47 protein-coding genes, 3 tRNA genes and 1 pseudogene (1 of these 51 running past the window's edge) are annotated in these 57,671 nt (G+C 68.1%); 10 read left to right on the top strand and 41 right to left on the bottom strand.

What is annotated here, in order from left to right; translation table 11 throughout:
* A partial coding sequence (locus MHY20_RS03815; protein ID WP_239374936.1) for a histidine kinase occupies window positions 1–856 on the top strand: 856 nt, incomplete at its 5' end.
* A gap of 10 nt (window positions 857–866) precedes the next feature.
* Here the strand turns inward: MHY20_RS03815 and MHY20_RS03820 are convergent.
* The 3 genes and pseudogenes from MHY20_RS03820 to MHY20_RS03830 form a co-directional block, all read right to left on the bottom strand.
* Window positions 867–1,484: a response regulator transcription factor gene (locus tag MHY20_RS03820; protein WP_239374938.1), complete on the bottom strand. Its 618-nt coding sequence runs from the start codon at window positions 1,482–1,484 to the stop codon at window positions 867–869.
* Between the two features lie 57 nt (window positions 1,485–1,541).
* A pseudogene (locus MHY20_RS03825) lies at window positions 1,542–1,679 on the bottom strand (zinc finger domain-containing protein); the annotation flags it as partial.
* A gap of 138 nt (window positions 1,680–1,817) precedes the next feature.
* A complete protein-coding gene (locus MHY20_RS03830; RefSeq protein ID WP_239374940.1) occupies window positions 1,818–3,293 on the bottom strand; it encodes a HEPN domain-containing protein in 1,476 nt (491 codons plus the stop codon).
* Window positions 3,294–3,896: 603 nt separating this feature from the next.
* Between MHY20_RS03830 and MHY20_RS03835 the strand changes: the two genes are divergently transcribed.
* Window positions 3,897–4,121 (top strand): helix-turn-helix transcriptional regulator, encoded by a 225-nt coding sequence (locus tag MHY20_RS03835; RefSeq protein ID WP_239374942.1) that lies wholly within the window; start codon window positions 3,897–3,899, stop codon window positions 4,119–4,121.
* A gap of 243 nt (window positions 4,122–4,364) precedes the next feature.
* Here the strand turns inward: MHY20_RS03835 and MHY20_RS03840 are convergent, their stop codons facing one another.
* The 12 genes from MHY20_RS03840 to MHY20_RS03895 form a co-directional block, all read right to left on the bottom strand.
* A complete protein-coding gene (locus MHY20_RS03840; RefSeq protein WP_239374945.1) occupies window positions 4,365–5,573 on the bottom strand; it encodes a GIY-YIG nuclease family protein in 1,209 nt (402 codons plus the stop codon).
* Entirely contained in the window at window positions 5,573–7,558 is a 1,986-nt protein-coding gene (locus MHY20_RS03845) for a DEAD/DEAH box helicase (protein ID WP_239374948.1), read from the bottom strand. The genes MHY20_RS03840 and MHY20_RS03845 overlap by 1 nt, the downstream gene beginning before the upstream one ends.
* On the bottom strand, window positions 7,555–10,269 hold the full coding sequence (locus tag MHY20_RS03850) for a DNA methyltransferase (protein ID WP_239374951.1): 2,715 nt from the start codon (window positions 10,267–10,269) through the stop codon (window positions 7,555–7,557). Before MHY20_RS03850 ends, MHY20_RS03845 begins: the two co-directional genes overlap by 4 nt.
* Before the next feature lie 467 nt (window positions 10,270–10,736).
* The gene (gene mutM / locus MHY20_RS03855; protein WP_239374954.1) at window positions 10,737–11,690 is read right to left on the bottom strand and encodes a bifunctional DNA-formamidopyrimidine glycosylase/DNA-(apurinic or apyrimidinic site) lyase; all 954 of its coding nucleotides are present in this window, start codon (window positions 11,688–11,690) and stop codon (window positions 10,737–10,739) included.
* The gene (rnc, locus tag MHY20_RS03860; protein ID WP_239374956.1) at window positions 11,690–12,445 is read right to left on the bottom strand and encodes a ribonuclease III; all 756 of its coding nucleotides are present in this window, start codon (window positions 12,443–12,445) and stop codon (window positions 11,690–11,692) included. The genes mutM and rnc overlap by 1 nt, the downstream gene beginning before the upstream one ends.
* Window positions 12,442–13,032 (bottom strand): YceD family protein, encoded by a 591-nt coding sequence (locus tag MHY20_RS03865; RefSeq protein WP_183374039.1) that lies wholly within the window; start codon window positions 13,030–13,032, stop codon window positions 12,442–12,444. The genes rnc and MHY20_RS03865 overlap by 4 nt, the downstream gene beginning before the upstream one ends.
* Before the next feature lies 1 nt (window position 13,033).
* The gene (coaD, locus tag MHY20_RS03870; RefSeq protein ID WP_183374037.1) at window positions 13,034–13,525 is read right to left on the bottom strand and encodes a pantetheine-phosphate adenylyltransferase; all 492 of its coding nucleotides are present in this window, start codon (window positions 13,523–13,525) and stop codon (window positions 13,034–13,036) included.
* A complete protein-coding gene (gene rsmD / locus MHY20_RS03875; RefSeq protein WP_183374035.1) occupies window positions 13,522–14,139 on the bottom strand; it encodes a 16S rRNA (guanine(966)-N(2))-methyltransferase RsmD in 618 nt (205 codons plus the stop codon). Before rsmD ends, coaD begins: the two co-directional genes overlap by 4 nt.
* 1 nt (window position 14,140) lies before the next feature.
* On the bottom strand, window positions 14,141–16,375 hold the full coding sequence (locus tag MHY20_RS03880) for an ATP-dependent DNA helicase RecG (protein ID WP_239374958.1): 2,235 nt from the start codon (window positions 16,373–16,375) through the stop codon (window positions 14,141–14,143).
* 71 nt (window positions 16,376–16,446) lie between these two features.
* Window positions 16,447–16,638: a 50S ribosomal protein L28 gene (rpmB, locus tag MHY20_RS03885; RefSeq protein WP_183374031.1), complete on the bottom strand. Its 192-nt coding sequence runs from the start codon at window positions 16,636–16,638 to the stop codon at window positions 16,447–16,449.
* A 153-nt stretch (window positions 16,639–16,791) separates the two neighbouring features.
* Window positions 16,792–17,871 (bottom strand): thiamine-phosphate kinase, encoded by a 1,080-nt coding sequence (thiL, locus tag MHY20_RS03890; protein WP_239374960.1) that lies wholly within the window; start codon window positions 17,869–17,871, stop codon window positions 16,792–16,794.
* On the bottom strand, window positions 17,868–18,824 hold the full coding sequence (locus tag MHY20_RS03895) for a LysR family transcriptional regulator (protein ID WP_183374027.1): 957 nt from the start codon (window positions 18,822–18,824) through the stop codon (window positions 17,868–17,870). Before MHY20_RS03895 ends, thiL begins: the two co-directional genes overlap by 4 nt.
* A gap of 94 nt (window positions 18,825–18,918) precedes the next feature.
* On the opposite strand from MHY20_RS03895, the gene MHY20_RS03900 reads away from it, so the two are divergent.
* Together MHY20_RS03900 and MHY20_RS03905 are read left to right on the top strand one after the other, a co-directional pair.
* Window positions 18,919–20,055: a DMT family transporter gene (locus MHY20_RS03900; protein WP_239374962.1), complete on the top strand. Its 1,137-nt coding sequence runs from the start codon at window positions 18,919–18,921 to the stop codon at window positions 20,053–20,055.
* Between the two features lie 22 nt (window positions 20,056–20,077).
* Window positions 20,078–20,662 (top strand): DUF3515 domain-containing protein, encoded by a 585-nt coding sequence (locus MHY20_RS03905; RefSeq protein ID WP_239374964.1) that lies wholly within the window; start codon window positions 20,078–20,080, stop codon window positions 20,660–20,662.
* A gap of 30 nt (window positions 20,663–20,692) precedes the next feature.
* On the opposite strand, the gene MHY20_RS03910 is transcribed toward MHY20_RS03905, so the two are convergent.
* From MHY20_RS03910 to leuC, 6 genes are all read right to left on the bottom strand, one after another.
* On the bottom strand, window positions 20,693–21,808 hold the full coding sequence (locus MHY20_RS03910) for a D-alanine--D-alanine ligase family protein (RefSeq protein ID WP_183374023.1): 1,116 nt from the start codon (window positions 21,806–21,808) through the stop codon (window positions 20,693–20,695).
* Between the two features lie 13 nt (window positions 21,809–21,821).
* Window positions 21,822–22,820 (bottom strand): NAD(P)H-dependent glycerol-3-phosphate dehydrogenase, encoded by a 999-nt coding sequence (locus MHY20_RS03915; protein WP_239374966.1) that lies wholly within the window; start codon window positions 22,818–22,820, stop codon window positions 21,822–21,824.
* 1 nt (window position 22,821) lies between these two features.
* Entirely contained in the window at window positions 22,822–23,520 is a 699-nt protein-coding gene (locus MHY20_RS03920; RefSeq protein ID WP_183374019.1) for a DUF2867 domain-containing protein, read from the bottom strand.
* Window positions 23,521–23,524: 4 nt separating this feature from the next.
* The gene (gene murA, locus MHY20_RS03925) at window positions 23,525–24,841 is read right to left on the bottom strand and encodes a UDP-N-acetylglucosamine 1-carboxyvinyltransferase (protein WP_183374017.1); all 1,317 of its coding nucleotides are present in this window, start codon (window positions 24,839–24,841) and stop codon (window positions 23,525–23,527) included.
* A gap of 104 nt (window positions 24,842–24,945) precedes the next feature.
* Window positions 24,946–25,551 carry a 3-isopropylmalate dehydratase small subunit gene (gene leuD, locus MHY20_RS03930; RefSeq protein WP_183374015.1) on the bottom strand — a complete coding sequence of 202 codons (606 nt, stop codon included), beginning with the start codon at window positions 25,549–25,551 and terminating at the stop codon, window positions 24,946–24,948.
* Window positions 25,552–25,636: 85 nt separating this feature from the next.
* Window positions 25,637–27,040, bottom strand: coding sequence for a 3-isopropylmalate dehydratase large subunit (leuC, locus tag MHY20_RS03935; RefSeq protein ID WP_239374968.1), 1,404 nt, complete (start codon window positions 27,038–27,040; stop codon window positions 25,637–25,639).
* Between the two features lie 132 nt (window positions 27,041–27,172).
* Here leuC and MHY20_RS03940 point away from each other — a divergent pair, with 132 nt between their 5' ends.
* Complete coding sequence (locus MHY20_RS03940; protein WP_183374011.1) at window positions 27,173–27,907, top strand: IclR family transcriptional regulator; 735 nt, start codon at window positions 27,173–27,175, stop codon at window positions 27,905–27,907.
* A 13-nt stretch (window positions 27,908–27,920) separates the two neighbouring features.
* Here the strand turns inward: MHY20_RS03940 and MHY20_RS03945 are convergent, their stop codons facing one another.
* The 6 genes from MHY20_RS03945 to MHY20_RS03970 form a co-directional block, all read right to left on the bottom strand.
* Window positions 27,921–28,733, bottom strand: a complete 813-nt coding sequence (locus MHY20_RS03945; protein WP_239374970.1) for a universal stress protein — start codon at window positions 28,731–28,733, stop codon at window positions 27,921–27,923.
* Between the two features lie 94 nt (window positions 28,734–28,827).
* A tRNA-Glu gene (locus MHY20_RS03950) sits at window positions 28,828–28,900 on the bottom strand.
* A 50-nt stretch (window positions 28,901–28,950) separates the two neighbouring features.
* A tRNA-Glu gene (locus MHY20_RS03955) sits at window positions 28,951–29,023 on the bottom strand.
* Window positions 29,024–29,063: 40 nt separating this feature from the next.
* Window positions 29,064–29,135 (bottom strand) — tRNA-Gln (locus MHY20_RS03960).
* 136 nt (window positions 29,136–29,271) lie between these two features.
* Window positions 29,272–30,795, bottom strand: coding sequence for a glutamate--tRNA ligase (gltX, locus tag MHY20_RS03965; RefSeq protein ID WP_239374973.1), 1,524 nt, complete (start codon window positions 30,793–30,795; stop codon window positions 29,272–29,274).
* 38 nt (window positions 30,796–30,833) lie between these two features.
* Window positions 30,834–31,619, bottom strand: coding sequence for a fumarylacetoacetate hydrolase family protein (locus tag MHY20_RS03970; RefSeq protein ID WP_239374975.1), 786 nt, complete (start codon window positions 31,617–31,619; stop codon window positions 30,834–30,836).
* Between the two features lie 62 nt (window positions 31,620–31,681).
* Between MHY20_RS03970 and MHY20_RS03975 the strand changes: the two genes are divergently transcribed.
* The 5 genes from MHY20_RS03975 to MHY20_RS03995 are packed head-to-tail and all read left to right on the top strand — an operon-like array spanning window position 31,682 to window position 37,919.
* Complete coding sequence (locus tag MHY20_RS03975) at window positions 31,682–32,659, top strand: 3-methyladenine DNA glycosylase (protein ID WP_239374978.1); 978 nt, start codon at window positions 31,682–31,684, stop codon at window positions 32,657–32,659.
* Between the two features lie 40 nt (window positions 32,660–32,699).
* On the top strand, window positions 32,700–33,539 hold the full coding sequence (locus tag MHY20_RS03980) for an HAD family hydrolase (RefSeq protein WP_239374981.1): 840 nt from the start codon (window positions 32,700–32,702) through the stop codon (window positions 33,537–33,539).
* Between the two features lie 50 nt (window positions 33,540–33,589).
* Window positions 33,590–36,151, top strand: coding sequence for a DUF3516 domain-containing protein (locus MHY20_RS03985; protein ID WP_239374984.1), 2,562 nt, complete (start codon window positions 33,590–33,592; stop codon window positions 36,149–36,151).
* Window positions 36,152–36,189: 38 nt separating this feature from the next.
* Window positions 36,190–36,726 (top strand): arsenic metallochaperone ArsD family protein, encoded by a 537-nt coding sequence (locus MHY20_RS03990; RefSeq protein WP_183373997.1) that lies wholly within the window; start codon window positions 36,190–36,192, stop codon window positions 36,724–36,726.
* Entirely contained in the window at window positions 36,723–37,919 is a 1,197-nt protein-coding gene (locus MHY20_RS03995; RefSeq protein WP_239374987.1) for a PLP-dependent aminotransferase family protein, read from the top strand. Before MHY20_RS03990 ends, MHY20_RS03995 begins: the two co-directional genes overlap by 4 nt.
* A 46-nt stretch (window positions 37,920–37,965) precedes the next feature.
* Here the strand turns inward: MHY20_RS03995 and cimA are convergent, their stop codons facing one another.
* The 14 genes from cimA to ligA form a co-directional block, all read right to left on the bottom strand.
* Window positions 37,966–39,567: a citramalate synthase gene (cimA, locus tag MHY20_RS04000; RefSeq protein WP_239374990.1), complete on the bottom strand. Its 1,602-nt coding sequence runs from the start codon at window positions 39,565–39,567 to the stop codon at window positions 37,966–37,968.
* Window positions 39,568–39,574: 7 nt separating this feature from the next.
* Window positions 39,575–40,654: a branched-chain amino acid aminotransferase gene (locus tag MHY20_RS04005; RefSeq protein ID WP_239374992.1), complete on the bottom strand. Its 1,080-nt coding sequence runs from the start codon at window positions 40,652–40,654 to the stop codon at window positions 39,575–39,577.
* Window positions 40,655–40,715: 61 nt separating this feature from the next.
* On the bottom strand, window positions 40,716–41,753 hold the full coding sequence (locus MHY20_RS04010; RefSeq protein ID WP_183373989.1) for a 3-isopropylmalate dehydrogenase: 1,038 nt from the start codon (window positions 41,751–41,753) through the stop codon (window positions 40,716–40,718).
* Window positions 41,754–41,784: 31 nt separating this feature from the next.
* Window positions 41,785–43,389, bottom strand: coding sequence for a phosphoglycerate dehydrogenase (gene serA / locus MHY20_RS04015; protein ID WP_239374994.1), 1,605 nt, complete (start codon window positions 43,387–43,389; stop codon window positions 41,785–41,787).
* Between the two features lie 94 nt (window positions 43,390–43,483).
* The gene (locus MHY20_RS04020; RefSeq protein ID WP_239374996.1) at window positions 43,484–44,800 is read right to left on the bottom strand and encodes a hypothetical protein; all 1,317 of its coding nucleotides are present in this window, start codon (window positions 44,798–44,800) and stop codon (window positions 43,484–43,486) included.
* A 70-nt stretch (window positions 44,801–44,870) separates the two neighbouring features.
* On the bottom strand, window positions 44,871–45,902 hold the full coding sequence (gene ilvC / locus MHY20_RS04025; RefSeq protein ID WP_239374998.1) for a ketol-acid reductoisomerase: 1,032 nt from the start codon (window positions 45,900–45,902) through the stop codon (window positions 44,871–44,873).
* An 83-nt stretch (window positions 45,903–45,985) separates the two neighbouring features.
* The gene (ilvN, locus tag MHY20_RS04030) at window positions 45,986–46,519 is read right to left on the bottom strand and encodes an acetolactate synthase small subunit (RefSeq protein ID WP_239374999.1); all 534 of its coding nucleotides are present in this window, start codon (window positions 46,517–46,519) and stop codon (window positions 45,986–45,988) included.
* 3 nt (window positions 46,520–46,522) lie between these two features.
* Window positions 46,523–48,280, bottom strand: coding sequence for an acetolactate synthase large subunit (locus MHY20_RS04035; protein ID WP_183373973.1), 1,758 nt, complete (start codon window positions 48,278–48,280; stop codon window positions 46,523–46,525).
* A gap of 274 nt (window positions 48,281–48,554) precedes the next feature.
* Entirely contained in the window at window positions 48,555–50,387 is a 1,833-nt protein-coding gene (gene ilvD / locus MHY20_RS04040) for a dihydroxy-acid dehydratase (RefSeq protein WP_239375001.1), read from the bottom strand.
* An 82-nt stretch (window positions 50,388–50,469) separates the two neighbouring features.
* Window positions 50,470–52,080: an alanine/glycine:cation symporter family protein gene (locus MHY20_RS04045; RefSeq protein WP_259947579.1), complete on the bottom strand. Its 1,611-nt coding sequence runs from the start codon at window positions 52,078–52,080 to the stop codon at window positions 50,470–50,472.
* A gap of 285 nt (window positions 52,081–52,365) precedes the next feature.
* On the bottom strand, window positions 52,366–53,919 hold the full coding sequence (gene gatB / locus MHY20_RS04050; protein ID WP_183373967.1) for an Asp-tRNA(Asn)/Glu-tRNA(Gln) amidotransferase subunit GatB: 1,554 nt from the start codon (window positions 53,917–53,919) through the stop codon (window positions 52,366–52,368).
* Window positions 53,916–55,421, bottom strand: coding sequence for an Asp-tRNA(Asn)/Glu-tRNA(Gln) amidotransferase subunit GatA (gene gatA, locus MHY20_RS04055; RefSeq protein WP_239375003.1), 1,506 nt, complete (start codon window positions 55,419–55,421; stop codon window positions 53,916–53,918). Before gatA ends, gatB begins: the two co-directional genes overlap by 4 nt.
* A gap of 1 nt (window position 55,422) precedes the next feature.
* Window positions 55,423–55,719, bottom strand: a complete 297-nt coding sequence (gene gatC, locus MHY20_RS04060; RefSeq protein WP_183373963.1) for an Asp-tRNA(Asn)/Glu-tRNA(Gln) amidotransferase subunit GatC — start codon at window positions 55,717–55,719, stop codon at window positions 55,423–55,425.
* Window positions 55,720–55,757: 38 nt separating this feature from the next.
* On the bottom strand, window positions 55,758–57,671 hold the 3' portion of the coding sequence (gene ligA, locus MHY20_RS04065; RefSeq protein ID WP_183373961.1) for an NAD-dependent DNA ligase LigA. It continues 351 nt past the right edge of the window; only the last 1,914 of its 2,265 coding nucleotides appear in the window; its start codon lies beyond the right edge, outside the window — the gene reads right to left on this strand; it ends in the stop codon at window positions 55,758–55,760.

Here is a 57,671-nt window from a genome sequence, read left to right on the forward strand (position 1 = left end):
GCCCCACCCCGAAGCCCCCACCCCGCAGGTGCTGACGCGCGTGGTGGAAGCCGGGCGCGACGCCGTCGGCCTCCTCATCGCGGTGCGGTTCCCCGCCGGCTCCGAGCAGACCGCCGACGCGTCCTTCGACCGGGAGTCCACGATCCTGGCGGACGCCCTCGCCTCGGTGATGTCGTTCGCCCTCAACAACGCGAGCGCCCGCTCCGTCATCGAGGACGATGTCGCCACCGAACGGGACCGCATCGCTCGGGACCTGCACGACCTCGCGATCCAAGAGCTGTTCGCGGCGGGCATGCAGCTGGAGTCCGCAGCGAAGTCCGCGGAACGGTTCCAGGAGTTCCGGGAGAACGGGCCGGTCGCGGAATCGCTGCGGCAGTCGATGGCGTCACTGGAGAACTCGATCGCGCAGATCCGCCACATCGTGCAGTCGCTGCGCAACGAATCCGATGAGCTGACCCTCACGCAGCTGATCCGCCATGAGTGCGCGATGGCGATCGCGGGTCTCGGGTTCGCGCCGTCGCTGCAGTTCCACTCCTCGATGGACGACCTCGATGCCACGAACCCGGAGCTGACCGCTGACGTGGTGGCGGTGGTGCGCGAATGCCTCGCGAACGCCGCCCGGCACGCCCACGCCTCAGCGGTCGCGGTGACGGTGACGGTTCTGCGCGAGGGCGTGGACCGGGTGGTTCAGGTCAACGTGTCGGACAACGGCCGCGGCATCGACCCTTCGGTGACGCGGCGTTCGGGCCTGGCGAACATGCGCTCGAGGGCGCGGCGGCACGCCGGGTGGGTCGATGTGTACCCGTTGGAGCCGGGCACCATGGTGTCCTGGCGGGCGACCGAGTTCGCGAGCTGAGCAGGTCCGCTCAGCTGTCCTTCCAGTCGGCGCGGCGGTTCGCGACGACCCACGCCGCCACCTGGGTGCGGCGCTGCATCCCCATCTTCTGGAGGATGCCGGTGATGCGGTTCTTCACGGTCTTCTCCGCGATGCCGAGATGCTCGGCGATCTCCCGGTTCGGCAGACCGTCGCCGATGAACTGGACGATGCGGGACTCCACGGGGGTGAGGTCGAACTCGTCACCGTCGTCCTTGCCGGCCGGCCACATGGTGCCGCCGGCGGCGACTTCGACGATCGCACCGGTGATCTCCGCCGACCGCGCCGACTTCATCAGCAGGCCCCTGGCACCCGCCTGGCGGGACTCGCGGATCGCGGCGGTGTCGTTGAAGGAGGTCAGTACCAGCATCGGCTGGTCCTCACGCAGGGAGCGGGCGATGTTCATGACGTCGATGCCGGTGCCGTCGGGCAGCTGGAGATCGACCACGAGGAGGTCGGGGCGCACGGCCGGCAGGCGGCGCTGCGCTTCGGCGACGCTGCCGGCCTCAGCGACAACGGTGAGTCGCTCGTCGGCATCGATCGCCGCGACGATGCCGCGGCGCACAACCTCGTGGTCGTCCACGATCATCACTCGGGTCTGCTGGTCCATGGGCGAAGGATCCTCCATCACTCGACACGGCTGGGTCCCCAGCCGCACTCGGACACTCTATCGGCGTTGGCACCTCGTGCACACATACGACGAACGGTTCTGGAACACATGCCGGCGGATCGGTGCGCGGCAGCGCGGGCACGGCTCGCCCTCGCGGCCGTAGGCGTTCAGCGAGCGGGCGAAGTAGCCCCATTCGACTCGTTTATGACGCTCACCAATGGCCAGTCGAGTCGTCATTCCAGTGGTGATTCGATGGGGACTCGACTCCCTAACGTGGGCTGGCCACACCGTCAGTGAAGCGATCGAGGGCACTGGTCCACGCCTTCGACGAGCTTACGCTTCGGGCGTCACGAGCTCTGCCCTCGCCCAACGCGCAATCATCCGGAGTTGCGGATGCTCCCTCACGATCGCTCGCTGACGATCCGCGGGCAGCCCGATCTCGTGCAGGAGATTCAGGATCACCACGCCCGCCGTGACCTCGACGACGGCGACTAGCTCCTCGAACTCGTGCCTGGGGGTGCGTCCCTCGTGAGCCAGGTCGTTGCGGGCCTTTACCGTCCTGCTGGCCCATCGTTCAACATCAGGAACGAGCACCGACACCGCCTCCTGGTCAGGCCGATTGACAAGAGCCTCCAGCCGGTCGCGGAGAGTCATGTCGTTGCGGATCGCGGACTTGAGCCGCTCCCGCTGACCCTCCGGAGCGACCTCAAGCATCGCCTCGCGCATCTTCTTGAACTCAGCATTCGGCATCGGGAGCTCTTCGATTCCCAGCGCCCGATGGAGGGCTTCGGCAGCGCCGACCGCCATGAGAAGACGGCTCTCGACGTACTGCGCTGGCGCGTACCGCAGCGCCAAGATCAGGTCCGTCGAGGCCCGGAGGCGATCACGCACCGCACACCATCGCGGGACGATCTCCTGGAAGGGGATGTCACTGCAGGTGAAGAACACTCTGTGGTGCTCGATGGCCTTTGCATCCCGCTCCCCCACTGCGGCGGGCGAGTAGAGCACCTCGACATAACGCTCCATCGGATGCCGTTCGGCCCCCGGCCCGTCTCCCTTAAGTTTCAGCCGCAGCCAGATCACCCCGGCAGCACGATGGGTCGCGAGCGAGATCAGGTCCTGCAGAGACTTCGCGGACGCGAGCGCTTCCTCGAAGGAGCACGCGTCCGGCGGAGCGACCTGCAGGAAGACCGTGTCACGGATCCGCGCTGTCGTCCTCCCGCGAAGCTCGTCGACGTACGGAGGATTACGAAGATGCTCAAGTGAGTACTCGGTGCCGTCGACCAGGACCGACGTCGACTCCAGCGGCTTCGCGCAGATCGAGCCACTGCCATCGAACGGCGTCCCGCCTGGGCCGCCGATCGACGACGAGAAGACCCCGTCTGCCGCCCAGCGGCCGAGATCCTCGACGGAGATCTGAAGTCCTTCGAATAGTGCAGCTTCCGCGTTCGCCGCGTGGACGCCGATCAGCGCGGATTGAGCCGAAACCACCTGCTTGTCGGGGCTCTTCACTCGCGCGCCGAAGCTTCGGTTCGTGCTCGTCGGGATGCACCCAAGGAGGGTGATCTCCCTATTCTGAGCGACGCCGAGTATGACGTCCCACGACCGCGTGCCTTCATGCACATGCGTCACGCCTGGTCGGGGCGACGTCATGACCCGGTCCTCGAAGGTGCCGATTAACGTTAGTTCCGCACCGCCGTCACGGTCGTATCGCAGCACGCCCGGGACGCGCTCATCCGGCGCGTCGGGCAACCACCACAGCCCAGACCACTCGTGGGATTCGATCAGATGCAGCCGCTCGGTCGGCATATGCGTCCCCCCTACAAGAGTGGTGCCCCGGGAGTCCGGGCTAGGCGGCCCGGATAGTCACCGGAGCATACGCCTTCGATTCTAGCAGTGCCGGCTGCTCAGCCCGCCTGGCGAGACTTCACGAAGATCCCCTGTAGGCACCCCACGGCCTCCCCGCCGACCTTACGTCTCGTCCGCTTCGCCTGCTTCTCTGCAAGATGGTCGGGAAGCACCTTACGCAGAGCGCTCTCCTGGTCGCGTGTCAGCGGCTGCGCGGTGGCTCGGATCCTTCGAACATGTTCCTACCGAGCCGCGTGACCGAACACCTCGTCGAGCTCAGAGACCCGGGCCCAAAGCCTTAACCGTGTGCTGCCCATCGCGAGCCGTGGAGGCTTCTATGCGCTCCGTCAGAACCCCAGCCTTGATCCGCCGGCGAATGGCCTGCGGGCTGCACGACTCGCGCTCTGCCGCCGCGGCGATGTCGATCCACTCGTCTTCTGACCCCATGCCCTACTCGCTCCTTCGCATTGCCCGGAGCCTGACGCGAACGCGATCACCCCCCGGACCAACTAATGTGACTCATAGTCCGTGGACTCATGGTCATCGTAGCGAAACCGTTGAGATATGAGGGAGTCCGCGCACCGCATCGCATTCGGCGAGCATCTCCGCGAACTCCGCCAGGAGCGAGGCTGGGCGTCTCAAGAGGCCTTCGCTCACCACGTCAGTCTCGACCGCACCTACATAAGCGGCCTGGAGCGGGGCCGCCGCAACTCGACGCTCGTCATCAGCGTCAAGCTCGCTCACGGGCTTGATGTCTCCCCCGCGGAGCTCCTCGCGACGGTCAACTAGCTAGCACTCCCCCGAAGTGGCGCGATCTCACGTATACGTGTGAGCCGCCCCTTCCTGGGTCACGAAGTGAGGCGCTGGAATGGCTATCAGCCGAGAACCTTGACGGTCTCGGCGCTCCACTCCTCCTCCAGCGCGAGATCAGAGACGTCCTCGCGGATGCGACACGGCGCGCCGCTACTACATGGAAGACCGAATACTGACTGGGCTAGTCAGTACATTCCCTCGGGTGGTTGTCACGAGCTGTCATGAGCGCGGAACCAGCTGCTGGCTCACGGGGTCGTAGACGTAGTCCACGATCTCTCCGGAGACGATCATCGCGACTGCCCGATTGATCGCGTCACGAGGCACGACGAACCACTCCGAGGGGTCATAGTCCCGGCCCTTGCGGTCGATCTGGGTCAGGTCGAGACGCACGGCCGCGAAGACACGATGCAGCAGGTGCTCGAGTGCTGACGGCTTCACGTTGTAGAGGCGGTAGTCCGCGACGACGCGCACGGGTGCCATCAGGTACGTCGGCGACGACTCGGCGTTCTTGATGCGCTGCTCGACGGTCGTCGTTGAGAAGCCGATCTTGTACAGGTCAGGAAGGCCTGAAATCGCGGGGTCGTCGCTCAGCGACTGAAGCACGTAGATGTGCCCGCTCTCGACATCCGCGTCGAGGACCTCGCTCGCGTCGACGCCAGTCCGTGCGAGAACCTGGCCCTCCTGTTCATACAGGCGCGTCATCAGGCTCTGCTTGTACATCCTCGACTCGGTGCCGTTCTCGAAGAGGACGCGCAGGCGTTGCTTCTGCTTCGGCTTTCCGCCGACGACGAGGTCGACGTCCTCACCGACTTCGGCAACGAAGCACATCACGCCTCCGAGGACGAAGAACGCGCCTTCGCGGATCATGTGGAGCCCGGTGAACCTGGCGAGCTGGAGGGTACCCTCGGCGAGCTCAGCGTGCTTGGCCTTGAACAGGTGCTCGAACTGTTCGAAGTCTTCGGCCTTAACACGCTTCGCGACCGAATCAGGGGACTCGGGCTTGCGCATGAGGGGGAGACCCGAGACATCGAGGACGCCGCTGTCATCGTCGAGCAGGTCGTCGATGGCGTCGCTGTCAAGGAGATCATCCAACGAACCCGGAGGTTCGGGCGCATCGAGCAGCCCAAACTCGTCGAGGTGCTTGAGCGCTTCGATCTTCTCGTCATTCGCCATGATGCCGTCGAGGCGCGCCCCGAGCTTCCGCTCGGCGATCTCGCGCGTCGTCGAGCTCGGCACCCGCCCGTGCTCTCGTCGGAACTCGACGATCTCGAGAAACGCCCCTTCCAGACGGTCCGAAGAAGTAACCTTCTTCGGCTTCTGCGGCGCATCGAGCAATCCGTCCACATCCGAATCGAGGAGTCGAAGAAACGCATCCTCTACAACCGACTTGCCCGAGGATGGTGGCGTAGAGTTGTCGTTAGTAGTCATCATCCCTCCCCTGTCTCGGCGGCTTTCATCTGTGCGATGCGTTGCTGCTTGAGGCGCTGCAAAAAGAGCAGTGCTTCCGCGTAGCGCTTCTCGGTCGGATCTTCAGCACGCCGATCGGGACGACGGCCACCGTTCACCTTGACCCAGTTCTGAATCTTTGGCCAGAGCGCAACCGCTTCCTCTTCACTGAACTCGATGCGTGTCGCAGCGATCGAGTCCTGGATGATCCGGAGCACTGACGGCGTGACCGACTTGGACATGACCTCGAATGCCCGCTGGAACGGGTTCACCGAATCGATGAGGTTGATGTGGAGCTCGTCGATGTTGACGAACTTCTCGGCCATCTTGATGAACCTCTTGTCGCCGACCTCGCGCACCTCGCCATTCTTGATCACCGAATCGACCACGACCTGCTGACGAACCTCCTCGACCTGGGCGTCGGTGAGATCCGGGTACTTCTCGCGGATGATCTTGGGGATCAGCACCTGGTTCGTCGTCTCGGCGTCCACGGAGCCAGCAGCAGCTCTGGCGAACGTGTCGTCCTGCAGGATCGTCGCCTTCAGGTCGTTCAGGTCGGTCTCGACGATCTGCTTCACACGTTCGGTCGACGGCTCCTTGAACCCCTTGATCTTGAGCTCGCCGGGAGTCTTCGAGTCGTCCGCGTCGAACTTCTTCGTCTTGAACGTGAAGTTCTGCGCGAGGACCTGCTCCATGAGCAAAGAGGCGGTGATCGCCTTGAGCATGTTGTTCACGGAGACCTTCACCTCGCCCTGGGTCGCGTCGGGCTCCGCGATGAGGTTCGTGAACTGCGCGTGGGACTTCCCGGGGCTGTCGCGGGTCACGCGTCCGATGATCTGGATGACTTCGGTGAGCGAGGCCCGGTAGCCGACGGTCAGTGCGTGCTCGGCGAAGGACCAGTCGAAGCCTTCCTTGGCCATGCCAAGAGCAATGATGATGTCGACGGCGTCGCGGTCCTTCGAAGCCGTGTGGGACAGGAAGTGGAGGGTGTCCCCGCGCTTCTTCTGATCCGTGTCGTCGACGAGGTCCGCCACGCGCACGATGGTCCCGGTGTCCTGGCGGCGCACGCTGATGATGCCGGTGTCCGGATCCGTCGTCTCGACGTGGCCGATGACGTCGATGATGCGCCCGACTTCCTCGAGCTTGTCCTTCGTCGACTCGCCGGAGTTCACGCTCGGGATGTGCACGATGGTCTTCTTGTCGAGGTCGAGGACCTCACCGATCGCATCGGTGTACCGCCCTTGGTAGAAGTGATGCCCGATTCCCAGAGAGCGCAGGTGCTCGTAGCCGTTGAGCTGGTCGTAGTAGTTGAAGGTGACCGGCGTGAACTTCGCTTCGTCCTCGGCAGTGAGCACGGGGACCGAGTCGCCGCGGAAGTACGAGCCCGTCATGGCGACGATGTGCACATCAGAGCCGTTCATCACGTCGCGCAGGAGTGCCCCGAGGCGGCTGGACTCCGTGTCAGCGGAGACGTGGTGGAACTCGTCGATCGCGAGGACCGTGCCGTCGAAGGCGTCGGGGGCGAGTTTCTCGAACGCGAAGCGCAACGTGGCGTGGGTGCACACAAGTGTCGCGTCAGGCCCTTCGAGGAACTTGATGAACGCATCGACCTTGCCCTCCGAGGAGCCAGCATCGCAGAGGTTGTGCTCCGGTTTGATCGCCCAGTCGGCGAAGAAGCCGAACTTCGTGAGGTTCGTCGAGGCGAACGATGCCCCGATCGAGCGCTCCGGTACGGCGACGATGACCTTCTCGCGACCCTGGTTGTAGAGCTTGTCCAGGCCCACAAACATGAGCGCACGCGACTTACCGGACGCCGGCGGTGCCTTGACCAGCAGATGCTGGGCGTCGCGCTTAGCGAACACCCGCTGCTGCATCTCGCGCATGCCCAGTGCGTCCGTGTTCACCGACGCCTTCGTCTGGGCATAGGTGACGTCGACGATGTTGACGGGCTTCTTATGCGCGTTCACTTGGCCGCCTTTCGGGACTTCTTCGCCGGAGCCTTCGCTGCTTCCTCGGCAGTCATACGTTCGTACATCGCAAACAGGTCAGAGAGGCGCTGCTCGTCGGACTCGTACGGTTTCTTGGAGTAGATCGAGTCGACCATCGCGTCCACAGTCGCGTGAGCCTCACGCAGGTCATCGGGCATCTTGTCCGGGTCATAGAGCTCAGCGAGGGCCTTCTCGCAGTGGTACTCCCGCACATCTAGCACACGGAGCGCAGCTTCAGTGAGCTTCTCCTTCATGGCGTCAGACAGAGGCGGCACTGGGAAGTTGTTATAGACAATCGTGTTCGAGTAACGAATGCGAGTCTCTAGCTGACCTCCAACGGCTCGAGTCCACGACATATGCATGCGTGATGTCAGGAGAGCGAAGACCCAAGGCTTCGCATCGTAGACGGCATAAGCCAGATTCGACACAACTGTGTCCGGTCCGAGGTATCCGATCGGGATGTACTCGCGGCGTTCGGACGAAACACTTGGAACGATGATCGACTCGGTCGGCTTATAACGGACTTCGCCGAAACGATGTGGGACCGCGGAGAGTTTCTTCGTCGAAGCCCTGCCGCTTTCCGAGCGCGATGCGCGAACCCGCTCGATCCTGTTGGCAATCTCAGGAATCGCAGCTGCTTGCGTCGCGTCCTGATCCTCGATCCATAACGCGAAGCGGTCGACACCAGAAATGTACTCACTCGCGCCCAAGAACCTCTTGATAAAGCGTTCCGCGTCAGGTCTCGATTCAAGGAGTCGACTTCGTTCCTCGGGGCTCAGCAGGAGTGCACCTTTGTCGTTCGGCATGCTTCCGAATGACATAGCCGGCAGCCCCGATAATGGCTTCGAGCGTTTCATCACGAACATGTTGTCCCCGTCGGCGAGGTAGCCATTGATGTTGGTCGCCACGATCTGAAGGTCATCTGCATAAATGTACTTGGGCGCAGGCGACGCCTTCCTCAATCCGACCACAGCCACGGTCACTCCTGCGTTGCGCTTCGCGTTGTTCTCCCACTTAAACGAGGTATAAGCGAACCCAATCTCAATGCCCCTCTCGAAGATCATCGGGAACATGATCCCGGCGTGTTCGCCTTGGGAAACCGAGTTCGTCGTGACGAACGCAAGCGCAGCCTGTGTGGCCTCGATGTATTCGGCTCCCTTTACGAACCAGAGCGCAATGTAGTCGAGGTTCTTTGAGTACGGTCGCCCCTTGAATACGTAGTCGTAGTCAGCCTTCTGCTCCTTGGTCTGAGTCTTCGACCCTGCGTATGGCGGGTTCCCAATCAAATAGATCTCGCCGCCGTCGTTCGGGCAGACCTCGTTCCAGTCGACTCGAGCAGCGTTGCCCTGCTTAATTTGCCCCGCTTCCTTAAGTGGGATCAGGGGGATGGAGACGCCGAATTTGTCCTTGAACTCTGCGTTCATCTGGTGTTTCGCGATCCACAGGGACAGGATCGCCACCTCGACGGCGAAGTCATCGATCTCAATGCCGTAGAAGTTCTCGATGTTGATCTTCGACTCGGCGAACAGGACGCGGTACCTGTCATCCAGCTCGGCGAGGCGTTCGAGGATGGCATGCTCGAGCTTGCGCAGCTCCTTGTACGCGATGACGAGGAAGTTCCCGGATCCACAGGCAGGATCGAAGACCTTGATCGCGCTGATGCGTTCGAGAAGGGCTTCGAGCTTCTTGACCGAATCGCGCGATGCGTTGAACTGATCCTTCAGCGCGTCGAGGAACAGCGGCTCGATCGTCTTGAGGATGTTGGGGACGGACGTGTAGTGCTGACCGAGGTCACTGCGGGTGCCGGGCGTGACGATGGCCTGGAACATCGAGCCGAAGATGTCGGGGTTGATCTCGCGCCAGATGAGCTTGCCGGCGTTGATGAGCTCTTGCCGGGCCTTTTTCGTGAACCTCGGGACGACGTGGTCCGGCGACATCGTGAAGAGCCGGCCGTTGACGTAGGGAAACGCCGCGAGGTGGCTGGGCTTGTCCGCCGCCTGGGCCGTGTCGAGTGCTGTGAACAGGTCGGTGAGGAACTCTGCCGTGTCCGATCCGTCGTCGAGAGTCTGGGACCCGACCGCGTTCGTGAACTGATTCTCGGCGAAGATGCCGGTGTCCTCGGCGAAGTAGCAGAACAGCAGGCGTGTGAAGAACAGGTTCAGGGCGTGGCGTCCATGCGGCTGTTCGAGGAGGTCGGGGTTCGCGTTCAGGAGCTCGTCGAAGAGCTTGCCCATGCGCTCAGCGGCCTTCACATCTGCGTGCGCCTCGGCGACGTACTGGGCCTTCTCCATCCCGGCCCACGGGAGGAAGAACGTGAAGTGCTGGTCGATCTCGCGGATGGGGAACCCGATGGTCTCATCGGTCTTGGTGTCGTACGCGACCAGCTCTACGTAGTCGGTGACGATGACGAACCGCGTGCTGAAGCAGACCACGTCAGGAGACTTCTTCAGTCCTTCGAGGACCGCCAGGGCGTCGCCGTCGGTCTCCTTGAAGTAGACGACCTTCTTCTGCGCGACCTCACTCACCGGATCGGCAGCGACGTTGAGGTCGCCGTTGCGCAGGCGCGTGATGCTGCTCTGCGGTTTCCCGTAGGCGAGCAGGAGGTTGAAGATGAACTCGCGGTCGTACGAGTCACGACCCGCCAGCGGGGAAACGCGTTCCTCGATCACCTTGAGGTTGAGCCTCGCCATGTTGTTCACCTGTCCTGCACGTTGGATTTCTACGCGTACGTGCCCGGGCTAGTCCTGCCTGCGAATCCGCAGTGGTTCAACCTGACCGCACGCTCGGCAATCTTATCGCCCGAGTCCGACGCAGTACCGCGTCAACTCGCTCGTATGTCCCGCCATGTGCGCGCGCCGTGTCACTACTGAGGTGTTTCGAGGTCTGCGCGATTCGCTCCACGCTCTGGTGGTCCAATCAGACCCTCTGGGACCGGCACGTGCCGTCCTTCCAAGGTCGACCGCTCCCACGCGAGCCGCCGCCCGGAACTCTTGATCGGGTCACGTGCCGCCAGCAGAACTCGATTCGACTCGCTGTATGTGCGTGGCTGAACGTAAGAAGAGAGTTTCTTCCCGCTGTGCATTCATGTGTGATGAGTCGAGACTCTGCCCCGTTGCCGAGGCACCAGCTAGCCGGCATGCTCAGAGGGAGCATCCGTTCAGCGTTTCCGCTGGCAAGACGGGCAAAAGTGGCTAGAGCGGTTCGTGAATTTTTCCCTTACAATGGGGGTACCGCAACGCCTGCACGGTAGCCCAGAACGCCCATAGACATTGAGGTCCCGCGCGAAATAACCGGAGCGGCCGTCGACGTTGACGTACAGCGCGTCGAAGCTCGTGCCGCCCACCTCGAGGGCGCGCTCCATCACCGCCCTCGCCTCCGCCAGCAGCTGCCGCACCTTCGCTGCGCTGACGCTCTCACCGGGGCGTTCGTAGTGGATGCGGGCCGCCCAGAGGGCTTCGTCGGCGTAGATGTTGCCGATGCCGGAGACCACCTGCTGGTTCAGCAGCAGGGACTTGATGGAGGCTCGGCTGCGGCGGATCGCAGCCACGGTGCGCTCCACATCAAGTTGCGGGTCGGTGAGGTCACGGGCGATGTGCGCGGCCGAGGAGGGAATGAGGGGAAGATCGTCGCCTTCACCGGCGGGAGCAGCATCTGCTGTCTCCTCCAGGGGCGAGAGCCAGAGGCCGCCGAAGATCCGCTGGTCGATGAAGTCGATGCGGGTGCCGTCATCGAGCTCCAGACGCACCCGCAGGTGTTTGACCGGGTCGGAGGCGGGTCCCTCGCTGGGCGCGGCGCCCGTCGGCCCCGCCCCCGGGCCGCCCGCGGGGGCCGGGTCGGTCGCGGGCGGTGCGCTGACGCGCAGCTGGCCGCTCATTCCCAGATGCACCATGAGCGCGTCGTCGAGGTGGTCGTCCAGCAGCCACAGGAACTTCCCGCGGCGCACGGCGGAGCGGATCCGGCGCCCCACGAGGGCGTCGCCCAGGTGGTCAGCACCGGGAGTGTGCTGACGGATCGACCGGACGTCATGGACCTCGACGCGGTCGATGGTGCGTCCGCTGACGTAGGGGGCGAGGCCGCGGCGCACGACCTCGACCTCGGGCATCTCGGGCATCAGGCGTCGAACACGGAGAACTCGATGCCGTGGGCGTTGCAGTACGCCAGCACGGCCTGCTGCGCGGCGGCGCGCTCAGCGTCCTTCTTCGAGGTGCCGTCGCCGCGGCCGGTGACCTGCCCGGCCACGGTCGCGACGGCGCTGTAGGCGGAGACGCCGTCGGCCGAGTGGTCCTCCACCTCGTACGCCGGGACGGTGTCGTGCTCCGCGGCGATCTCCTGCAGGCGCGTCTTGTAGTCGTATTCGGCGCGCAGGAACTCGTCGTCGTCGATGATCGGATCGATCAGGTCCAGCACGAAGCAGTCGGAGGCCTCAGCGCCGAGGCTGAGATGGACCGCGCCGATGATCGCCTCCACCGTGTCGGCGAGGACCGAGGAACGGTCGCGGCCGCCGGACAGGGCCTCCCCGCGGCCGAGGCGGATGTACTCGCCGAGCCCGTGGCGGCGCGCCAGCAGTGCCAGGGCCCGCATCGATACGACGGCGCTCTTGTGCCGGGACAGGCGGCCCTCGGGAGCGTCCGGGAACAGGTGGAACAGGCGGTGGGTGACGGCGAGGCCGAGCACGGAGTCGCCGAGGAACTCGAGCCGCTCGTTGTGCGGCACTTCCCCGTTCTCGTACGAGAACGATCGGTGCGTCAGCGCGACCTCGAGGAGGTCCTCGCGGATCTGCTGACCCCGCAGCGGCAGGGAGGCGAGCAGCTCACTGCGGTCCTCGCGATGCTGCTCGATGCCGCGGGCACGGTTCTTCCGGCTCACTGTGCCGAGTCCCCCTTGGCGTCACCGGCGGCGCCATCGGAGTCCTGCAGCAGGGCGGCGAGCGAGCTCAGTCGCGGGTCGATGATGACGTGCTCGTGGTCGGGGTCGTCCTCCATGCGGAACCCGCACTGGTCGCACAGGCCGAGGCAGTCCTCGCGGCACAGGGGTGTGAACGGTGCGGCCACGGCGAGGGCGTCGTGGACCTGGTGGCCGAGGTCGATGGTGTCGCCGGTGAGGAGGGGGATGTCGTCCTCCTCCGGATCGATGCCCTTCTCGAGCTTGTCGGGGTAGGTGAACATCTCGCCGATGGGGGCACTGACGTCCTCGGTGATCGGATCGAGGCATCGGGAGCATTCGCCGGTGAGGGTGGCGTCGGCGCTGCCGGTGATGAAGATGCCCTCTTCCACGGATTCGAGCTGGGCGCGCACGTCGATCGGGTCGCCGGCGGCGACGCCCATGACGGGGCTGCCGACCTGCTCGTCGGCGCGGACGATGCGCTCTTCGGTGCGGTGGGCGCCGATGCGGTGGATGAGGTCGATGACCTCGAAGCGGAGGTCGAGGCCGGCGGGGAGCATGGGGTCTGCCATCTCAGCTGTCCTTTGCCAGGGTTGCGGTGAGTGCGCCGAGGACCGGCGCGGGAACGAAGTCGGACACGTCGCGGCCGAGGCCGGCGACCTCTCGGACGAGGGTGGAGCTGATGTGGGAGAGCGACGGATCGGTCAGCACGAACACGGTGTCGATGCCCTCCAGGTGCTGGTTCATGCGCGCCATCGGCTCCTCGTAGGCGAGGTCGATCTGGGAGCGCAGCCCCTTGATGAGGTGCGTGGCGCCGCGGCCCTTCGCGAAGTCCACGAGGAGCCCGCTGGGGAGGGCTTCGGCGGTGACGGTGGTCAGTCCCTCCTGCTCGAGGGTGTCGCGGATGGTCCGCAGGCGCGTCTCGATGTCCAGCAGGTGGTTCTTGTTCGGGTTGTGGGAGACGGCGACGATGACGCGGTCCACGAGGGCGGACGCGCGGCGCACGAGGTCGAGGTGACCGGTGGTGAAGGGATCGAAGGAGCCCGGCACAACTGCTGTGGTCATTGCCCCAGCATATCGCCCGTGCCTGCCGCGCTGATCCGGGGGTCGAGATAGGTGAAGAACTCCACGGCGGTGTCGCCGTACTGCTTCGCACCCTCGTCCACGAACTCGGGGCCGAGGCGCAGCTGCTCATCGGTGCGGCCGGAGTGCTCGATGACGATGACCGCTTCGTCGGCGAGGACTCCGGCGGCGCTGAGCTGCTCGAGGAGGTCAGCGATGTGCGCGAGGGGGACGGTGTAGGGAGGGTCGAGGAACACCGCTGAGGCGGCGGGGCCGGCCGACGGGTTCAGCGTCCGGATGACGCTCTCGGCCCGCCCGGTGATGACGCTGACCTGGTCGGTGAGGCCGAGGTCCTCGGCGCTGCGGCGGATCACCTGGGCGGTGGGGCCGTGCGCCTCCACGATGACGGCGCTGCCGGCGCCGCGGGACAGCGCTTCGAATGCGAGGGCGCCGGTGCCGCCGAACAGGTCGAGCACATGGGCGCCGCGCAGAACGCCCCAGGCGTCGAGCCGCCCGAACAGGGATTCGCGGACCCGGTCGCTGGTGGGGCGGGTGCGGCTGCTGGGCGGGGAGGCGATGGTGCGACCGCCCAGCGCTCCGGCGATGATGCGGGGCATGTCAGCTCCTCTCCACGTCCGCATCCACGAGGCGGGCGTCGATGGCGTCGGTCAGTCGGGTCCGTTCAACCTCGCTGAGGGCGCCGAGGTCCAGGCTGAATGCGGCCTGTCTCGCCTCGGCGATCACGGCGGCGTCCCGCAGCACATTCAGATGGGTGATGCCGGCGCGCATGCCGGACTGGGCGGTGCCGATGAGGTCGCCGCCTCCGCGGCGCTCCAGGTCGATCTCGGCGAGCTCGAACCCGCTGCGGGTGTCGGCGAGCGCCTTCAGATGGTCGTGCTGGGGGCTGCCCGCTGCGGCGCGGGTGGTGAAGAAGGCGATGCCGGGATGGTCGGACCGCCCGATGCGGCCGCGCAGCTGGTGCAGCTGGGACAGCCCGAACCGCTCAGCATCGAGCACCACCATCACGGTGGCGTTCGGGATGTCGACTCCGACTTCGATGACGGTGGTGGCGACCAGGACGTCGATCTGCCCGGCGGCGAACGCCTCCATCCGCTTCTGCTTGTCGTTCGCGTGCTGGCGGCCGTGGAGGGTCGCGATCCGCAGGCCGCGGAAGCGGGGGTCGGTCTGCAGCTGCTCGGCGATCTCCTCCACGCTGTGCAGAGCCCAGGGATCCGGGAGTCCGTCGGCCCCCTGCCCGCCGCTGCTGGTGAGCAGGCCGGGGTCGGCGTCGTCCACGAAGCCGGCATCCGCGTTGTCGTCGGTGTCGTCATCGGGGCTGATGCGGGGGCACACCACGAACGCCTGCATGCCGCGGCGGCACTCCTCCGCGGTGCGCTCCCACATGCGCTCGCGCCACGAGTCACTCGACTCGGGCACCACAAAGCTCTGCACCTCGGCGCGGCCCGCAGGGGCGGTGTCCAGGGCGATGACATCGAGGTCGCCTGCAATGCTGATCGCCGCGGTGCGCGGAATCGGCGTGGCGGTCATGACGATGACATGCGGGTTGCCGCCGTGGCTGCCCTTCGCGCGCAGCATGCGGCGGTGCTCCACCCCGAAGCGGTGCTGCTCGTCGATCACGACGAGGCCGAGGTCGGCGAAGTCGACGCCGTCGGACAGCAGCGCGTGAGTGCCGACGATCAGTCCCGCGGTCCCGACCTGCATGTCCAGCAGCGCCTGGCGGCGCTCGGGCACCGTGAGGGACCCGGTGAGCAGCCGGACCGTGGTGGCGTGCTCCGGGGCGTGGAGGGTGCCGGCCTCCCCGAGGTCCCCGAGCATGCGCATGATGGTGGCGTGGTGCTGCCGCGCGAGGACATCGGTCGGAGCGAGCAGCGCCGCCTGATGGCCGGAGTCGATGGCGCGGACCATGGCCCGCAGCGCCACGATGGTCTTGCCGCTGCCCACATCGCCCTGCAGCAGCACCGACGTGGGGCGCGCGGTGGAGATGCGCTGCTCGATCTCGGCACCGGCGCGCTGCTGCGCGTCGGTCAGCGAGAACGGGAGTCGCTGATCGAGCCCCGTGGCGAGCTGTCCGCGGACATCCAAGGCGGGGGCGCGGTCCTCGGCGTCGCGGGCGCGGCGGCGCGCGAACGCGGACTGGATGATGAACGCCTCTTCGAAGCGGAGGAACCGCCGGGCGGCGTCGACGTCCTTCATGCTGCGCGGTCGGTGCAGGGCGGTGAGGGCCTGCTCAGCGGTCAGCAGGCGATGCTCTCGGAGGACCGCGCCGGGCACGGGGGTGGCGGTGAGGCTGACGTAGTCGAGGGCTTTGTCGAACGCGCTGGCAACGGTGCTCTGCTTGGAGCCGGATCGCTGCGGATAGACGGGCCGGGGCTGCAGCGCCTGCTGGATGGTGATGCCGTCGGTGTCCTCGCCGTCGGGTGTGAGCAGCGTGTAGTCCGGGTGGGTGACCTGCGGCTGTCCCCGGAACAGTTTGACGGTGCCCTGGACGAGGATGCCGACGCCGGGGCGCAGCCTCCCCCGGTGATAGGTCACCAGGTGCTGCTTGTACAGGAAGAACGGCAGGTCCAGCTGGTCCCCGGAATCGTCCTCGATGCGGGCGGTGAGGACTGTGCCGCGGCCGCTGCGCATGCGGTGTTCGCTGATGTCGATGACGGTTGCGATGACGGTGATGTCATCGCCCTCCTGCAGGCTGTGGAGGTCGCGCACCGGCCCGGGGACCTTGTAGCGGTTCGGGGAGACGCGCAGCAGCTCCTCCGCGGTCTCGACCCCGAATCCGCGGACGGCCTTCAGCTCCTTCGGGCTGAGGATGGTGGTCAAGGCAGGCGACTGCATGGCTCCTCCTGTGCGAAAAGCGGCCCCGGGATCCGGGGCCGCTTCTCACGGGTGCTGGTGGGCAGCTGCGCTCAGGCGGCGCGCTGCACCTTGCCCGCCTTGATGCAGGACGTGCACACGTTGATGCGCTTGGCGCTGCCGTTCACGATGGCGCGCACGGACTGGATGTTCGGGTTCCAGCGGCGCGAGGTGCGACGGTGGGAGTGGGAGACACTCTTGCCGAAGCTCGGGCCCTTGGGGCAGATGTCACACTTAGAAGCCACGATGTTCTCCTGGTCGAAATGAATGGAAGTCGTCGATGATGCGCCCACGGCAGGCGCGGACGATCTCGCCCTGGCGCAAGGCAACCCAATGAGCATACCGCACGGCCCATCGCTGAGGACAGGGCCCAGTGCCGCCGGCGGCTGTGGACTCCCTCACTCGAAGTGGTCCCAGCCGAGCGCGGACCCGTCGGCCCCCTGCTCGTTCACACCCGCAGCCGTGGCGCGCGGGTCCTCCTCCCCCGCCGGCAGGACGCGGCCCACCATGGTGAGGTCGCCGCCGGCATCCCGCAGCACGTCCCGGGCGGCCTGGAGGGCCGACGGGGGCAGGCAGATCAGCATCGCATGCTCCTCCCCGCTGCCCAGCACCCACGCCGACGGATCCTGCCCGAGGGAATCGGCGAGCGGTCGCAGCGCCTCGGCCATGGTGGCCAGGCCGTCGGCGTCGAGGTGGATGCGGACTCCGGAGGCGTCGGCCAGACGGCCCGCGTCGCGCAGGAGCCCGTCGGAGACATCGATCATGGCGTGCAGGTCGTGGCCGAGAGCAGCGGCGAGGCGGTGCCCGGCCTCCAGGTCCACCTCGGGGGCACGATGGAACTCCAGCGCGCCCTCCGCGCCCCGCTGCACATCACCGAGTTCGGCGGGGTCGTGGCCCCCGAGCAGAAGAGCGAGCCCGGCGGAGCTTCGGCCGAGCTGGGGTGTGCCGACGGCGACGACATCCCCCACCCGGGCGCCGTCGCGACGGATCGCTCGTCCGCCGAGGCCCGGGACGAGTTCGCCGAAGGCGGTGACGGTCAGGCTGATCATGTCCGCTCCGCCCAGATCACCGCCGATGACGACGGCGCCGGCACGGGCCGAGCGAGCGGCGAGGCCCCGCGCGATCCCCTCGATCAGGGCGAGGGGGGTCGTGGCGGGCGCGGACAGGCTGAGCACGAGCGCCGTGGGCTCGGCACCCATGGCGGCGATGTCCGCGAGGTTCTGCACGGCGAGCTTGTGGCCGATCTCCTCGCCGGTGGAGCCGAGCGGGCTGCGCCCCGGTGCATCGCCGCGCAGCAAGAAGTCCTTGCCTTCGATCATGGTGTCGGTGGTGATGACCACCGAGCCGGAGGGGACCGCGAGGAGAGCGGCGTCATCGCCGGGACCGATCAGAGTCCGCTCCGTGTTCGCGGCGCCGGAGAGGATCGGCAGGATGCGTGCGAGGATGCCGGCTTCGCCGAGCTCACCGAGGGTGCTCATGCGTCCATCATGCCAGTGCGGATGGTGCCGTTCGTGCGGTGCACCGGGATGCCGCCCGCGGCTGCGACGAACGCGCTGCGCACGGCGCGGATGGCGAGATGTCGGGCCTGACCGTCCCGCACCTCCGTGTAGAGGGTGCGGCGGGGCGCGGCGCCGTCGGCTCCGGCGAGGGCGAACACGTCGATGCCGCGGCCGAGGCGCGCGCCGAACAGCGCCGGCACGAAGGAGACGGCGAGCCCGGAGGCCACCAGCTGCATGTGCAGCGTGGGGTCGGTGCTCTCGGATCGGATGCGGGGGTTGAACCCGGCGGCGAAGCATTCGGTGCGGGCCCAGCGACCCATCCGCGTCTTCGACGACTCCAGCGCCCACGGCTGGTCGGCGAGGTCGGCGAGTCGGCGCGGGGCGCGCTGCGCCGCAAGGGCCGACGGAAGGGCCACCCACAGCGGGTCCGTCAGCAGGTCTTCGCGCTGCACACCCGGGACGGGCGGCTGGGGGTGGCCGTCGAACTCCTCACCGAGGATGAGGTCGAAGGCGTGGGAGAGCAGACCGGAATGGGCATCGTCCACATCGCGCTGGAAGAGGACCACGTCGAGGTCGGGGTGCTCATCGGCCAGGAGGGCGAGGGCGCGCGGCGCCACTTCCAGCAGAACGGACTGGAAGGAGGCGACCCGCACCTGCCCGGACACGGTGTAGGACAGGTTCGCGAGGTCCGTTTCGGCGCGGGCGATGGCGCCGATGATCTCGTGGGCGTGCGCGGCGAGCATGCGGCCCGCATCGGTGAGACGCACGCCTCTGCCCACCGGGGTGAGAAGCGCCACCCCGGCCTCCCGTTCGAGTGCGGCCAGCTGCTGCGAGACGGCCGACGGGGTGTAGTTCAGAGCACGCGCCGCCTCGGCGAGAGTGCCTCTGCGCTCCAGTTCCACCAGCACGCGCAGCCCTTTGACGCTCAGCATGACGCCCCTTCGCAGAACAGTTCACGGATCCTTACTGATTCATTCCAGTTTCCATCACTGGACTGAACACTTCTGAGGGCTCCACAGTGGAGGCATGAGCACGCGCACCACCAGCGGATCCTTCACCGTCGTCTCCCTCGACGGTCAGCCCACGGACTCCCCCACCACCGGTTTCATCTCCGACGCCCCCACCACCGGCAGCCCCACGGCCGGCATCCCGATCGTCGCCGAGATCGTGCAGGGCCAGGCGGAGCTCACCGAGTCGCCCCGCAGCGGCCGCGGCACCCTGGTGGGCGCCCTGTTCGTCCTCGCGTCCGCCACCAGCCTGCAGATCGGCGCATCCCTCGGCGTGTCCCTCTTCCCCGCCTTCGGCCCCTGGGGCACCACGTCCCTGCGCCTGCTGGTCGCCGCCGTCGTGCTGATGCTCATCACCCGCCCGGCGATCCACCGGTGGACCCTGCCGCAGTGGCGAGCCGTCGGCCTGTTCGGTGTGGTGCTCGCCGTCATGAACGGCTTCTTCTTCGCCGCGATCGACCGCCTGCCGCTCGGGGTCGCGGTCGCGATCGAGTTCATCGGCCCGCTCACCCTCGCGGCCGTCCTCTCCCGGCGCGCCCGTGACCTCGCCTGGGTGGGCCTCGCCGTGCTCGGCATCGGCCTGTTCTTCGTGGACGATCTGATGGGCCACGGCGGTGCTGCACTGGATCCCCTCGGCGTGCTGTTCATCCTCATCGCCTCCGCGTGCTGGGCCACCTACATCGTGGTCTCCCAGCGCACCGGCCAGCTCGTCTCCGGTGCCGGCGGCCTCGCCGTCGCCGTCGCGATCGCGGGCGTCCTCCTCCTGCCGTTCGGCATCACGGCACTGCCCACAGCGGTCAGCGACCTCGGCCTGCTGACCGTGGTCATCGCCTGCGCGCTGCTGGCCACCGTGATCCCCTACTCCCTGGAGTTCGCTGCCCTCCGACGCCTGCCGAAGTCCGCCTTCGGGGTCCTGCTGTCCCTCGAGCCGATGGTGGCGGCGCTGGTGGGATGGCTGTTCCTCGGCCAGGGCATCAGCCTGCTCGCCGTCCTCGCGATCGTGGTGATCATGGGGGCGAGCGTCGGCTCCACCGCCATGGCAGCAGCGGATGACACGGCACCCCGACCCGTCACCGGGGCGATCCCCGCCGTGGACTGTGAGGACGAGACGGATGCGGCCATGCCGGTCAGCGCCGACGAGTTCGAGCGCGTCTGATCGGGGCGGCTACGCTGAACAGGTGACGTCCTCACCGAACCCCCACGATCCGCAGCAGCCGTCGGACCCCTCACCGGAGGTGGTCCAGCCCAGCCGTGCGCTCCCCCGCCGTGCACACCGCGGCCTCATCGCCAGCGCCGCCCTCATCGGCGGCGGCGTGCTGCTGAGCCTGCTGAGCGGCTGCGCCGTCACGGTGCCGCCGGGCCCGGACGCCGCGAACCCCGCCTGCGCGGATGTCATCACCAAGCTGCCCGACGAAGTGATCGGGCAGAAGCGGCAGGAGACCACCAGCCAGTCCACCGCCGCGTGGGGCACGGGTGAGAAGGCGGTGGTGCTGCGCTGCGGCGTCACTCCCCCGCCGCCCACAACGGAGCTGTGCACCACCACACAGGCGCCGAACGGCACCGCAGTGGACTGGATCGTGCATCAGGACGATGAGACCGGGATCCTCACGTACACCACGTACGGCCGTGAACCGGCGATCGATATGACAGTGCCGCGTGCCGCCGCACCGGATCAGCCGAGCGCCGCTCCCCTGGCGGTGGTGGGTCTGGTGAACCAGATCCCCGCGACCCGCTTCTGCGTGGGGCAGGGCGAGACGAACTGACGGCGCTGCCGCCCCTCGCCCGAGACAGCGTCAGTGGACGCCGAGCGGCTTGGCGAGCGCCGAGTCGATCAGTTCGGTGATCAGCTCACGGTAGGTGATGCCCATGTTCTCCCACAGCACGGGGAACATGGAGAACGGCGTGAACCCGGGCATCGTGTTGATCTCGTTGACGATCACGCCGGAATCGGTGACGAAGACGTCGACCCGGGCGAGGGTCTCCAGGTCCAGGGCCACGAACGCGCGCTCGGCGATGTCACGGACCTGCGCGGCGCGCTCCTCGCTGATCGACGCGGGGACGTCGATCCGGACAGTGCCCTTGCCGAAGTACTTCGATTCGAAGTCGTAGAACTCGAGGTCGTCGCCGATGGCGACCTCACCGGGCTGCGTGGAGCGCACCGGGTGGCGGCGGGAGGTGCGCAGCACACCGCACTCCACTTCGCGGCCGTTGACACCGGACTCCACCAGCACCTTCGGGTCCACCTCGAAGGCGGAGCGCAGCGCTTCCTCGAGGCCGTCGAGGTCCTCGATGCGGGAGACGCCGAGGCTGGAGCCGGCCCGGGACGGCTTCACGAACAGCGGTGCCTGCAGCTCGGCGACCCGTGCGCGGATCTCGGCGCGGCCCTCATCGGTGCACCAGTCCTCCTGGCGGACCACGCAGCCGTCGGCCACGGCGATGCCGGCATCGGCGAGGACCCGCTTGGTGAAGTCCTTGTCCATGCACACCGCGCTGGCGAGCACTCCGCTGCCCACGTAGGGGAGGTCGAGCAGGTCGAACAGCCCCTGGATGGTTCCGTCCTCACCGTAGGGGCCGTGCAGCAGCGGCAGGAACACGTCCACGTCCGCAAGGTGCTCCACACGGCCGCCCCGGATGACGCGCAGCTGCGACGGTTTCCCGGCGGTCTTCGCGACGGTCGGCAGGAGGACCTCCTCGCCGTCCTCCGGCACTTCGGGGGCGCGGCCGTCGCGGATCACCCAGTGGTCGGGGTCGTCCGTGACGGACACGAGGCGGCCGCTGGGGGTGATGCCGATGGGGATCGGGGTGAAGCGGTCGCGGTCGATGGCGCGGAGGATGCCGCCCGCGGTGACGCAGCTGATGCCGTGCTCACCGGAGCGGCCGCCGAAGAGGAGGGCCACGGAAATGCTCATGGGTGTGATGATCTCATTCCGGTCGCACGGAGCGTGACAGGAGTTCCCGTGTCACGCTGGAAATGTCACGCCCGTGATCGATCACATCGACCAGCATCGACGTGATCGGCAGGTCCAGGTCGCGTTCGTGGGCGATCTGCCGAACTGCGCGCGCGGTGGCGACGCCCTCGGCGGTCTGTCCCACCTCGCGGATCGCGTCCTCCACGCTGAGGCCCCGGCCGAGCTCTGCGCCGAGGCGGAAATTGCGGGACAGCGGTGAGGCGCAGGTGGCGACGAGGTCGCCCATGCCGGCGAGCCCCGCGAACGTGTCGGCCCGGGCGCCGACGGCCGTGCCCAGACGGGTCATCTCGGCGAGCCCGCGGGTGATGAGGGTGGCGCGGGTGTTGTCGCCGTACCCGAGTCCGGCGGCGGCGCCGACAGCGGTGGCGATGACGTTCTTCATGGCGCCGGCGACCTCCACGCCGATGACGTCGGAGGAGACGTAGGTGCGCATGTAGGGGGCGCGGCACCAGCGGGCGACCCGGTCCGCGGTGGCGGCACTGGTGGAGGCGACGACGGCGGCACACGGCTGCTGCTGGGCGATCTCGACCGCGAGGTTCGGTCCGGACAGAACCGCGATCCGGCTGGGCTCGATGCGGCCGACGGATGCCAGCAGTTCGCTGATCCGCAGATCCGTGTCCCGTTCAATGCCCTTGACGAGCGACACCACGGGGACGTCCGGCAGGGCTGGCCACTGCTCGAGGGCGCCGCGCAGCTTCTGCGCGGGCACGGCGATGACGACGCCATCGGCCCCGTCGAGCACAGCGCCGGCGTCACTGGAGGCGTTGACCGTGTCCGGCAGGGTGAGCTCCGGGATGTAGCCGCGGTTGGTGCGGCGCTCGGTGATCTCTGCGGCGATGTCGGCGCGGCGCGCCCAGATGCGGACCCGGCAGCCCGCGGCGGCCAGGACCGAGGAGAACGTGGTTCCCCAGCTGCCGGCGCCGAGGACCGCGATCAGCGGTGCGCCGGCCATGTCAGCGGCCGCTGTCGGGGCGGCGCTGATCCTGCTGGCCGCCGCGGCTGTGCTGGCCGGGGCGGGGCTGGTCGATCAGCTTCGGCAGACGGGTCACCCCGAGCAGGCCGCGCTGGCCGCTGGCGCGCACCTCGCGGGTGCGCATGGTGACCGGGGCGCGGCGCGCCAGCGTGTGGACGGCGGCGGCGTGCATGACGCGACGGGGCGCCCAGGTGAGGCGTCCGCGCAGGTTCCGGTACTTCACCGCGGTGGTGATGCGCAGCAGGTGACCGCCGGGCTCCACCGCCACACCGATGCGGACGGCGAGCGACGGGGTGTCGTCCACGATGAGGGCCTCATCACCGACCACTTCGATGACGTCGCGCGTGCGATCCGGCGGCGGCACGAGGTCGAACAGGCGGATCGCCTCATTGCGCAGGGCCTTCGCCCCGCGGGAGGCGAGGGTGGCGTTCTCGCGGGAGAAGATCGCCTCCGCCCACACCCGCGGGTCGGTTTCGCGGACACCGCGGGTGGGGATGATGACCACGTCGCAGTAGTCCGGCAGCGGGATGTCGCGCAGGGCGAGTGAGTTGTAGCCGCGGGCCTCGCGCACGAAGTGCTCGGTGCGGTCCGTGTCGTCGGCGCGGTCGCCGTGGTGGGCGGTGCCGTCCTGCTGGTCGTCGGGCTCGATGATGATCTCGTCCGGCTCCGGGGTGCTCATCGGCTCATCCCTCCCAGAAGTCGGCGCCCAGAGCGGTCAGCTTGTCCCGGAAGGACTCGTAGCCGCGGTCGATGAGGTCGATGCCGTAGATGTTCGAGATCCCGTCGGCCGCCAGAGCAGCGATGAGGTACGAGAACCCGCCGCGCAGGTCCGGAACGGTGATGTTGCGGCCCTCGAGCTGGCGGGGGCCGGAGACCACGGCGGAGTGGTTGAAGTTGCGCTGGCCGAAGCGGCAGGAGGAGCCGCCGAGGCATTCGCGGTACACCTGGATCTGGGCGCCCATGTCGTTGAGGGCGCTGGTGAAGCCGAGGCGGTTCTCGTACACGGTCTCGTGGACGATGGAGATGCCCTCGGCCTGGGTCAGCAGCACCACCAGGGGCTGCTGCCAGTCGGTCATGAAGCCGGGGTGCACGTCGGTCTCCACAGCGACGGGGCGCAGCGGCTCGTCGGTGGCGAAGAAGCGGATGCCGTCGTCCTTGATCTCCATGCCGGCGCCGACCTTGCGCAGGATGTTGAGGAAGGTGGACATCGCCTTCTGCTCGGCGCCGCGCACGAACACGTCACCGCCGGTGACGAGCGCCGCGCAGGCCCAGGAGCCGGCTTCGATGCGGTCAGCGAGGGCGGTGTGGGTGTAGCCGCCCAGCCGCTCCACGCCCTCGATGATGATGGTGCGGTCCGTGCTCAGGGAGATGATCGCACCCATCTTCTGCAGCACGGAGATGAGGTCCTCGATCTCCGGCTCGACAGCGGCGTTCTCCAGCTCCGTGAGGCCCTTGGCCCGCACGGCGGTCAGAAGCACCTGTTCGGTGGCGCCGACGCTCGGGTACTCCAGGCGGATCTTCGTGCCGGTGAGACCGTTGGGCGCGGTGATGTAGATGCCGTGCTCGCGCTTGTCGACGTGCGCACCGAACTGGCGCAGCACGTCGAGGTGGTAGTTGATCGGGCGGTCGCCGATGCGGCAGCCGCCGAGGTCGGGGATGATCGCCTCGCCCAGGCGGTGCAGGAGCGGGCCGCAGAACAGGATCGGGATGCGGGAGGAGCCGGCGTGGGCGTCGATGTCGGCCACGTGAGCCCGCTCCACGTTCGACGGGTCCATGCGGATCACGCCGCCCTCAACGTCCCAGTCGATGCCGACGCCGTGGACCTTCAGCAGCTCCTTGACGATCGCGACATCGCGGATGTCCGGAACCGAGCGCAGTTCGCTGGGCTCTTCGCCGAGGAGGGCAGCGACCATGGCCTTGGAGACGAGGTTCTTGGCGCCGCGGACGGTGACCTCGCCCGTGAGGGGCTTGCCGCCGCGAACTGTGAACGTGGTGCTCATAGTGTCCTTACATCGAATGGTCTGGGGCGGTTCGCGGACGAACCGGTGACCGGCCCACCATACCGGAGCAGCCCGGATGCCGCCCGGGCGAGGTGACGCGAGGATCAGCCGGCGGTGCGGGCCGGAAGGGTTCTCGGCATCCAGCTCGGGCGCTTCTCCTCGAACGCTGCGATATCGGCCTCATAGCGCATCGTCAGGCCGATGTCGTCCAGGCCCTCCATGAGACGCCAGCGGGTGTAGTCGTCGATCTCGAAGCCGAAGGTGAGGTCGCCGCATTCGACGCGGCGCTCCACCAGGTCCACGGTGATCTCCGTACCCGGTTCGTTCTCCAGCTTCTTCTGGATCTGCTCGATGTCCTCCGGTGCCAGCTGCGCGGCCACGAGGCCCTGTTTGCCGGCGTTGCCGCGGAAGATGTCCGCGAAGCGGGAGGAGAGGACCGCGGCGAAGCCGTAGTCGCGCAGCGCCCACACGGCGTGCTCACGAGAGGAGCCGGTGCCGAAGTCGGGGCCGGCGACGAGCACGCTGCCCCTCGTGTACGGCTCCTGGTTGAGGACGAACTCGGGGTCGCTGCGCCACACGCTGAACAGGCCGTCGTCGAACCCGGTCTTGGTGACGCGCTTGAGGAACACGGCGGGGATGATCTGATCGGTGTCGACGTTCGAGCGGCGCAGCGGTACGCCGATGCCGGTGTGGGTGGTGAACTTCTCCATGAGGTGGTCTCCTTGGGGGGCGCGGCCGCCGTCGGTGGGGCCTGCGGGTGCAGATGGGGCCGACGGGTGCTGGCGGTGGATCGGGTCAGATGAGGTCGGCGGGCGAGCTGAGGGTGCCGCGGACCGCGGTCGCGGCGGCGACGACCGGCGACACCAGGTGGGTGCGGCCGCCCTTGCCCTGGCGTCCCTCGAAGTTGCGGTTCGAGGTGGAGGCGGAGCGCTCCCCCGGCTTCAGCTGGTCCGGGTTCATGCCCAGGCACATGGAGCACCCGGCCTGGCGCCATTCGGCGCCGAACGCTTCGAACACGTCGCCGAGGCCCTCCTGCTCAGCCTGGATGCGCACCCGTGCCGAGCCGGGCACCACCATGACGCGCACCTCGGGGTGCTTCTTCTGCCCCTTGATGACCTCGGCGAACGCCCGCAGGTCCTCAATGCGGCCGTTGGTGCACGAGCCCATGAACACGGTGTCCACGCGGATGTCCTTGAGCTTCTGACCCGGCACGAGGTCCATGTACCGCAGCGCCGATTCCGCGGCTTCGCGGTCGATGTCATTGGTGAAGTCCTCGGGCGCGGGAACGGTCGCGGACAGCGGCAGCCCCTGTCCCGGGTTCGTGCCCCAGGTGACGAACGGCTCCAGCTCATCGGCGTCGATGACGACCTCGGCATCGAACTCGGCGCCCTCATCGGTGGGCAGAGTGCGCCAGTACGCGACGGCGTCGTCCCAGTCCTTGCCCTGCGGCGCGTGCGGGCGCCCTTTGACGTACTCGAACGTGGTCTCATCCGGGGCGATCATGCCGGCACGGGCACCGGCCTCGATCGACATGTTGCAGATCGTCATGCGGCCCTCCATCGAGAGGGCGCGGATCGCCTCGCCCCGGTACTCCAGCACGTACCCGGCGCCGCCGCCGGTGCCGATCTTCGCGATCACGGCGAGGATGATGTCCTTCGCGGTGACGCCGGGCTTCAGCGACCCGTTGACGGTGATCGCCATCGTCTTGAACGGCTTCAGCGGCAGCGTCTGGGTGGCCATCACGTGCTCCACCTCGGAGGTGCCGATGCCGAAGGCGAGGGCGCCGAACGCGCCGTGGGTGGAGGTGTGGGAGTCGCCGCACACCACGGTGATGCCGGGCATGGTGAGGCCGAGCTGCGGGCCCACCACGTGGACGATGCCCTGATCGGCGTCTCCGAGGGGATGGATGCGCACGCCGAACTCCTCGGCATTGCGGCGCAGGGTGTTGATCTGGGTGCGGCTGGTGATGTCCGCGATGGGTTTGTCGATGTCGATCGTCGGGGTGTTGTGGTCCTCGGTGGCGATCGTCTGGTCGACCCGACGCAGGGTGCGACCCTCCTGGCGGAGTCCGTCGAACGCCTGCGGGCTGGTGACCTCGTGGATCAGCTGCAGGTCGATGTAGAGGAGGTCGGGTTCGCCGTCGGTTCCGCGGCGGACCACATGGTCCTGCCAGACCTTCTCTGCGAGAGTGCGCGCCATGGTGCGGGCTCCTTGCTGCGTCGGCTCGGGCCTCGGATGAAGGCCCACCTGTTTCGGAATTCGGACCAACTATTTCGAGGTTCGGGACGAGTCGCACTTGCGTCTCAACGGCTAAGACGGCAGTCTTAGGTCATGAACAACGCGAAAGAAGATCAGGGAAGCGGCGTCGGCGTTCTCGACAAAGCCGCCGCCGTGCTCGGGGCGCTCGAGGCCGGCCCCGCCACGCTCGCGCAGCTCGTCACCTCGACCGACCTCGCCCGACCGACGGCGCACCGCCTCGCCGTGGCGCTCGAACACCATCGCCTCGTGGCCCGCGACATGCAGGGCCGCTTCATCCTCGGCCCGCGCCTGACGGAGCTCTCCGCAGCCGCCGGCGAGGACCGCCTGCTCGCCGCTGCAGGCCCCGTTCTCGCGTCGCTTCGCGACCACACGGGCGAATCCGCACAGCTCTACCGCCGCCAAGGCGAGCACCGCATCTGCGTGGCCGCTGCAGAGCGCCCCATCGGACTGCGCGACTCCGTCCCCCTCGGGGCCACGCTCACGATGAAGGCGGGCAGCGCCGCCCAGATCCTCCTCGCGTGGGAGGAGCCCGATCGCCTGCACCGCGGCCTGCACGGCGCGCGGTTCACGGCGACCATGCTCTCGGCAGTGCGCCGGCGCGGCTGGGCGCAGTCCGTCGGCGAGCGCGAAGCGGGCGTCAGCTCGGTCTCCGCGCCCGTGCGCGGCCCGAACGGCCGGGTCGTGGCGGCCCTGTCGATCTCCGGACCGCTGGACCGGATGACTCGCCAGCCGGGGCGGCTGCACGCTCAGGCTGTGATTGCGAGCGCGAACCACCTCACCGAGGTGCTGCGCCGCGCCGCCGGCTGAGACCGGGCAGGTCTCAGACCCGCTCGAGCCAGACCGGCGTGTGCGCGTACTGCAGCAGCGACACCGTGGTCGGTGCTGCGGAACGCCGCTCCTCGCCCTGCGTGCGCGCAGCGGCGACGATCATCCGAGTGCCCTCGGCGCGCTGGATCAGGGCCTTCGCACTGTGGTCCTCGGTGTAGGGAGTCATATCGACCTCCACATCTTCATGATGGCGGGCGACGATCCGCTTCGCCTCCTCCAGCACCCTCGGCCATTCGGCGTGCGGGATCGCGATCGACGGGTACACCCGCAGCGAGGTTCGGTGCAGCTCCGCCAGGCGGGCCGCTCGGGTGACGATCTGCTCGAAGGACTCCTGGCCGTCGTAGAACGCGGCGATGGGGCCGTCGTCGATGCTGCCGCGGACCACCACGACGTTCGCGCTCGCGCGGGCGATCAGCGCGAGCGAGGTGGAGCCGACGATGAGGGCAAGGAAGCGCCCGAGGCCGCGCGAGCCCACCACGATGGTGTCGTTCGGCCTCTGCACCGACAGCAGCACGTCGAGGGCCCGGCCGTCCACGACCTCACCGGTGACCATCGCGTCGGGCGCTTCATCGCGCGCAACGGCGATCGCCTCCTCGACGAGCCGATCCGCGGACGCCTTCAGTCCGGAGCCGCTCACACCGGGGACCGGGTCGACGTCCACGCCCATGAGGGGCCAGACGAAGGCGTGCACGAGGTGCAGGGGGCGGCCGGTGAGAACCGCGTGCTGGGCGGCCCAGCGGATCGCCTTGTCCGCTTCCTCCGTGTCACCGATGCCGGCGATGATGCGCCCGATTCCGCCTGTCATGTCCGTCTCCTTCGTCCGAGCTGCTGATGTGCCTCCAGTCTACGGGCATGACGAAAGAGCCGGGACCATGATGGTCCCGGCTCTTCCTACCGTGTACCCCGTACCGGATTTGAACCGGTGTTACCGCCGTGAGAGGGCGACGTCCTAGGCCGCTAGACGAACGGGGCCTTGGAACAGCGCTCACCCATCGAGACTGATGGATGATTGCGATTCCCTGTACCCCGTACCGGATTTGAACCGGTGTTACCGCCGTGAGAGGGCGGCGTCCTAGGCCGCTAGACGAACGGGGCCTCGGCATCTCTGCCGTGTTCCGCACCGAAGTGCAGATCGCTGGGGTACCAGGATTCGAACCTAGAACAACTGAACCAGAATCAGCCGTGTTGCCAATTACACCATACCCCAAGGATGGTCAGTTCTGATCTCCTTACGGAGGTCTTCCCTGCAACGGAATACAACATTACATGCCCCCTGGGGACCATGCCAATCCGAGGCGGAGAAGTGTGGCGCGGCCAACGTCCGCCGGCCGCGCCACCAGGAATCAGGCCTGGTCAGGCTGCTCCGCCAGCACCGTCAGGAAGCTGCGCAGGCGCGCCAGTGTGGACTCCCTGCCCAGCAGATCCATGGACTCGAACAGCGGCGGGGAGACCCGTCGGCCCGAGACGGCGGAGCGCAGCGGACCGAAGGCGAGGCGCGGCTTGATGCCCATCTCGTCGATGATCGAGGCGCGCAGCGTCTCCTCCAGCTTCTCCGGGGTGAAGTCGGAGTCGCCGAGGTGCTCGATGTCGTCGATGGCGCGCTGCACCACGGCAGCGGGGTCATCGCCGAGCTTCTTCAGCGCGTCCGGCTGGATCTCCAGGTCCTCGTCGGCCGTGAAGAGGAACGCGAGCAGCTCGGGCGCCTCGGAGAGGAGGTTCATGCGCGGCTGCGCCAGCGGGGTGGCGCGCTTGAGCAGGTCCAGCTCCTCCTCGGTGATCGGTACGGAGGTGACCTCCGCCTTCTCGAGGTACGGGATCATACGGGCGGTGAATTCGTCCTCATCCAGCATCCGCATGTGGTCGGCGTTGATGGCCTTCGCCTTCTTGATGTCCACGCGGGCCGGGTTGGGGTTGACGTCGTGGACGTCGAACTTCTCGACGAACTGCTCGCGGGTGAAGATGTCCTCGTCCGCGGAGTAGCCCCAGCCGAGCAGCGCCAGGTAGTTGACCATGCCCTCGGGGATGAAGCCGTCCTCGCGGTAGAGGAAGAGGTCGGCCTGCGGGTCGCGCTTGGAGAGCTTCTTGTTCCCCTCCCCCATGACGTACGGCAGGTGGCCGAACTCGGGGATGCGCTTGGCGACGCCGACGGCCATCAGCGCGCGGTACAGCGCGATCTGCCGCGGCGTGGAGGACAGCAGGTCCTCTCCGCGCAGCACATGGGTGATGTCCATCAGGGCATCGTCCACCGGGTTGACCAGCGGGTACAGCGGCTGGCCGTTCGCACGCACCACCACGTAGTCCGGGGTGGAGCCCGCCTTGAAGGTGATCTCGCCGCGCACCACATCGGTGAACGTGATGTCCTCATCCGGCATGCGCAGGCGCCACACCGGTTCGCGGCCCTCGTCGCGGAACGCCTGCTTCTGCTCCTCGGTGAGGTCGCGGTCGAAGCCGTCGTAGCCGGACTCCTTCGGACGGCCGGCGTCCACGTGGCGCTGCTGGATCTCCTCCGCGGTGGAGAACGACTCGTAGATGAAGCCGCCCTCCTTCAGCTTCTCGATCACGTCCTGGTAGATCTCACCGCGCTGCGACTGACGGTACGGGCCGTGCGGACCGCCCACCTCGACGCCTTCGTCCCAGTCGATGCCGAGCCAGCGCATGGCGTCCAGCAGCTGCAGATAGGACTCTTCGCTGTCGCGCGCCTGGTCGGTGTCCTCGATGCGGAACACCAGCTTTCCGCCCAAGTGGCGGGCGTAGCCCCAGTTGAACAGGGCGGTGCGGACCAGGCCCACGTGCGGGGTGCCGGTGGGCGACGGACAGAACCGGACGCGGATCTCGTCGGCGCTCTGCGGTGCGGTCTCGGTTGTCACGGGTGTGTCTCCTCGGAGAGTTGTGGGTGGGAAGGGTGTCAGAGGGTCGCGGCGCTGCTGATGGGTGTGGTGAGCTCACCGATGCCCTGGATCCGGACGGTGACGCGGTCCCCGTCGGCCACCTGGGCCACCCCGGCGGGGGTGCCGGTGAGGATGACGTCACCGGGCAGCAGGGTGGTGACGCGGGAGACCTCGGCGATGATGTCCGCGACCGGGTGGATCATGTCCGCGGTGGTGCCGTCCTGCTGCGCCTCGCCGTTGACCTCGGAGCCGATCGCGAGGGCCGACGGGTCCAGGTCCGTCTCGATCCACGGGCCGAGCGCACAGGAGGTGTCGAACGCCTTAGCGCGGAACCACTGGTCCTCCTCGCGCTGGGAGTCCCGGGCGGTGAAGTCGTTGCCGCAGGTGTAGCCGAAGACTACGCCCGCCGCGGCGGACGCATCGACGTTCTTCGCCATCTGCTTGATGACCACGGCGAGCTCCGCCTCGAGGGACACCTCACCGGAATAGGTGGGGATGAACATCGGCTCCATCGGACCGATCACGGCGGTGTTCGGCTTCATGAACAGCAGCGGCTGCTCGGGCGCCTCCCCGCCCATCTCCTTCGCGTGCTCCGCATAGTTCTTGCCCACGCACACCACCTTCGAGCGCGGAATCACCGGGGACAGCAGTCGCACGTCCTCCAGCGGTCGAATCACGCCGTTGGGCGTGATCTCGGTGAACAGGGGGTCTCCGGCGAGGCCGTAGACCATGTCGACGCCGTCCTTCTCCTGGACGATGCCGAACATCGGGTCAGAGCCGTCGGTGAATCGTGCAATGCGCATGCCTCCAGTCTAGGCCCCGTGCTCCGGCGGCCCCGTCGGCCCCCGTCCGTACACTGGGGCGCATGGATCTCACCGCTGTTCTCACCGCCAAGGAGGCGACCGCTGAGCGCTCTCGGCACGAAGGGCGCGCCGATGCGCTGACGGCCGCTCACCGCGAGCGCCGGGCCCGACATGAGAAGCACCCGGTGGAGGACTTCCTGCACACCTACTACCCCTTCTCCCCCGCGTTCCTCCGGCGGTGGCACCCGGGGTGGAGAGTCGGCTACGAGGCCGACGCGGACCGGGATCTGGCCGGGGTCGGGGACGTGGTGGAGGACGGAACCCGTCGGCACTACATCGACTCCCGCTCCCCCGCCGGCGGGGCTGCCGTGCGCCGCGCCGACGTCGCCGGCTTCCTCGCGAAGCGGGCCGACGCGGTTCGCTTCATGCATCGGCTCCTGACCCGGTCGCAGCTCGGGGTGCGGCCGGCGAACCTCTCCTGCTTCGGGCTGCACGAATGGGCGATGGTGTACCGGCTGCAGCCGGGTCAGCAGCGGCACGAGGATCTGCCGCTGCGCCTCGGCCAGGCTGAGACGGACCGGGTGGTGGAGGCGAACCAGCTGGTGTGCTCCCACATCGACGCGTTCCGGTTCTTCACGCCGCAAGCCGTCCCGCGCAATTCGATGGAGCCCACGCGGGCGACCCAGGTGCAGCGCGACAACCCGGCGTGTCTGCACGTGGGGATGGACCTGTACAAGTGGGCGGCGAAGCTGGTGCCGCTGGTGCCGAGCAGCCTCGTGCTGGACTGCTTCGAGCATGCGCGCAGCACCCGTGTGCTCGATATGGAGGCCTCCCCGTATGACGTGCGGCCGCTCGGCTACGGGGTGGTCGCGATCGAGACCCCGGAGGGGAAGGCGGAGTACGTGCGCCGCCAGAAGGAGCTGGCTCAGGGGGCGCAGCAGCTGCGCCGACGGATCCTGGAGCACCTGGATCCGCTGATCGCGGCGGGCTCCGAGGAGGATGCGCACCGCCTGGGCTCCGGCGCGCACCGCTCCCGATAGGCTGGCGGTGTCCAGCCCAGCCCCCATCCAAGGAGTGCGCGTGACCGACCGCCGCGCCGTCTTCATCGATTTCGACGGAACCCTCGCCGACCACGGCGTCATCCCGCCCGCGCACATCGACGCGATCGCCCGCGCCCGTGCCCATGGCCACCTGATCTTCCTGTGCACCGGCCGCCCCCTCGGCATGGTGCTGCCCGAGGTGGAGGAGCTGTTCGACGGCGTCGTCCTGTCCGCCGGCGCCTATGTCCGTATGAACGGCGAAGTGCTGCTGGATGAGGCGTTCCCGCCTCCGATGGCGGAGCGGGCGGTGGATGTGCTCCAGTCCGAGGGGATCGGCTATGTCGCTGAGTCCTCCTCCGGTCTGCACGTACCGGCGGATCAGATGGAGGCCTACACCTCCTACATCCGCTCCGTGCAGAAGGACCTGCCGAAAGCGCAGCCCGGTTCGATCGGCAACGGCCCCATCGACATCATCCGCGACATCACCCCCATGCCGACGGACCGCACTCCGCGGATCACGAAGATCGCGGTGTTCGGCTGCCGCCGGCCCATCGCCGAGATCGCCGCGGACATGTCCGAGGAGCTGAACGCACTGCCGAACTCACTGGACTCCAATGATCTCGCCTCCGGTGAGATCCATCTGGCGCGGATCGACAAGGCCGATGGCGTGCGGTTCGTGGCGGGCCATCTGGGGATGGAGATGTCGACGACCGTCGGCATCGGCGACGGCGCGAACGACGAGAAGATGCTGAGGACCGCCGGCACCGGGGTGGGCATCGAAGGATCGCCGCAGTACGTCATCGATGCGTCCGACTGGCTGGTGCCCGGCCCGTCCGGTCACGGGGTGCAGCTGGCGTTCGAGAAGCTCGGAATGATCTGATCGCCGCCGCCTGAGGGGCTTGAGCGCAGCCCGCCTGCGACAATGGGGGCATGACCTCTCTCCTGGCCTCCTTCCTGCCCGAGTCCTCCGGTGGGGACCAGATCGTCGACGCCTTCGTCGAGGCCCAGGCCTCCGTGGGGCGCACCCTCTACCCGCACCAGGAGGAGGCGCTGCTGGCGATCGCCGCCGGAGAACACGTCATCGCGGCCACGCCGACGGGGTCGGGGAAGACCACCATCGCGTACTCCGCGCTGTTCGCAGCCATGGCCCGCGGGGAGCGCGCCTACTACACGGCGCCGATCAAGGCGCTGGTGAGCGAGAAGTTCTTCGAGATCGTCTCCATGTTCGGTGCCGAGATGGTCGGCATGATGACCGGTGACGCCGCGGTGAACCATGATGCGCCGATCATCGTGTGCACGGCGGAGATCCTCGCCAACCATGCGCTGCGCGACGGCGCCGACTCCGACATCGGAGTGGTGGTGATGGACGAGTTCCACTTCTACGGTGACTCCGAGCGCGGCTGGGCGTGGCAGGTGCCGCTGCTGGAGCTGACCGATGCGCAGTTCGTGCTGATGAGCGCCACGCTCGGTGACGTCGCCTTCTTCGAAGAGGACCTGAACAAGCGCACGCACCGATCCGTCACCACCATCTGGGATGCGCCGCGGCCGGTGCCGCTGGACTTCCGGTGGGCCACCACTGACCTCGAGGACACCATCAGGGAGATCCTCGAGAGCCGCGACGCCCCCGTCTACATCGTCCACTTCACGCAGGCGAACGCGCTGCAGCAGGCGCAGAACCTGCTGGGCTGGAACATCCTCACCAAGGACGAGAAGGCGCAGATCCGGGAGCTGATCGGGGACTTCCGCTTCTCGCGCGGCTTCGGGAAGATCCTCTCCAAGCTGGTGCGCGAAGGCATCGGGGTGCACCACGCCGGCATGCTGCCGAAGTACCGGCGTCTGGTGGAGCGCCTCGCCCAGTCCGGGCTGCTGAAAGTCATCGCCGGCACCGACACCCTCGGGGTGGGCATCAACGTGCCGATCCGCACCGTGCTGCTGACGGGGCTGGCGAAGTTCGACGGCCGCACCACCCGCCTGCTGAACTCCCGGGAGTTCCACCAGATCGCGGGCCGCGCCGGTCGCGCCGGGTACGACACGGTGGGGCACGTTGTGGTGCAGGCGCCCGAGTGGACGGTCGAGTTCGAGAAGCAGAAGGCCCGCGCCGCGGCCCGTGCCGAATCGGGGAAGGCACCGAACAATGCGAAGAAGAAGCGCAGAGAGCCGAAGGCGAAGGTCCCCGAGGGCGCCGTCAACTGGACCGAGGCGAACCTGACGAAACTGGTGGAGAACCCTCCGGCGCCGCTGCGCGCCCACATGCGCATCACCTCCTCGATGCTGCTGGCGCTCATCGCACGGCCCGGAAGCGCCGCCGCCCACGCACGGCAGCTGATCGAGACGAGCCACCAGACACCGGCGCAGAAGCTCGCCCTGAAGCGCCGCGCCATCGAGCTGTTCCGCGGCCTCACCGAATCGGAGATCGTGGAGGTCACCGGCACCGCCGACAACCAGGGCCGCCGCATCCACCTGGTGGAGGACCTGCAGCTGGACTTCCAGATGAACCAGCCGCTGGCGCCGTTCGCGATCGCGTTCCTCGACTCCCTTGATGAGGACTCCCCGGACCTCACGATGGACACCGTCTCCACGATCGAGGCGATCCTGGAGGACCCGCGGCAGATCCTGCTCGCCCAGCAGGGCACCGCGAAGCGCCGTCTGCTGGCGGAGCTGAAGGCCGACGGGGTCGAGTACCAGGAGCGGATGCAGCTACTGGACGAGGTGACGTGGCCGAAGCCCTTGGCGGAGGAGCTGGAGGCGGCGCTGGAGATCTACGCGAAGCAACGGCCCTGGGTGCCGCTGGATGACCTCTCCCCGAAGTCGATCGTGCGGGAGCTGTTCGAGACCGGTTCCACATTCAGCGAGTTCGTCTCCCGGTATCAGCTGATCCGCTCCGAGGGCATTGTGCTGCGGTACCTCTCGGACGCCTATCAGACCCTGAGGCGCACTCTGCCGCAGGAGCTGCGCACCGACGAGGTCGAGGACATCATCGAATGGCTCGGCGTGCTCGTGCGCGGTGTGGACTCCTCCCTGCTGGACGAATGGGAGGCGCTCGCCCATCCGGAGGACGGCGACGGCCACGACGGCGCCGACGAGATCCGGCCCGACTCCCCGCGCGCCCTCACGGCCCAGACGAAGGTGGTGGAGACGATGATCCGTCAGGCGATGTGGCGCCGCGTGGAGGACTTCGCCTTCGAGCGCGAAGAGGACCTCGGCCAGCTCGGTGACGACGACTGGGACGCTGACCGCTGGGGCGAGGCCATGGACGAGTTCTATGACCTGTACGACCATGTCGTGATCGAGCCGCAGGCCCGCGATCCGCGCCTGCTGCGGATCACGAAGGAGTCGAAGCAGTGGCTGATCACCCAGACCGTCATGGACCCCGATGAGAACAACGACTTCGTTCTGCAGGCCGTGCTCGATGTCGACGCCTCCGATGAGGCCGGGGAGCTCGCCCTGTCGATGGAGTACGCCGGGGACATCGCGAAGGCGCCCTGGCGCTGAGCACGCCGTGATCAGAGCCGGCGACTAGGCTGGAGCGCATGAACGACGTCGAAATCTTCATTCCCGGGCGCGAGAGCGCCGAGGCCGACGGTTCCCTCCAGGAGCGCAGCGAGTTCCTCACCACCGTGGAGGAGCTGCGCGCGGAGGGCCTGCCGATCCTGGTCTACTCCACCGACGACCAGCCGGAGGCGTTCACCGCCTGCGAGCACGTCAAGGACATGATCGACGTCTCCGGTGAGGACATCCTGCCGATCACCCTGCTCGGCAGCGAGATCCTCGGCGTGTACGCCTACCCCACCGCTGAGAAGATGCGCCGCTTCGCCACCACCGAGAAGGACACGCCGCGCGGCCCCTCCAACGCCTGCGCACCCGGCCGGGGAAGCGCCGGCCAGGGCGGTGCCGACGGCACGGGCGAGGGCACGGCACCCGTCGGCCGGCAGAAGCCCGCCGGCCTCGCCGCCATGCTGCGCGGACCCGAGCCGAACGCGCCGGACATCGGCGCCCGCCGCAACCTCATGGGCGGCGACACCGGCGACGGCCTGCCCACCCCGGGCGGCGAGGAGAGCGGCCGGTGACCTTCGACTTCCCCGTCGCAGACCGCTACCGCGGCCTCGCCACCTCCCCCGTCAAAGAGATCTTCGCCCTCGCGGCCCGGCCGGACGTCGTCTCCTTCGCCGGCGGCATCCCCGACCCTGCCCTGTTCGACCTCGACGCGGTGCGGCGCTGCTACGACTGGGTGCTCACCCATCAGGGACAGCGCGCCCTGCAGTACGGCGTCACCGAAGGCGAAGCCGAGATGCGCGAACAGGCCGCGGCACGGATGTCCCGCTTCCTGCCCACCTCCGCGGACCAGGTGCAGATCACGTCAGGGTCCCAGGAGGGCCTGTTCATCGCCGCGCAGGCGCTGCTCAACGAGGGCGATGTGATCCTCGTGGAGTCCCCCACCTATCTCGCCGCTGTGCAGGCGTTCGCTGCGCACGGAGCGCGGGTCATCGGGGTGCCGTGCGATGACCATGGGGTCCTGCCGGACGCTCTCGAGGCCGCGATCGGCGAGCACTCCCCCGCCGCGCTGTACCTCATCCCGAGCTTCCAGAACCCGACGGGGCGCACCATGCCGATGTCCCGCCGCGAACAGGTCGGTGAGATCGTGCTGCGCCACCGCCTCGCCCTCATCGAGGACGACCCGTACGGGGACCTGCGCTTCTCCGGTGAGGCGCTTGCGCCGATCGCGTCGCTGCCGGGGCTGTCGAAGCAGACGCTGCTGATGAACTCGATGTCGAAGCTGATGAGCCCGGGCGTCCGCATCGGCTGGACCCGCGCCGAAGGCCCCATCGGGCAGACCCTCGCCGTGGCGAAGTCAGCGATCTCGATGCAGTCCTCCGTGGTGGACCAGCTGACCGTGGCCCGCTACCTGGAGACCGAAGACCTCGAGGGACACGTCGCGCAGGTGATCGACGTGTACCGGCACCGTCGCGACGCCATGGCGGACGCCCTCTCGGGCCGTCTCCCGGACAGCGCCCACATCACCTACCCGGAGGGCGGCATGTTCCTCTGGGCATCGCTCGGCTCCGGCATCAACGCCCAGGACATGCTGGCCGACGCCTGCGACGCCGGCGTGGCGTACCTGCCGGGCTGGTCGTTCTTCGCGCAGGACCCCGACTTCTCGACGCTCCGGCTCAGCTTCGTCACCCACTCCCCCGACGTCATCGCGGAATCGATGGACCGACTCGTGGGCGTCATCGACCGCACCCTCGAGCAGCCGATCTGACCCGGCCGGCGCGGGAGCCCCGCATGACCGGATCGAGCCGAGCCGGTCAGATCGAGCCGAGCTCCAGGCGGTACAGGCCGTAGTTGTAGGCATCGAACAGCGCCTCCCAGGAGGCTTCGATCATGTTCGGCCCCACGCCCACGGTCGTGAACGTCTCCCCCGGGATCGCGGTGGTGACCAGCACACGCGTGATCGCCGACGCGCCCACCTCGGAGTCGAGGATGCGGACCTTGAAGTCCTGCAGCTCGAACGTCAGGACCTGCGGGTAGCTGCGCGACAGCGCCGTGCGCAGCGCCGAGTCCAGCGCATGCACCGGACCGTTGCCCTCAGCGATCGTCACCTCGCGCCCGAAGCGGCCATCGCCCTTCAGCTTCACCGTCGCCTCGGACTCCACGGAGCCGTCGCGGAACTGGTGGCTCGTGGCCCGCCACGACTCCACCTGCGCGTACGACGGAGCGCCGCGCATCTCATCCATCAGCAGCATCGCAAACGACGCATCGGCCGCCTCATAGCTGTACCCGGCCGCCTCCCGCTGCTTCACAGTGCGGGCCAGGCGCGCCAGCAGATCCTTGCTGCCGGCGAGGTCGAAGCCGAGCTCCCGGCCCTTCAGCTCGATCGAGGCGCGTCCCGCCATATCGGAGATGATCATCCGCATGTCATTGCCGATGTGGCGCGGATCGATGTGCTGATACAGATCCGGGTCCACCCGGATCGCCGAGGCGTGCAGACCGGCCTTATGGGCGAACGCGCTCGACCCGGTGTACGGTGCGCGCGGCTGAGTCGGCATATTCGCAATCTCACCGATCGCGTGGGCGATGCGGGTCGCGTCCTCCAGCGCGGCCGCCGGCACGATGTCGCGCTTCATCTTCAACTGTAGGTTCGCCACCACGGAGATGAGATCAGCGTTGCCGGTGCGCTCACCGTAGCCGTTGATGCAGCCCTGCACGTGCATCGCGCCTCCGCGCACCAGCTCAAGGGAGTTGGCGATCGCGCAACCGGTGTCGTTGTGCATGTGAGCGCCCAGCTGCGGGTCCCGGATCCCGTCGGCCTCCAGACGGTCCCGCAGCTCCGCGTGGATCTCGGTGACCCGGTGGGGCAGCATCCCGCCGTTGGTGTCGCACAGCACCACCACGGCGGCGCCCGCCCGCAGCGCCGCCGCCACCACGCGGGTGGCGTAGTCGGGGTCGCAGTCGAAGCCGTCGAAGAAGTGCTCCGCATCCACGAAGACCTCGCGGCCCGCCTCCCGCAGATGGCCGACGGTGTCCGTCACCATCGCCAGGTTCTCCTCCGGCGTGGTGCGCAGAGCGTCGGTGACGTGGCGGATATCCGACTTCGCGACGATCGTGATCGTCCCGGCGCCGGAGTCCAGCAGCGCCTGCACCTGCTCGTCATCCTCCACAGCGGTGTCCGCGCGGCGGGTCGCGCCGAACGCCGCCAGCCGGGCGTGACGCAGCCGCAGCTCCCTCTCGGCGCGCTGGAAGAACTCGGTGTCGCGCGGAATCGCGCCCGGCCAGCCGCCTTCGATGTAGGTGACGCCGAGCTCGTCGAGCAGACGGGCGACCCGCAGCTTGTCCTGCACCGACAGGCTGAGGCCCTCCTGCTGGGAGCCGTCGCGCAGGGTCGTGTCGTAGATGTGGAAGGCAGTCATGGGTGCATCATACGAGTCGGTGCATCCATCCTCGGTCGTCAGCAATGCGGCCGTACTGCAGGTCCGTCAGGATGCGACGCAGCGCCATCGTGGTCTCGCCCGATCCGCCGTCGCCGATGGTCCACTCCCCCTGTTCGGAGGCGAGCTTCCCGATCGGGTTGATGACCGCGGCGGTGCCGGCGGCGAACATCTCCAGCACCTCACCGGAGGCGATGTCCTCAGCGAGCCGATGGATGTCGATGCGCTCCTCCACGGGGGTGAGGCCGTGGTCGGGAGCCAGCTCCAGGATCGAATCGCGGGTCACGCCGGGCAGGATCGAGCCGGTGAGCTGCGGGGTGACGAGGCGGCCGTCGCTGTGGAGCACGAACACGTTCATACCGGACAGTTCGTCGATGAAGGTGTGGGTCTCGGAGTCGAGGAACATCACCTCGTCAGCGCCCTGGCTCACAGCGGAGTTCTTCCCCTCCAGCGAGGAGGCGTAGTTGCCGCCGCACTTCGCGAAGCCGGTGCCGCCTCGGCCGGCCCGGGCGTAGTCCGGGGAGATCCACACCGTCAGCGGCTGCACGCCGCGCGGGAAGTAGTCACCGGCGGGTGAGGCGATCGTGTAGAAGTCCACAGTGTGGGAGGCGCGCACACCCAGGAAGTTCTCGTTCGCGAACATGAACGGACGCAGGTACAGCGACTTCTCCCCACCGCGGGGCACCCACGGCTCATCGGCCTGCACCACGGCTTCAAGGCTGGCGATGAAGTCCGCGGTGGACAGCGGCGGCAGGGCCAGGCGCTCAGCGGACCGCTGGAAGCGCAGGGCGTTCATATCGGGGCGGAAGGTCCATACGGAGCCGTCGGCGTGACGGAACGCCTTGAGGCCCTCGAAGATCTCCTGCGCGTAGTGCAGCACGGCACTGGCCGGCTCGATGTTCAGCGGCCCGTAGGGCAGCACCTCGCCGCTGCTCCAGCCCTCGCCGACCGTCCAGCGCTGATGCGCCATGTAGTCGGTGAAGTGGTTGCCGAAGCCGGGTGCAGCGAGGATCTCGGCGCGGCGCTCGTCACTGGTGCGGCGCGGCGCTGTGGGCGGTGTGTAGGTCATGGCGGGCTCCCTGGTGCGGGGCGGGCAGCAGAGGCGATTGCTGCCTGCGGAACGGATGGTGTCAGGCGCGGACTGCGGCGGCGATCGCGTCGCCCACGTCGGTGGTGGAGCGCGTGCCGGGCGCGGTGGCGGCGAGGTCGGCGTGCACAGCGGAGCGGATGCGCTCGGCGGCGTCCGTCAGGCCCCGGCTGTCCAGCAGCAGGGCAGCGGAGAGGATCGCCGCGGTCGGGTCCGCGATGCCCTGCCCGGCGATGTCCGGGGCGGAGCCGTGCACCGGTTCGAACATCGAGGGGAAGTCACCGGACGGATTGAGGTTGCCGGAGGCGGACAGTCCGATGCCGCCGGAGATCGCGCCCGCGAGGTCGGTGATGATGTCGCCGAAGAGGTTGTCGGTGACGATGACGTCGAACCGGGACGGGGAGTCCACCAGGTGGATCATCATGGCGTCGATGTGCTTGTAGTCGACCTCGACCTCGGGGTACTCGGCACCGACCTCGTCGGTGATGCGCCGCCACAGGTGCCCGGCGTGCACCAGCACGTTGTGCTTGTGCACCAGCGTGAGGCGCTTGCGGCGCGCCTGCGCCTGCTCGAACGCGTAGCGGACCACGCGCTCCACACCGAGGGCCGTGTTGAGCGACACTTCGGTCGCAACCTCGTCGGCCGTGCCTTCGCGCATCGTGCCGCCGTTGCCGACGTACATCCCTTCGGTGCCCTCGCGGACCACCAGGAAGTCCACCTCGCCCGGATCGGCGAGCGGGGAGGGAACGTTCGGCAGCAGCACGGTGGGTCGCAGGTTCACGTAGTGCTGGAAGGCGAAGCGCAGGCGCAGCAGCAGGCCCCGCTCCAGGACGCCGGAGGGGACGGAGGGGTCGCCGACGGCGCCCAGCAGGATCGCATCGTGCTGGGCGAGGGCCTCCATGTCCTCGTCGGGGAGGGCCTCGCCGGTGGCGTGCCAGCGGCGAGCACCGAGGTCGTACTCCTCGGTGGTGAGCTGGACGTCGGTGCCCTCGAGCGCGGCCTGCAGGACCTTGAGCGCTTCGGGGATCACCTCCTGGCCGATGCCGTCGCCGGGGATGACTGCGAGGTTGAGCGAGGACATGGAGCCTCTTTCTGTTCCGAGGATGAGTGGGTCAGTAGGAGACGTTGACCGCAGCTGCGCGGGTGGCGTCGATGGAGCTCTGGACGGTGGCGGCGAGCTCGCCGGTGGCGGGCCGATCCAGGTTGAGGGCGACCAGGGCCTCACTGCCGGAGTCGGCTTCGCGGGACACCTGCATGCCGGCGATGTTGCTGCCGGCGCCGCCCAGCACCGCACCGATCTGGCCGACGATGCCCGGGCGGTCCCGGTAGGTGATGACGAGCATGTGATCGCTCAGCGGCACATCCAGCTGGTGGCCGTTGATGCCGACCAGCTTGTGCTCCTGCGTCTTGGAGGCGAGGGTGCCGACCACCGAGACGATGCGGCCGCTGGAGAGGGTGCCTCGCAGCTCGATCTCGTTGCGGAAGCGCTCCGAGTGGGTGTCGGTGACGAGCTCCACGTCGATGTCGCGCTGCTCGGCGAGGACCGGGGCGTTCACGTAGGACACGGTCTGGTCCACGATCGGGCGGAACACGCCGCGCAGGGCGGACAGCTTCACCGCGGAGACGTCCTTCTCGGCGATCTCGCCGCGCACGATGACCTTGAGCTTCGAGGGCGAGTAGTCGGCGAGGGCGGTGAACACCTGGCCCATGCGGTCGGCGAGGGCGATGCCGGGGCGCACGGACTTCGCGATCTCGCCGCCCGAGACGTTCACGGCATCCGGCACCAGCTCACCGGCCAGGGCAAGCCGCACCGACTTCGCGACCGCCACGCCGGCGCGCTCCTGCGCCTCATCGGTGGAGGCGCCGAGGTGGGGCGTAAGGGTGACGTTCGGCAGGGTGAGCAGGCGGCTGGCGCTCTCGGAGGCCGACGGGGGCTCAGCAGAGAACACATCCAGACCTGCTGAGCGGATCTGACCGGTGGTGAGGGCGTCGTAGAGCGCGTCCTCGTCGATGAGGCCGCCGCGGGCGGCGTTGACGACATGGAGGCTGGGCTTGGCAACGGCGAACTGGTCGGCGCCGATCATGCCGGTCGTCTCGGGTGTCTTCGGCATGTGGATGGTGAGGATGTCGGCGCGGCGCATCAGCTCCTCGAGGGTCACGGAGGTGACGGAGAATTCGGCGGCGCGGGCCTTGGAGACGTAGGGGTCGTAGCAGAGCAGCTCGACGCCGAAGGGCTGCAGGCGCTCGGCGACGAGCTGGCCGATGCGGCCGAAGCCGACGATGCCGACGGTCTTCTCGAACAGTTCGAGACCGGTGAGCTGCTTGCGCTCCCAGCGACCGTCCTTCGTGGAGGCGCTGGCTTCGGCGATGTGCCGCAGTCCCGCGAGCATGTGGGCGATGGCCAGTTCGGCGGCGGAGACGGTGTTGGAGGTGGGGGCGTTGATCACCATGACGCCGGCCGAGGTGGCGGCGTCCACGTCCACGTTGTCCAGGCCCACGCCGGCACGCGCGACGGCCTTGAGCTTGGGGGCGTGCTGGAACACTTCCGTGTCCACGGTGGTGGCGGAGCGGACCAGCAGGGCGTCGACGTCGGAGACGGCGTCCAGGAGGGCCACGCGGTCGGTGCCGTCCACGGTGCGGACGTCGACGCCGTCGCCGAGGGCGGCGCGGGTGGCGGGTGAGAGCTCTTCGGCGATCAGAACGACGGGATTCGTCACGGTGGGTGCCTCCGATGGGGTGGAAGGGGTGATCCGTGATCGATCCTAGGAGCCGGCCGTCTCACGCCGTCTCAGCATTCAGCATGTGGACCGTTCAGAGAGCGGACCCCTCATCGAACGACAGCGATGCGATGATCCCCTCCACCAGTTCCTCGAGCCGTTCCGCCGTGGGGGCGATCACGTCGATCCAGAACTGGTCCTTCGGTGTGGCGACCAGGATCACCGCCAGCGGCGTGGAGCCCAGCGAGGACGCGGCCGCGGAGGTGCTCGCTGCAGCGACGACGTAGTCGGCGCCGGGGACGTCGACGCGCGCTGCGGCGTCCACATGCATGACCGGCACCGGTCCCGTCGACGGGAGGCAGAACTGCATCACCTGGACCGTTTCGTCGCCGACCCGGGCTCCGACACTGGTGTCCAGCGCCTCGGCACCGTCGGCGAACGCGGGCGGCACCTTCAGACTGAGACCGGCGTGGGTGATCGCCGTCCAGTCCGCCGGCACCGAGCCGACCCCGGGGTGCTGCGGCACCGCGTCCGCGTCCTTGACGTGCACCATCGTGCCGCTCTGCAGAGTTGCTCCCACAAGCGCCTGAGCATCGGAGGCGCCGTAGCTCAGTCCGACCGTGCGCATCAGCAGTTTCGTAGTGCCGTCCGACAGGACGATCGGGTAGTACCCCACCGCGGCGGCCTCCACCAGAGGCATTTCGGACACCTGAATGCCGGCTGCGCGCACAGCTGCGCCGGAGGCTCCGATGTGGAAGCGGATCTCGTTCGGCGAGTACGGCTCCGGTTCGGCGTCGAGCTGGTCCAGGAATCCTTCGCCGCCCTCGGGACCTCCGTTCAGGCCCACGCTCTGGAAGATCTCGTCGAGGGCGTGGGGGTCAGCCGTTTCACCGATCGCCGCAATGATCTCCGGACTGGCCTCCGTGTGCCTCTCGTTGGTCTTCTCGAACGCCACCGGGGAGTCGAGGACAGTGCGCACCGAAGCGGTGAGGAGCTTGCCGGGGAGCGCGTCGTCTCCGAACGGCGGCTTCCCGTTCTGCCTGCGCTCGGTGAGCGACGGCTGGGTGATGGGCGAATCCTTCGCGAACTGCGGGGCCCGCCAGCTGCCGAAGCGGTCGGTGCGCGAGGTGGAGCTCGGTGACAGCTTCGCTACCGCGTCGAGTGCCGCGAGGTCGAGGTCGACAGTGTCGAGATCGGCGATGCGGCCCCATCCGTCGAACGGCTGCCGGGGCGTCGGTGAGGCGCTGGGGCTCTGCGGGGACGGGGAGGACCCGTCGGCCGACGGGGTCTGCGGATCACCGCTGCTCCGGCTGGCGATGACCCCGCATCCGGACAGTCCGGCGGCGACGGCGGTGGGAACGCTGACAGCGGTGGCGGTGCGCAGGAGCGCGCGACGGCTCGTGGTGACCATGGCCACAACAATAGGCGAAAGCCGCCCGCCCCGGAGGGCGGACGGCTTCCAGCGGAGGCGAGGGCCGGAATCAGCGGGCTGCGGAGCCCTCGGTGTAGTCGGAGTCGAGCTGGTTGGCGTTCCAGGAGAACATGCCGCGCAGCTCCTTGCCGACGCCCTCGATCGGGTGGGCGGCTTCCTTCTCGCGCAGTTCGGCGAACTCCTTCGCACCGCCGTCCTGGTCGTCGATGAAGCGCTTGGCGAAGTCCCCGTTCTGGATGTCCTCGAGCACGGCCTTCATGTTCTTCTTGACGTTCTCATCGACCACGCGGGGGCCGGAGACGTAGTCGCCGAACTCAGCGGTGTCCGAGATGGACCAGCGCTGCTTGGAGATGCCGCCCTCGACCATGAGGTCCACGATGAGCTTGAGCTCGTGCAGCACCTCGAAGTAGGCGATCTCGGGCTGGTAGCCGGCCTCGGTGAGGGTCTCGAAGCCCGCCTGCACGAGGTGGCTCATGCCGCCGCAGAGAACAGCCTGCTCGCCGAAGAGGTCGGTCTCGGTCTCCTCGGTGAAGGTGGTCCGGATGCCTCCGGCGCGCAGACCGCCGATGCCCTTCGCGTAGGACAGGGCGATGTCCCAGGCGCTGCCGGATTCGTCGTGCTCAACAGCGACGATGACGGGGACGCCGCGGCCGGCTTCGTACTCGCGGCGCACGGTGTGGCCCGGGCCCTTCGGGGCGACCATGGCCACGTCCACGCCCTTGGGCGCTTCGATGTAGTTGTAGCGGATGTTGAAGCCGTGGGCGAAGAGGAGGACGTCGCCGTCCTTCAGGTTGTCCTTGATCGACTCGGCGAACACGGTGCGCTGGTGCTGGTCCGGGGTGAGGATCATGATGACGTCGGCCCACTGGGCGACCTCGTCGACGGTGCCGACGGTCAGGCCCTGCTCCTCGGCCTTGGCGCGGGACTTCGAGCCCTCCTTCAGGCCGATGCGGACGTCGACGCCGGAGTCGCGCAGGTTGAGGGCGTGGGCGTGGCCCTGGGAGCCGAAGCCGATCACGGCGACCTTGCGGCCCTGGATGATGCTGAGATCCGCATTGTCGTCGTAGAACATATCTGCCATGGGAGGAACTCCTTCAGGTTGGTGGGTGGTGCCAGTCTAGAGCCGGCGTCTTAGTCTGTGGTCAGGGGTCTTGCAGTCTGGGATCACAGGCCCTTGAGGGCCCGATCCGTCATCGACTTGCCGCCGCGGCCGATCGCCACCGCACCGGACTTCACGATCTCCCGGATGCCGAAGGGCTCCAGCATGCCCAGCAGCGCGGCGATCTTGTCCGCAGTGCCGGTGGCTTCGATCGTCACGGCGTCCGGCGCGGCATCCACCACCTTCGCGCGGAACATCTGCATGATCTCCAGGATCGAGGTGCGCGAATCGTTGTCCGCCTTCACCTTGATGAGCACGATCTCGCGGGACACCGACTGGCGCGGGTCCAGCTGGATGATCTTGATGACGTTGACCAGCTTGTTCAGCTGCTTGGTGATCTGCTCGAGCGGCTGCTGGTCAACGTTCACCACAACGGTGATCCGAGAGATGTTCGGATACTCCGTCGGCCCCACCGCGAGCGAGGAGATGTTGTAGCCGCGGCGGGAGAAGAGCGCGGAGACGCGGGCGAGCACACCGGGGCGGTCCTCCACGAGCACTGACAGCGTGTGCGCGTTCTCGGGGTTCACTGTGAGAGTCATGGCTCAGATTTCCCTTTCCCACTCGGGGGTCATGCCCTTGGCGATCTGGATCTCGTCGTTGGAAACGCCCGCGGGCACCATCGGCCACACCATCGCGTCCGCGCTGACGGTGAAGTCGATGACCACCGGTCGGTCGTTGATCTCCATCGCCGCGCGGATCGTGTCGTCGATGTCCTCATCGCGCTCGCAGCGCAGGCCCGCACAGCCGTAGGCGTCCGCCATCTTCACGAAGTCCGGGATCCGGCGAGTGCCGTGACCGGTGTTGAGGTCCGTGTGCGAGTAGCGCTGGTTGTAGAACAGGTTCTGCCACTGGCGCACCATGCCGAGGGAGGAGTTGTTGATGATCGCGACCTTGATCGGGATCTCATTGATCACGCAGGTGGCGAGCTCCTGGTTGGTCATCTGGAAGCAGCCGTCGCCGTCGATCGCCCACACCGGCATGTCCGGGCGACCCACCTTGGCGCCCATGGCGGCGGGCACCGAATAGCCCATGGTGCCCAGGCCCCCGGAGTTCAGCCAGGTGTACGGGTTCTCGAAGTCGATGAACTGCGCGGACCACATCTGGTGCTGCCCCACACCGGAGGCGTAGATCGAGTCCGGCCCGGAGATCGCTGAGATGCGGGAGATCACCTTCTGCGGCGCCGTGTAGCCGTCGGCGGTCTGGGTCCACCCCAGCGGGTAGGTCTCGCGCAGGTTCTCCAGCACCGACCACCAGGCTTCGTAGTCGCGCGGGTCGTCCTCCTCGAGGGCGGCGCGCAGTTCCTTCAGCATGCCGACGGCGACCTCGGCGGCCTCGCCCACGATCGGCACATCCGCTTCGCGGTTCTTGGAGATCTCCGCGGGGTCCACATCGGCGTGGATGATCTTCGCGCCGGGCGCGAACGAGTCGAGACGTCCGGTCACGCGGTCGTCGAAGCGGGCGCCGATGGCGATGATCAGGTCAGCGCGCTGCAGCGCAGACACGGCGGAGACGCTGCCGTGCATGCCGGGCATGCCCAGGTGCCCGGGGTGGGAATCGGGCAGGGCGCCGCGGGCCATCAGCGTGGTGACGAACGGGATGGCGGATTCGTCCACCAGTTCGCGCACCTCCTTGGTCGCGCGGCCGCGCAGCACACCGCCGCCGAGGAGGAACACGGGGCGGCGCGCCGTCAGCATCAGCTCAACGGCTTCGCGCAGGCGCTTGGGGTGCGGGCGCGGCGGCAGGCGGTAGCCGAGCAGGCCCACCTCCTCGGGCCACTCGAACGTGGTCTGCGCCTGCTGCGCATCCTTGGTGATGTCCACGAGCACCACGCCGGGGCGGCCGGTGGAGGCGATGTGGAACGCCTTCTTGATGGTCATGGGGATCTCGTCGGCATCGGAGACGAGGAAGTTGTGCTTGGTGACCGGCATCGTCATGCCGACGATGTCCGCCTCCTGGAAGGCGTCGGTGCCGATGAAGGAGGAGCCCACCTGGCCGGTGATGACCACCATGGGGATGGAGTCCATCTGAGCGTCCGCAATGGCGGTGATGAGGTTGGTGGCGCCGGGCCCGGAGGTCGCGATCGCCACGCCCACCTTGCCAGTGGCGTGCGCGTAGCCGCTGGCGGCGTGGCCCGCGCCCTGCTCGTGGCGCACGAGGATGTGCCGCAGCTTCTTCGCATCCATCAGCGGATCGTAGGCGGGCAGGATCGCACCGCCCGGCAGGCCGAAGACGACTTCGGCTCCCGCATGCTCCAGGGACAGGATCAGCGACTCGGCCCCCGTCACGGTGTTCCCAGTCATCGGGCCTCCTCCAGTTTCAGGCTCGTGCAATGAAAAACCCCTCGGCCCGAGGGCTTCGAGGGGTGCGCGGCATCAGAGTGATGTGACCGAGGGGCGTCAGCCGCGCACGGGTACAGCAAGAAGAATGATGCTCTGCATGACGAACATCATACGTGAGGCGCCCCCTCCCCCACGTGCGGTCCGCATCCTGAGATCTCGTCCCGGACAGCGGCCAGTGGGAGCGGGGGCGCCTGATGAGCGGGAGCTCATCGGGTCGACAGAACCCGTCGGCCGATCAGTCCAGGCGGCGGCGCGTGGCCCCGTAGGTCGCCGAGCGGACCAGGTGTGCGTACACCTTGAGCGCCTGGCTGACCTCGCGGTCCCGGCCGACGGGGCGCCACGGAAGCTCCCCGCGCGCCTCGCGGCGACGCTGCAGCTCCTCATCGGACACCTCCAGCCGGAGCTGGCGGGTGTCCACGTCGATCACGATCCGGTCGCCGTCCTCCACCAGACCGATCACGCCGCCCTCCGCCGCCTCCGGGGAGATGTGGCCGATGGAGATGCCGGACGTGCCGCCGGAGAAGCGGCCATCAGTGATGAGCGCGCAGGTGCGGCCGAGGCCGCGGCCCTTCAGGAATGAGGTCGGGTACAGCATCTCCTGCATGCCCGGTCCGCCCTGCGGACCCTCGTAGCGGATCACCACGACATCGCCGTCCACGATCTTCTTCGAGAGGATCTTCTCGATCGCCTGCTCCTGCGAATCGCACACCACGGCGCGGCCCTCGAAGTGGAACAGCTCCTCATCGATGCCGGCGGTCTTGATGACGGCTCCTTCGGCGGCGAGGTTGCCGGTGAGCACGCAGAGCCCGCCGTCCTTGGTGTGGGCGTGCGGCACGGAGCGGATCACGCCGTTCTCGGCATCGGTGTCCAGCTCCTTCCACAGGTTCGTGGAGGAGAACGCCTGGGTGGTGCGGACCCCGCCCGGGGCGGCCCGGAACAGCTGGAGCGCCTCCTCCGGCGGGTCCTGCCCGCGGATGTCCCAGCGGTCCAGCCACGTGCGCAGATCCGGCGAGTGGACACTGGTGACGCTGTGGTCGAGCAGTCCGGCGCGGTCGAGCTCGCCGAGGATGGCGGGGATGCCGCCGGCACGGTGGATGTCCTCCATGTGGGCGGTGCCGTTGGGCGCTACCTTCGTCAGGCACGGCACGTTGCGCGAAAGGCGGTCGATGTCCTCGAGGTCGAAGTCGATCCCTCCCTCGATCGCAGCGGCGAGGATGTGCAGCACGGTGTTGGTGGAGCCGCCCATGGCGACGTCCATGCTCATGGCGTTGGTGAACGCCGCCTTGTTCGCGATGCTGCGCGGGAGGGCGGACTCATCGTCCTGCTCGTACCAGCGGCGGGTCAGCTCCATGATCTGCGTGCCCGCGTCCAGGAACAGGTTCCGGCGCAGGGCGTGGGTGGCGAGGGTGGAGCCGTTGCCCGGCAGGGACAGGCCCAGCACCTCGGTCAGGCAGTTCATCGAGTTGGCGGTGAACATGCCGGAGCAGGAGCCGCAGGTGGGGCAGGCGCTTTCCTCGATCTCCGCGAGCTGCGCGTCGGTGATGGCCTCATTCGCGGACAGGGCGATCGCATCGACCAGATCGGTGCGGTGCTCCACCGCGCCGTCCACGGGTTTGCCGGACTCCATCGGTCCGCCGGAGACGAAGATCACGGGGATGTTGAGCCGCATCGCGGCCATCAGCATGCCCGGGGTGATCTTGTCGCAGTTGGAGATGCAGACCAGGGCATCGGCGCAGTGCGCGTTGACCATGTACTCTACGGAGTCGGCGATGACATCACGGCTCGGCAGGGAGTAGAGCATGCCTCCATGGCCCATGGCGATGCCGTCATCCACCGCGATGGTGTTGAACTCCTTGGAGACGCCGCCGGCCTCCTTGATCGCGGAGGCGACGAGATCGCCCATGTTCTTCAGGTGGACGTGGCCGGGCACGAACTGCGTGTACGAGTTCGCGATCGCGATGATGGGCTTGCCGAAGTCACCGGACTCCATGCCGGTGGCACGCCAGAGGGCGCGGGCTCCGGCCATGTTGCGGCCGTGGGTCGAGGTTCGTGAACGCAGATGAGGCATGGCCCCAAGACTACCGGGCGTTCGCGATTCGGAACAGTCGTCCCACACCGCGGACGCCCGGGGGCTCCCCGTCGGCCGCAGGTCAGTCCCGCTCCTGCGCCTGCGTGCTCGGGTAGTCCGGATCCGCGGCGAGGCGCTCCTGCACCGCGTCGAGCATCTGCTGTTCCCGATCCTCTTCGGCAGCCGCGGCAGCGATCTGCTCCTGGGACGGATCGTGATCGCCCATGCCGACCGCGAGCTCCGGATCCACCTGCTCGATCGCACCGGTGGTGACCTTCACGCGGTGACGGAGGATCTCCAGACGCAGCACCTTGGACAGCAGGTAGATGCCCAGCAGGTTCGGCACCGTCATGAGGAAGAACAGGGAGTCGGAGAAGCTGATCACGGACTCCAGGGAGATCGCGGAGCCCACCACAACGGCGAGGATCCACACCACCTGGAAGGCGCGCACCACCCAGGCGCGGTTGCCGACGATGAAGGTGACCGCGAGCTGGCCGTAGTAGTAGTAGCTCAGCACCGTGGAGAACGCGAACAGGATCACGGCGACGGTGAGGACGTACGGGAACCAGGAGGCGACGGTCGCGAACGCCTGCGAGGTGAGGACGATGCCGTCGGAGTCCGCGTCACCGTGCTCGTACACGCCGGTGACGGTGATCGCGAGCGCGGTCAGGGTGCAGATGATGACGGAGTCGACCAGCGGCTCCCACATGGCGGTGAAGCCCTCGGTAGCGGGGTGCTTCGTCTTCGAGGCGGAGTGCGCCATGGCGGCGGAGCCTACGCCGGCGGCGTTGGAGAACAGGGCTCGCTGAATGCCGGCGACGGCGACGCCGACCGCACCGCCGGCCACGCCCTCCGGTGAGAACGCGCCGGTGACGATGCGCAGGAAGGCATCGGGCACATGGGTGATGTTGGCGATGAGGACGGCGAGGACGCAGATCAGGTACACCAGCGCCATCAGCGGGGTGATCTTGGAGGTCCACCGGCCGATCGACTTGATGCCGCCGATGATGACGAGCGCTGCCAGGGCGGCCATGACCACGCCGACGACCCAGCGGTTGTCATTGAGGAAGTCCGACCCGGTCTGGTCGGCGAGGATGATCGCCGCCTGGTTGGACTGGAACAGGTTGCCGGCACCGAACACACCGATGGCGGCGAACAGGGCGTACATGAACGCGAGGACGCGGCCGGACTTCGGCATGCCGATCTCCGCCAGGCCGTGCTTGAGGTAGTACATGGGGCCGCCGGAGGTGGTGCCGTCCTCAGCGACCTCGCGGTACTTCACGCCGAGGGTAGCCTCGGCCATCTTCACACTCATGGCGAGGAAGCCGAACAGCACGATCCACAGAGCGGCCCCGGGCCCGCCGATGGAGATCGCGACGGCGACACCGGCGATGTTGCCGAGGCCCACGGTGCCGGACAGCTCCGTGGCGAGCGCCTGGAAGGAGGACACCTCTCCCGGGTCGGTCTTCTTGGTGAACCGACCGCGGATCACCTGGAGGGAGTGGCCGAGGCCGGTGATCGGCTGGAAGCGCAGCCACACCGTGAGGAAGAGGGCAGCGGCGATCAACCAGAGGACGATGATCGGCACTTCGACCCCCGCGACGACGGGAGCGTAGAATACGATGGAGGACAGTCCGTCCGCGAACGGTTTGAACGTGTCCTCAAGGAACTGGTCGATCGAGCCTGCAGCCACAGAATCTCCTGGTTCAAGCGGTTGGGAAGTTGGGACCGCAATCGATCTTTGCGTGTGAACTCGTCCACTTCAACACCAGAGGGTGCGGATGGATGAACGACACGTTGCGCCACGGTGACCGGATGAACAGTGATATCCGCTCCACCGACGGGTTCAGGCCACCTGGCTGACGCAGGCCCGCCAGCAGGGTGGTCGGTCACATGCAACGGGCCCGCTCACCGGAATCGGTGAGCGGGCCCGTCGGCCTGGACGCGCGGATCGGCTCAGCACCCCGCGCGTAGCAGGTCAGCCGGCGACGCCGAGCTTCTCCATGATGATCTGGCGGACGCGGCCGGCATCGGCCTGACCCCGGGTCGCCTTCATGACGGGGCCCATGAGGGCGCCGATGGCCTGCACCTTGCCGCCCTTGATCTTCTCGACCACATCGGGATTATCGGCGATGGCGGCGTCGACCGCGTCGGTGAGCACGGAGTCGTCGGAGACGACCGCGAGGCCCTTGTCCTCCACGATCTGCGCGGGCGAGCCGTCGCCGTCGGCCTCGACGATGACGCCGAGGACCTGACGGCCGATCTTGTCGTTGATCTTCTTCTCGTCGATCAGACCGATCAGCTCCGCCACCTGGGCGCTGGACACGCCGAGCTCGTCGAGCTCCACGCCCTTGTCCTTGGCGTAGCGGGCCAGCTCGCCCATCCACCACTTGCGGGCCGCCTGCGGCTTCGCACCGGCGTCCACCGTCTCCTGGATGAGGTCCAGGGCGCCGGCGTTGATGACGTCGCGCATCTCGAAGTCGCTGAAGCCCCACTCGCCGATGAGTCGGCGACGGCGCGCCGCCGGCAGCTCCGGCAGCGTGGAGCGCAGCTGCTCCACCCAGTCGCGGCTCGGCGCCACGGGCACGAGGTCCGGCTCCGGGAAGTACCGGTAGTCCTCGGCGTCGGTCTTCACACGTCCGGGGCTGGTCTCGCCGGTCTCGTCGTGGAAGTGGCGTGTCTCCTGCACCACGTCCATTCCGGCGTCGAGGACACCGGCCTGGCGGCAGATCTCGAAGCGGACGGCGCGGTCGATGGCGCGGAAGGAGTTGACGTTCTTCGTCTCGGTGCGGGTGCCGAGCGGGGCGTCCGCATCGGCGCGCAGCGACACGTTGATGTCCGCGCGGACGTTGCCGCGCTCCATCCGCGCCTCGGAGACGTCCAGAGCGCGGAAGATGTCCCGCAGGGTGCGCACGTACGCAGCGGCGACCTCGGGGGCGCGCTCGCCGACGTTCGGGATCGGGCGGGTGACGATCTCCACCAGGGGCACTCCGGCGCGGTTGTAGTCCACCTGGGAGTGGGTGGCGCCCTGGATGCGGCCGGTGGACCCACCGATGTGGGTGTTCTTGCCGGCGTCCTCCTCCATGTGGGCGCGTTCGATCTCCACGCGGACGATCTCGCCGTCCTCCAGTTCGACGTCGACCCAGCCGTCGAAGGCGATGGGCTCGTCGTACTGCGAGGTCTGGAAGTTCTTCGTCAGGTCCGGGTAGAAGTACTGCTTGCGGGCGAAGCGGCAGGACTCGGCGATCTCGCAGTTGAGGGCGAGGCCGATCCGGATCGCGTACTCCACAGCCTTCTCATTGACCACCGGCAGGGTGCCGGGCAGGCCGAGGGACACCTCGGTGATGGCGGTGTTGGGTTCGGCGGCGAACACGTTCGGTGCGCCGTCGAACATCTTGGTGGCGGTGCCGAGCTCCACGTGGACCTCGATGCCGAGCACCGGGTCGTAGGTCTTCACGGCGTCGTCGAAGTCCAGCGGCTGCACATCGAGGTACTCGCGGACCTTGTTCGCGCTGACGGGCTGAGCGCTCATCGGGCGCCTCCTTCCAGGGCCGGGGCCTGAGCGAGGATCGGACCGCCCCACTTATGCTCGAGCAGCGCTTCGAGTGCGCCGCCGACGCGGTACAGGCGGTCATCGCCCAGGGCGGGGGCGAGGAACTGGATGCCGGCGGGCAGGCCGTCCTCGGCGAGACCGCTGGGCAGGGACATGCCGGGCACGCCCGCGAGGTTGGCGGGAATGGTGGCGATGTCGTTGAGGTACATCGTCATCGGGTTGTCCACTTTCTGTCCCAGCGGGAACGCCACGGTGGGGGCGGTGGGCGAGGCGAGGACGTCGACCTTCTCGTAGGCGGCGGCGAAGTCGCGCTGCACGAGGGTGCGGACCTTCTGGGCGCTGCCGTAGTAGGCGTCGTAGTAGCCGGAGCTGAGGGCGTAGGTGCCCAGCAGGATGCGGCGCTTCACCTCGGCGCCGAAGCCCTCACCGCGGGTGGCGGCCATGACGCGCTCAGCGGTCGGGTTGTCCTCGGGGATGACCCGCAGGCCGAAGCGCATGCCGTCGAACTTCGCGAGGTTGGAGCTCGCCTCCGACGGCATGATCAGGTAGTACGCACCGAGGGCGTACTCGAAGTTCGGGCAGGAGACGCGCACGATCTCAGCGCCGGCCTCCTCCAGCAGGGCGAGGGACTCCTCGAAGCGGGCGCGCACCAGCGGGTCGAAGTCGTCGTGCTCGAGCTGTTCGATGACGCCGACGCACAGGCCCTTGACGTCCTTCGAGCGGGCGGCGGCGACGAAGTCGCCGAAGCCGTCCCTGATGGAGGTGGAGTCCTTCGGGTCGTAGCCGCCGATGACGTCGTGCAGCAGCGCCGCGTCCTCCACGGTGCGGGTGCAGGGCCCGGCCTGGTCCAGTGAGCTGGCCATGGCGATGAGGCCGTAGCGGGACACGGAGCCGTAGGTGGGCTTCACGCCGACGGTGCCGGTGACGGAGGCGGGCTGGCGGATGGAGCCGCCGGTGTCGGTGCCGATCGCGAGCGGGGCTTCGAAGCCGGCGACGGCGGCGGAAGAGCCGCCGCCGGAGCCGCCCGGGATGCGGTCCAGGTTCCACGGGTTGCGGGTGATGCCGTAGGCGCTGGTCTCGGTGGAGGAGCCCATCGCGAACTCGTCCATGTTGGTCTTGCCGAGGATCGGCAGGCGCGCCTGCTTGAGGTGGGTGACAAGGGTGGCGTCGTACGGCGGCACCCAGCCCTCGAGCATCGTGGAGCCCGCGGTGGTCTGAACACCGCGGGTGACGGCGATGTCCTTGACGGCGACGGGCACACCGGCGAGCGGCGCCAGCTGCTTCCCGGCGGCGCGGGCGGAGTCGACGGCGTTGGCGGTGGCGCGGGCGTCATCAGCGGTGACGGTGATGAAGGCGTTGAGGTCGGAGTCGACCGCCTCGATGCGCTCGAGGTGGGCGTCGGTGAGTTCGCGGGCGCTGAACTCGCCGGCGGCGAGGCCGGCGGCCATCTCAGCAGCGGACTTGCGGATCAGATCGGTCATCTCACTCCTCCCCCAGGATCTGCGGAACGACGAAGCGTCCGTCGGCCGCCTCGGGGGCGCCCGCGAGCGCCTCCTCCTGGGTCAGCGTCCGGGTGACCTCATCGGCGCGGAACACGTTGGTCATCGCAATGGGGTGGCTGGTGGCGGGGACGTCGTCGCTGGCGACCTCGCTGACCGATGCGACCGCGGTGAGGATCGCGTCGAACTCGCCCGCGAAACGGGTGAGCTCCTCATCGGTGAGCTGGATGCGAGCGAGAGACGCGAGGCGCGCGACTTCTTCACTACTCATTGTTGGCATGGGGCCCATTCTAGGCCCGTGGCCGCGCGCCTCGTCTCTCAGTCCTTGAGAGCTGCGGGGCCCTCTGAGAGGAGGCGCACGAACTGCGCTTCGTCGAGGATCCGCAGGCCCAGTTCTTCGGCCTTGTCGGCCTTGGATCCGGCGTTCTCGCCGACCACGACGAAGTGGGTTCGCTTGGAGACGGAGCCGGAGGCCTTGCCGCCGCGGCTGAGGATGGCGTCCTTGGCGCCGTCGCGGGTGAAGCCCTCCAGGGAGCCGGTGACCACCACGGTGATGCCCTCGAGGGTGCGCGGGGCGTCCTCGTCCTGTTCGTCCTCCATGGTGACGCCGGAGGCGGCCCAGGCGTCGACCAGGTCGGCGCGCCACTGATCGGCGAAGAAGGCGCGGACGGATTCGGCGACCACGGTGCCGACCCCGTCGGTGTCGGCGAGGCGGTCGACATCGGCGGTGCGGATCGCCTCCATGGAGCCGAACGCGGTGGCCAGGGAGCGGGCCGCCGTGGGGCCGACATGACGGATCGACAGCGCCACCAGAACACGCCAGAGCTCGGTGTCCTTCGCCTTCGCGAGCTCGTCGATCAGCTTCGTGGTGGTGGCCGACGGCTTCTCCTCCTTCACCCGGGTCTCGCCGGTGGACTTCAGGCGGGTGGTGGTGCGCTTGGTCCAGAACGCGCGGACCAGGCGCCAGTCGCCGGTCGGCTCGCCCTTCCTCCGCAGCGGCTGGTACACGAAGACGTCGCGGAGGTCGTCGGCGGTGAGGTCGAAGAGGTTGCCGCCGGTGCGGACCACGGGGGTCTGTTCGCCGGGGACGTCGTCGGCGTCGCGGATGCGGCCGGTCTCGGTGTCGAGGGCGTGGCCGGCGCGGACGGCGGCGATGGCTTCGTCGCGGCGCTGGTCGGGGTTGGTGAGGGCCAGGGCGCTCTCCTCCCCGAGTGCTTCGATGTCGAAGGCGCCGCGGCTGGCGGCGTGCGCGATGCGGCCGGTGACCTGAGCGGGGCAGTCCTTCTGGTTGGGGCAGCGCCAGTCCTTCTCCCCCTCGTTGGTGGGGGCGATGCGGGTGCCGCAGGAGGGGCAGTCGGCGGGCATCTCGAAGGCGCGCTCACTGCCGTCGCGGAGGCGCTCGACGGGGCCGAGGATCTCAGGGATCACGTCACCGGCCTTGCGCAGGATGATGGTGTCGCCGATGAGGACCCCTTTGCGCTCCACCTCGAACTGGTTGTGCAGGGTGGCCTTCTCCACGGTGGACCCGGCGACCTTGACGGGTTCCATCACGCCGAACGGGGTGACGCGGCCGGTGCGGCCCACCTGCACCTGGATGTCCAGGAGCTTCGTGGTGACCTCTTCGGGCGGGTACTTGTAGGCGATGGCCCAGCGGGGGGCGCGGGAGGTGGAGCCGAGGGCGCGCTGGTGGGCGAAGTCGTCGACTTTGATGACGATGCCGTCGATCTCGTGCTCGAGGTCGTGGCGCTTATCGCCGAACTCATCGATGTACTCGCGCACCTCGGCGAGGGAGTGCAGAACGCGGGAGTGGGGGCTGGTGGGCAGGCCCCAGGAGGCGAGCAGCTCGTACGTCTCGGACTGGCTCGTGGGGTACTCGCCGCCTTCGTGGGCGCCGATGCCGTGGACGTAGACCTCGAGGGCGCGGGACGCGGTGACGGCGGCGTCCTTCTGCCGCAGCGAGCCGGCGGCGGTGTTGCGGGGGTTGGCGTATTCGGCGAGCCCGTCGGCGCGGCGCTGCTCGTTGAGCTTCTCGAACTCGGCGGTCGGGTAGAACACTTCGCCGCGCACTTCGAGGATCTGGGGTGGATGCTCGGTGGTCAGGCGCTGCGGGACGGAGGCGATGGTGCGGACGTTCGCGGTGACGTCCTCGCCGATGCGGCCGTCGCCGCGGGTGACGCCGCGGATCAGTTCGCCGTTCTCGTAGACGAGGGAGACGGCGAGGCCGTCGATCTT

Origin of the sequence: Helcobacillus sp. ACRRO (assembly GCF_022347125.1) — a bacterium.
In the GTDB taxonomy this organism is placed as follows: domain Bacteria; phylum Actinomycetota; class Actinomycetes; order Actinomycetales; family Dermabacteraceae; genus Helcobacillus; species Helcobacillus massiliensis.

Bases quoted from the DNA above. Each gene is read 5' to 3' on its own strand.
- MHY20_RS03820 (WP_239374938.1), bottom strand. From the start codon at position 1,484: ATGGACCAGCAGACCCGAGTGATGATCGTGGACGACCACGAGGTTGTG.
- MHY20_RS03830 (WP_239374940.1), bottom strand. From the start codon at position 3,293: ATGCCGACCGAGCGGCTGCATCTGATCGAATCCCACGAGTGGTCTGGG.
- MHY20_RS03835 (WP_239374942.1), top strand. From the start codon at position 3,897: ATGAGGGAGTCCGCGCACCGCATCGCATTCGGCGAGCATCTCCGCGAA.
- MHY20_RS03840 (WP_239374945.1), bottom strand. From the start codon at position 5,573: ATGACTACTAACGACAACTCTACGCCACCATCCTCGGGCAAGTCGGTT.
- MHY20_RS03850 (WP_239374951.1), bottom strand. From the start codon at position 10,269: ATGGCGAGGCTCAACCTCAAGGTGATCGAGGAACGCGTTTCCCCGCTG.
- mutM (WP_239374954.1), bottom strand. From the start codon at position 11,690: ATGCCCGAGATGCCCGAGGTCGAGGTCGTGCGCCGCGGCCTCGCCCCC.
- MHY20_RS03865 (WP_183374039.1), bottom strand. From the start codon at position 13,032: ATGGCAGACCCCATGCTCCCCGCCGGCCTCGACCTCCGCTTCGAGGTC.
- coaD (WP_183374037.1), bottom strand. From the start codon at position 13,525: ATGACCACAGCAGTTGTGCCGGGCTCCTTCGATCCCTTCACCACCGGT.
- rsmD (WP_183374035.1), bottom strand. From the start codon at position 14,139: ATGCCCCGCATCATCGCCGGAGCGCTGGGCGGTCGCACCATCGCCTCC.
- MHY20_RS03880 (WP_239374958.1), bottom strand. From the start codon at position 16,375: ATGCAGTCGCCTGCCTTGACCACCATCCTCAGCCCGAAGGAGCTGAAG.
- thiL (WP_239374960.1), bottom strand. From the start codon at position 17,871: ATGAGCACCCTCGGTGAGCTCGGCGAAGCCGGCATCCTCGCACGCATC.
- MHY20_RS03895 (WP_183374027.1), bottom strand. From the start codon at position 18,824: ATGCTGAGCGTCAAAGGGCTGCGCGTGCTGGTGGAACTGGAGCGCAGA.
- MHY20_RS03900 (WP_239374962.1), top strand. From the start codon at position 18,919: ATGAGCACGCGCACCACCAGCGGATCCTTCACCGTCGTCTCCCTCGAC.
- MHY20_RS03910 (WP_183374023.1), bottom strand. From the start codon at position 21,808: ATGAGCATTTCCGTGGCCCTCCTCTTCGGCGGCCGCTCCGGTGAGCAC.
- MHY20_RS03915 (WP_239374966.1), bottom strand. From the start codon at position 22,820: ATGGCCGGCGCACCGCTGATCGCGGTCCTCGGCGCCGGCAGCTGGGGA.
- MHY20_RS03920 (WP_183374019.1), bottom strand. From the start codon at position 23,520: ATGAGCACCCCGGAGCCGGACGAGATCATCATCGAGCCCGACGACCAG.
- murA (WP_183374017.1), bottom strand. From the start codon at position 24,841: ATGAGCACCACGTTCACAGTTCGCGGCGGCAAGCCCCTCACGGGCGAG.
- leuD (WP_183374015.1), bottom strand. From the start codon at position 25,551: ATGGAGAAGTTCACCACCCACACCGGCATCGGCGTACCGCTGCGCCGC.
- leuC (WP_239374968.1), bottom strand. From the start codon at position 27,040: ATGGCGCGCACTCTCGCAGAGAAGGTCTGGCAGGACCATGTGGTCCGC.
- MHY20_RS03940 (WP_183374011.1), top strand. From the start codon at position 27,173: ATGAACAACGCGAAAGAAGATCAGGGAAGCGGCGTCGGCGTTCTCGAC.
- MHY20_RS03945 (WP_239374970.1), bottom strand. From the start codon at position 28,733: ATGACAGGCGGAATCGGGCGCATCATCGCCGGCATCGGTGACACGGAG.
- MHY20_RS03970 (WP_239374975.1), bottom strand. From the start codon at position 31,619: ATGCGCATTGCACGATTCACCGACGGCTCTGACCCGATGTTCGGCATC.
- MHY20_RS03975 (WP_239374978.1), top strand. From the start codon at position 31,682: ATGGATCTCACCGCTGTTCTCACCGCCAAGGAGGCGACCGCTGAGCGC.
- MHY20_RS03985 (WP_239374984.1), top strand. From the start codon at position 33,590: ATGACCTCTCTCCTGGCCTCCTTCCTGCCCGAGTCCTCCGGTGGGGAC.
- MHY20_RS03990 (WP_183373997.1), top strand. From the start codon at position 36,190: ATGAACGACGTCGAAATCTTCATTCCCGGGCGCGAGAGCGCCGAGGCC.
- cimA (WP_239374990.1), bottom strand. From the start codon at position 39,567: ATGACTGCCTTCCACATCTACGACACGACCCTGCGCGACGGCTCCCAG.
- MHY20_RS04005 (WP_239374992.1), bottom strand. From the start codon at position 40,654: ATGACCTACACACCGCCCACAGCGCCGCGCCGCACCAGTGACGAGCGC.
- MHY20_RS04010 (WP_183373989.1), bottom strand. From the start codon at position 41,753: ATGTCCTCGCTCAACCTCGCAGTCATCCCCGGCGACGGCATCGGCCAG.
- MHY20_RS04020 (WP_239374996.1), bottom strand. From the start codon at position 44,800: ATGGTCACCACGAGCCGTCGCGCGCTCCTGCGCACCGCCACCGCTGTC.
- ilvC (WP_239374998.1), bottom strand. From the start codon at position 45,902: ATGGCAGATATGTTCTACGACGACAATGCGGATCTCAGCATCATCCAG.
- ilvN (WP_239374999.1), bottom strand. From the start codon at position 46,519: ATGACTCTCACAGTGAACCCCGAGAACGCGCACACGCTGTCAGTGCTC.
- MHY20_RS04035 (WP_183373973.1), bottom strand. From the start codon at position 48,280: ATGACTGGGAACACCGTGACGGGGGCCGAGTCGCTGATCCTGTCCCTG.
- ilvD (WP_239375001.1), bottom strand. From the start codon at position 50,387: ATGCCTCATCTGCGTTCACGAACCTCGACCCACGGCCGCAACATGGCC.
- gatB (WP_183373967.1), bottom strand. From the start codon at position 53,919: ATGAGCGCTCAGCCCGTCAGCGCGAACAAGGTCCGCGAGTACCTCGAT.
- gatA (WP_239375003.1), bottom strand. From the start codon at position 55,421: ATGACCGATCTGATCCGCAAGTCCGCTGCTGAGATGGCCGCCGGCCTC.
- gatC (WP_183373963.1), bottom strand. From the start codon at position 55,719: ATGCCAACAATGAGTAGTGAAGAAGTCGCGCGCCTCGCGTCTCTCGCT.